Raw genomic sequence first — 40,487 nt, forward strand, 5'->3', positions numbered from 1 at the left:
GAGTTCCAAAGGTTCTTCAGTGTTTGGAGCACCTTTACGCAGGGCTTAGAATAATGATGAATATATGCGCCCGTTTCGCCCTGCTACCGGCAGGGGCGCGGCACGACAGAACGCGGCGCATCGGCACACTGTTAAAGTTCGGCCTAAACCAGCCGACTCCACAAAGGATTTTTAATGACTGAGAACATCAGCAAGCTTCGCATTGAAGGTGGCACTCCGCTCGTTGGTGAGGTTCACGTTCGAGGCGCCAAGAACCTGGTGCCCAAGGCGATGGTCGCAGCACTGCATGGTTCGACCCCCTCGACCCTGCGTAACGTCCCTGACCTGAGCGATGTCGAAATCGTTACCACCCTCGTGGAGCTGCACGGTGCAAAGGTCGACTATGACCGCGACGCTGGTGTTCTGACTCTCAACCCCGCACAGGATGCAACCACCGCTGCAAAGAACGCAGAGGAGATTCAGCTCTTCGGTGGTAACTCCCGCATCCCGATTCTGATGGTGGGCCCGCTGCTACACACCCTCGGTACCGCACGCATCCCCAACCTGGGTGGTTGCAAGATTGGTGACCGCCCCATCGACTACCATATGGCGGCCCTGCGCAAGTTCGGTGCAGTCGTTGAGAAGGACGATGAAACCGGCACCACCCTGATCGTTCCCGAAGAGGGCCTGAAGGGTGCAGAGATTGTGCTGAACTACCCCTCCGTGGGTGCTACCGAGCAGGTTCTGCTCACCGGTGTGCGCGCTAAGGGTAAGACCGTCCTGCGCAACGCAGCGATTGAGCCCGAGATTATTGACCTGATTGCTGTTCTGCAGAAGATGGGCGCCATCATCTTCATCAATGAGGACCGCACCATCGTCATTGAGGGCGTGGACGAGCTGACCGGCTACGATCACACGTCCCTGCCCGACCGTAACGAGTCCGCTTCCTGGGCTTCTGCAGCTCTGGCTACCGGCGGCGACATTTTCGTGCGCGGCGCAGATCAGAAGGATATGACCGCGTTCCTGAACCAGTTCCGCAAGATGGGTGGCCTGTACGAGGTGACCGCCGAAGGTATCCGCTTCACCCACCCGGCTCAGCACACCCCCGGTGCTCAGCTGAAGCCCATCGTCTTTGAGACCAACGTGCACCCCGGCTTCATGACCGACTGGCAGCAGCCCCTTGTCGTGGCGCTGACCCAGGCTAAGGGCGCATCCATCGTGCACGAGACCGTGTACGAGGAGCGTTTCGGCTTCACCAACGCCCTGAAGCAGATGGGCGCAGATATTGTCGTCATGCGTGATTGCGTGGGCGGCGCACCCTGCCGTTTCGAGGGTAAGGGCTACGGCCACTCCGCTATTATTTCTGGTCCCACCCCGCTGACCGGTGCCGACATTGAGGTTCCGGACCTGCGCGGCGGCTTCTCCCACATCATTGCTGCTCTGGCCGCTAAGGGCACCTCTCACGTGAGTGGTGTTGAGCTGATTGCTCGCGGCTACGAGAACTTTGAGGAGAAGCTCAAGAGCCTGGGTGCCAACTTTGAGGTGCTGGCACGCAAGGCGTCGAAGGCTCCCAAGCCCGATGCGGCAATCGTCGTTGTTGAGCCCGAGGAAGTTGAGGTTCAGGACTAGTGAGCGGACAGCAGGGAAAGCAGGCTCTGCCTGAGATTGAGCCCACCGCCTCCGGCGATGCTCTGTACAAGGTGCTCGGTAACGCTGCGCGCGGGCTGTACATGCTCATCGCACGCGTTGAGATTGCCGGCCGTGAGAACCTGCCCTCCAGCGGCGGGTACATTATCGTGGCAAACCACACCACCGAGCTTGACCCGGTGACCGTGGCTTTCCCTGCTTTCGTTGAGGGCGCCCTGCCGCGCTTCTTGGCGAAGGATTCGCTCTTCCGTGCACCCGTGCTCGGCTACATTATGCGCAAGCTCGCGCATATTCCCGTGGTTCGCGGTTCGGTGGATGCGCGTAAGTCCCTGATTACTGCCCGCAAGATTGTTGAGGCTGGCGGTGCCGTCATAATTTTCCCGGAGGGCACCACCACCCACGATCCGCAACTGTGGCCCATGCAGGCGCGTACCGGTGCGGCTCGTCTGGCTCTTGCGACCGGCGCGCCCGTCTTCCCGGTGGCGCACTGGGGGGATGAGCAGATTCTCGGTTACGTGGATGAGCCTGGCGAGGACGGCCGCATCAAGGAGAAGCGTAAGATTTCGCTGTTCCCGCGCAAGACCGTCCGCGTGAAGGTTGGCAAGGCACTGGATATTGCCTCCCTCGTTGAGGATGCCAGCCCCGATGCTAAGCACACCCGCACCGAACTGGGCGTGGTCACCGACGCCATGCTGGATGCTATTACCGCCGAGCTGGAGCAAATCCGCGGCGAGAAGGCTCCTGAGGGGCGTTGGAATCCGCGCACTAAGCGTCGTGAAGCCCCCGGCACCCCCTCCGGTCCGGTCGGTGGCGCACTCGGCGAACCGGACGAAAAGTAGTATTCCCGCTGGGAATCATATGAGAGCCACCGATAGGTGCCCGACCGGGCGCCTTCGGTGGCTCACCCAAGGACCTCACAAGGAAGAGAGGCTGGTGTTTTCGTGACTTTCTTTGGACGCACCCCCGCAGCAAGCCCTGAATTTACCCCTCCGGCAACCGTACAGTCTATTGCGGTGCTGGGTGCCGGTAGCTGGGGCACCGCTTTCGCTAAGATCGCGGCGGATGCTGCCCGTGAGCGTGGAGATGACACTCGTGTGACCCTCATTGGTCGTGATGAGCAGGTGATGGCTGAGTGCGAGCGCACCCGCGAGAACGCCCGCTATTTTCCGGGAATGAAGCTGCCGGACAACATGCACTTCACGGCGGATGCCCCCGCGGCGCTGACCGGCGCCGATATCGTGGTTCTTGCCCTGCCTGCGCAGGTTCTGCGTTCGCAGTTGCAGAGCTTCGCCCGCTATATTGAGCCGAACGCCATGCTGGTGTCTTTGGCGAAGGGCCTGGAGACCGGTACGGGTCTGCGCATGTCGCAGGTCATTACCGAGGAGCTGGAAGAGGCTATGGCTCTGCGCGGTGCTGATGTGCGCGCGATCGGTCATATTCCGCACCGCGTGTGCGTGCTCTCGGGCCCGAACCTGGCGAAGGAAATCATGGGGGAGGAGCCTACCGCCTCCGTGGTTGCGGCTCGTACCCTGCCGGTGGCTGAGGCTGTTGCTCACGCGATTGCGTGCGGTTACTTCCGCCCGTACACCAACACGGATGTGGTGGGTACCGAAATTGGTGGCCTGGTGAAGAACGTGATTGCCCTCTGCGTGGGTATTTGCGAGGGCCGCAATTACGGCGATAACTCGAAGGCGTCCATTATGACGCGCGGTCTGGCGGAGATTACCCGCCTGGCGGTGGCGTTGGGCGGTGAGGCTGCGACGATGAGCGGTCTTGCCGGTATGGGCGACCTGATTGCGACCTGCTCTTCGCCGCTGTCTCGTAACCACACGGCGGGCCGCCTGCTGGCTCAGGGTGTTACCCCTGACCGCCTGCACGAGCATATGAGCCAGACCGCTGAGTCGATTAAGTCGGCGCCGGTGGTGGCTGAGTTGGCTCGTCGTCACGGCGTGGAGATGCCCATTGTTGAGGCTGTGGTGGCTGTGCTTTCGGGCCGTATTGGCATTGAGGAGTTGGCGCCTCAGCTGCTGGGTCGCCGCCTCAAGCATGAGGGCCACTAAGGTTAAAGCTTTCTGGTGTGCTGGCACCCCTTGATTCGGGTTGTGTGCCAGGACATACTAGAAGAAGATTGAATGTAAACATCCAAGGACGGATACCGTTGCGGAAAACCGGTGCGTGAGAAACGCATCAGTGACCGCGACGGTATTCGTGCGTTAGGATTATTGACGCATTGCCGTTCCACCTTCCGGACCTAAGGGTAGGGGAACATTGACTAGGAGAAATATATGACCGAGAAGAAGACCGTCGCCCTGCTGTGCGGTGGCCGCTCCTCTGAGCACCCGATTTCGCTCATTACCGCTGCCGGCGTTCTGGGCGCTATTGACCGCACCGCCTACGACGTCATCACTATCGGTATTACCCGTGACGGCCGCTGGTACCTGACCGATGAGCAGCAGCTTGCCGAGCTGACTGCTGGCACACGCGGTACCGCAGAGTTCCCCGAGGGGACCCAGCAGGTGTTCCTGCCGATGGGCGCCGGCGATTCCCGCCTGACCCTGGTGGATGCTGAGGGTAACGTTACCCGCACTGCACCGGTAGACGTTGTGTTCCCGCTGCTGCACGGCCCCTTCGGTGAGGACGGCACCGTGCAGGGTCTGCTGGAAATGGCTGACCTGCACTATGTGGGTTGCGGCGTGACCGCATCCGCTGTGGGTATGGATAAGCACTTCATGAAGGTTGCTTTCGAGTCCGCTGGCCTGGAGGTCGGCCCCTACGAGGTTGTCACCAACCGCCAGTGGGAGCACGAGGACCGCGAGCAGATTCTGGAGCGCGTGCTGAAGCTGGGTTTCCCCATGTTCGTGAAGCCGACCCGCGCAGGTTCTTCCTTCGGTATTACCAAGGTGGATTCGGTGGAGGAGCTCGTGCCCGCGATTGAAGAGGCACGCCGCCACGACCCGAAGATCATTATTGAGGCGGGTATTGTGGGCCGCGAAATCGAGTGCGCTGTGCTCGATGGCCACCACGGCGAGATGCCGCGCGCATCCTACCCCGGCGAGATCGAGGTTGTGGACGAGGATCACGGCTTCTATGACTTTGAGGCGAAGTACGTTTCTGAGTCTTCCGCTGTGACCGTGTGCCCGGCGAACCTGCCGCAGGATGTGCAGAATCGTCTGCGTGAGCTGGCTGTGAAGGCGTTCCTGGCGCTGGATGGTGAGGGTCTGTCTCGTGCGGACTTCTTCTACACCGAGGATGGCCGCCTGGTCATCAACGAGGTGAACACCATGCCCGGCTTCACCCCGATTTCGATGTACAAGACCATGTGGGAGAGCACCGGCATTTCCTACACCGACCTGATTAGCGAGCTGCTGACCCTGGCGATGGAACGCCCCCTGGGTCTGCGCTAGTTCTTGAGGTAGCGCTAGTTCTTGGGCGCGCCGTCGTTTTGACTGCGCTCAGTTATTGAATACGTAACGGCGGGGGAGTAGCCCCTGTTGTAAGGCGCCTCGGTGCGGATTCTTGAGGGATTCGCGCCGGGGCGCTTTTTGCGCGGTGGGCAAGTTAATGCCTTTGTGGGAAGGGTAATTGGTACGTATTGAGCTCCAAAAGCTTATGAGAATCGCTCGTTTTTCACTCATGAGAAAAATCACTTATATTCGCCTCGAAGTCGCTTGGATGGTGGAGTGCAAGTTTTAAAGTGGTATTGATAAGGCAAAACGTAATTCTGCTCACAAGTGCATGAAATGATGCTTCTAGGTAATGAAAAGATGTTGTTGATGGTCGTTGCACATCTTGAAGCTCAAAGATTGGTATGAAAGCGCTAAAATGAGTAATGAAGAAAAAGCCGATTCGGTAGAATAGATGAAGGTATATCCAATCTGCCCTAGCGATTGGGTATCTATTCACTCACAACGTATCAGAAAGTCAAGGACAACCTTTGGGAAAACGAAACCGTAAGGTGGTCTCTGCGAGTCTGGCGACAGCACTGGTTGCTTCCGGAAGCCCCTACGTAGCCTCATTTGCTCAAGATGTGCAGGAGGCTGCGTCTCAGGTTCCGCCAAACCCTGTCGGCACCGCAAGCCTAACCCTGGACCCCACCGCAAACGCGGCATCTTCCTCTCAGACGGCAGTACCCACGCTCGCAACCGTGAGCGCATGGCCCACCGCTCAGGGGGACAATAAGACTGACAATGCGCAGGCAGAGCCCATCGCTCAGCCTAGCGCTTCTTCGAGCGCTCAGCCCACTGCTAGTGCCGAGCCTTCCGCAAGTGCTACGCCCAGCCCGGATGCGACTCCTACCCCGAACGCTACCGCGCAGCCTACTGCCGAGCCCACCGCTTCTGCTAGTGCGACTGCAAACCCGAGTGCTACGGCGAGTCCTAGCGTAGAGCCCTCTAAGGATGCGACCGCTGAACCTACCGCTACGCCGACCGTAGCTCCTAGCGCAAGTGCCGAACCGAGTGTTGCTCCTACCGCAACTCCGACGGCTGAGCCGACTGTAGCTCCGACTGCGGAGCCTACGGTCCAGCCGACGGCAGAACCTACTGTTGCTCCCACTCCGGAACCGACCGTTGCGCCCACCGCGGAACCCACCAAGGATGCAACTCCTGAGCCTACTCAGGATCCGACCCCGGAGCCTACTCAGGACCCCACTCCGGAACCGAATCCGGAGCCCACTCCTGAGCCGACCAAGGACGTAACTCCCGAACCGACCCCGGAGCCGACCCAGGACCCCACTCCGGAACCGAATCCGGAGCCGACCCAGGATCCCGTCCCGGTTCCCGAGCCGACTAAGGACGTAACTCCCGAGCCGACCCAGGAGCCCTCTCAGGTTCCAGTTGTTCCGGCCCCGGTTCAGGATCCGACTCAGGAGCCCTCCAAGGAAGCTAAGCAGGAGCCGACCAAGGATGCGGTCATCCCCGTGATTCCGGTAGCTCCGGTAGAGGATAACAAGGACAGCTCGGACTCCAAATCGGTTACCCCGATCGAGACCGAACCTGTTGCTCCGATTCCTCCGGCGAACAACCCGGTGACCGTCCCCGGCAATCGTCAGGAAGTCTCTGGGGAAGATGTCATCATCTCCATTGAGCTTCCGCGACCGGGCAGCTCCTCTGAATCCGCAAGTTCCTCTTCGGGATCTTCGAGCTCTTCACCGAGCAAGGCACCGAGCGACAGGCTTGATGGCGAGGATGACGATCCGTTGCGTTCTGGTGGCACCACCCTCGGACGAATCGCAGCTAATAACGGTTCGAATGACTCCATTCCGGGTGCGGCTGACTGGGTTGCTGGATACCTCTCGCGCAATAAGACAGAGGAGGACCACTCCCACGAGGCAAGCCCCTCGAACTCCTCAAGCTCGGTATCGACTTCGAAGTCGCCTAGCTCCTCCTCCACCTCGGCTAGCGCCAGCCGCTCTGCAAAGAGCGTGGCAAAGGCTGACGGCGCGAATGCCGCCCAGGAGCAGGCCGTGAAGAATGCGGACGCGGACGATTCCGGACTTTCCGGTATTGCACCGCTGATTCTCTTCTCGCTCATCGGTCTGGTGCTGATTGCTCTGGCAATCCGCTACTTCAGCCGCGGAGCATAAGGCGAACATAACGCGTAAGAATACGCGATAATAGAGGATGTGAATCCTCAGACTTTTAGCGAAACGCGGGACAACCCCATGCGAGAGACACCTCTCTCAAAGCTGGGGGAGTCCCGCGTTCTGCGCGCTTTCATGCCGATTATCAACGCCCACAACGAGCAGGTTGCCGCAGCGGCACGCCAGGCGGGGCGCATCGAACCCCTCGAGGTGGGCCCCGGTGACGACTGTGCCGTCCTCGCCGAGCCCGCGCCCGGTCAGCGTACCGTGGTCACCACCGACACTCTCGTTGAGGACCAAGACTTCATGAACCTGTGGCCCGGTGGTATCGCACGGGCGGGTGAGGCCGGTGAGTTCATTCTGGACCCCGCCCGCAGTAGCGGCTACGATGTGGGGCGCAAAGCCGCGACCCAGAACCTCGCCGACGTTGCCGCCATGGGTGCGCGCCCGGCGAGTCTCTTCATCTCACTGAGCCTGCCCGGTAGCACTCCTTACGGCTGGATTGACGGCTTCGCCCACGGCATTGTGGACGGAATCAACGCCTGCGGAGCCACCGAATGTGTGATTGGCGGCGGCGATATTGGCGACTCCACCGAAATGTCGGTGACCGTCACCGCCCTCGGCTACACGGACCGCGCCGTGCTGCGCTCCGGTGCACGCCCCGGCGACACTATCGCCCTGGCGGGGCGTACCGCCTGGTCCGATGCCGGTCTGCGCCTGCTGCTCAACCCGCTCTCCCTGCCCGCCACGGCACTACTGCGCGCCATCGCCGCAGGTCAGGATGCTGAGGCGGCGCTGGGGGCGGTAGCTCAGGCGTGGGCTCAGAAGCAGGCTGAAAAGTCGGGTGAAGACTCAGCCGCTCTTCCTGAAGGACTCATCGAGCTAGCCCTCACCCTCACCCCCGAAGACGCCGCGCATATGCTCGCGGTCTGCGAGCGTGCCGTCGACTCGCAGCACCACCCGGTCAGCCCCATCCCCGCCGGTGAAGTGGCACGCCAGCATAGGGCGAGCTCCATGCTGGATCTTTCCGACGGGCTCGTCAAGGATGCTGGACGAGTTGCCGCCGCCTCCGGGGTGCAGATGCGCCTCGACCGTGCCGCCGTGGATGCGTTCGCCGAGCCGCTGCTACCGTTGGCGCGCCTGCTGCTGGCGATTGGTGAGCGCAACGAGGCGGGGGAGAGCCCCGCATCCCTGGCGCGCACCTTCGTGCTGGTCGGCGGGGAGGACCACGGCCTGCTGGCGACCTTCCCCGGTGAGGTGCCCGAAGAGTTCGTGCCCCTGGGCACCTGCGTTGCGGACGCCCCGGAGCGCGGTCTGAGCGCTGAACTCTACGGTGCCGAGCGCCGCCACAATGCGGTGACCGGCGCGGCGGTGGTTATGGACGGCCGCTCCCTGGACGGCATGGGCTGGGAACACTACGGGGCTTCCGCGTAGGAGCTCCGCCGAGTGTTGCCGAATGTTGCCGAGTGCCGCGAGGCGCGTGCGGTTTATATGTTTAGTCCGTGCTTTCATCCTCCGTGCTTTCATCCCGCGGGATAGGTAGCGGACAATACCGTACATTTAACCGAAATTACCTAGAATAGAAGTACGAAATAGACTGGATTCCGCCCGTGCCGCGGGCGCTGAGAAATCAGTTGGGAACTAACCGGGAAATCAGTCGGGAACTAGCCACAAACTCAGCCGAGAACCGCGCGAAACCGACGAAACTGACGAGGAGGGTAGCGTGAACGCAGAACAGAACCAGCGCACCGAAGAACGCGAGATTTACCGCCGCGCCTGCGTGCGCGCCTACCGCTTCGGTGTAGCGTGGTCAACCGCCGCCCGCACCACCATCGAACGCTACCGCGAGGCGCTCAACGAGCTCAACGGGTTCCCCGTGCCCGATAAGGACACCGGATCCAATATCGCCCACACCCTGCTGACCCTGACCGAAGAGTTTGAGCGGGGCATGGAACAGGTTCTGCCCAGTGAAGTTCTTCCCAGCGAGGTTCTTCCCGCTGGCGAAATTCCCGGCGGGGAGGGCGCCTACATGCCCGAGGCGGCGGGCGCCTCCGAAGAGGAAACCCTTGCTCACCTGTGGATTCAGCTGGGCGGAATCTACGAGCACGCGATTATGCGCGCATCCCGCGTGGCGCGCGGCAACTCGGGGACCCTGCTTTGCGCCTGGGCGCTGGAGGCGGTGCGTAGCTACTGGTTCCTGCCCGGAAACCTCGCCCAGGAGCTCGGTGACGCAGGCGATGAGCTGCCGCTCGTGCGCACCCTGGAAGCAGACTACGAGCGTGTGCTGGCTGGCGGTTCCCTGCCGAAGCACCGCGAAGTGAAGCTGGAGTACGCCCACGCGGAGGCGCGCGCGATGGCGTTCGCGGCTGAGCGTATTCGCGCCAGCGTGGGGGAGCAGATGGTGCCCTCCACGATGCTGTCGGTCATGGTGGAGCTCGCCCGCCTGGACGCACACTATGAAGCATCGCAGGACGCAGAAGCTGCTGACGAGGTGCTGAAAGAGCGTCGACGTGCGCTGATGCGTGCCGCTCTGGAACGTACCGCGCAGTTCCCGCCCTCACCCGAGCTTGCCGGTTTCGTGGATGCCGGCGCGCTCGGCTTCTACCTTGCCGTGGTGCACTCCAACCCGCGTTGGGAGGGTGCGACCCTGCATGAGGCGCAGGTGGAATCCATGCTGCGTGCACCCTCTACCGGTGTGACTTCTGTAGCCGGTTCTGCGGCACGAGTGGGTTCTGAACAGGCGGGCGCTGAACCTGCCGAGCACGCAGAACACGCGGAGCAGAGCGGCTGGGAGCTTATGGGTACGCTGACCTGTGAGCCCCTCGCCCTGGCGCAGTTGCGCCCCGAACTTGAAGCCATGGGCGACAGCCTGCTCATTACGCCCCTGGACATGGCGGCTGGACTCTGGGCGCTGCACGTGCACGTGCTCGACATCGACCCCGCCCGCGAGCTGATTACGGGCTACGGTCAGTGGTCGGATGAGCGTATTTCCTCCCTGGCGGATGGTCGTCACGCCGACCACGCGTGCGGCGCGGAGGGCGGCGCATGAGCCCCGCCCGACGTTCCGTGAACCCACAGCAGGAAGCCCTAGACTTGGGGCTTCCCGAGCCTGTTCCGGTCAAAACTAAGCCGACAAATACTAAGCCCGCGAAAGCTGAGGCAGCGCAGGATGAGCCCGTAGATTCAACGGTTGTGGAGCCTGCCCGTGCCGGTTCTGCGACCCGTGCTGATTCTACGACCCGAGCTCGGCAACGGAAAAAGGATGCGCCGCTACTGAGCGATGAACAGCTCCGCACCACCGCCGAGCTGACCGTGCGCGATCTTGCCGCCTACGCTCGAGGCGAGGTGAGTCGCGCCGAGCTGAGCGAACGCGCGGCACAGCGCGCCAGCACCCCCTACCGTAAGGCACTCAAGACGCTCAAGCATTCGCTGGGTCCCGCCGCGCACACCATGACCGACGACGCTCTCTACGAGCTGGTCGATATCGCGTTGGCGGCGCGGCAGGCAACTCAGGCGGAGGAACCGGCTCGGAAAGCACCCGCCCGGAAGAAGCCAACTCAGAAGAGAGCAGTTCAGAAGGAACCTGCACAGAAGGCACCTGCTCAGAACGAACCGAGCCCGCAGCAGAGCGAAACTGCCGCGCGGGCAGCTTCGGCGCGCCCGCAGAAGGTAACGAAAGCGAGCGAAGGAATCGAGCAGAAGCCTGCGCTGAAGAAGAGCGCGCCCGAGGTAGAAGCTGAAAAGCCTGCACCCAAAAAGGCTGTAGTGAAGAAGACTGCGCCCGCAGAGAAAGCTCCCGCTTCCAAGGCCTCGGCATCGAAAACCCCGGCAAAGCCGAAAACCCCGGCAAAGCCGAAAACCCCCTCCAAGAAGGCAACGCCTGCGCAAAAAACTACGCCGAGGAAAGCTACCGCCCAGAAAGCTTCCGCGAAGAAGGCAACTCCTGAGAAGGTTACGGCTGAGAAGCCCGCATCAGCTGCCGCGGAGGCTAAAAGCCGTGCCCTGGCGCGCTACGCCTCCGAGGACCGCATCGAAAACGCGCCGCTCAAAAAGTACCTGCCCGCGCCCAGCGCCAAGGCAATCGCTACGCACCTGGACCTGCACACCGTCGGGGAGATGCTCGAATACTTCCCGCGCAAATACCTGCCGCGCGGTGAGCTCAGCTCCTTCGCCGAACTCGTTGAGGGCCAGGACGTTACCATCATTGCCCGCGTGGTGCACGTGAGCACCCGAACCATGGCGGCACGGCGCGGCAAAATCACGGAAGTGACCATCACCGACCGGCTTTCCGACGCCACCGGGCAGGATGCACCCGCCGGTTTTGATGGCCCTGTATCCGTGGTGCCCGGGCGCGCTAACCGCCCCGGCGCATCCGGCGCATCCAGCGTATCCAGAGTATCCGGCGTGCCCGCGCAGAGCTGGCAGGCAACCGGGATGCACAACCCGCGCATTAACGCGCTCGCTAACTCCACACAGAACCCAGGTGCCCAGATTCCCCGCGCTCAAAACCCCGCGGCTCAGAACCCCGCACAGGGCAGGGGAGCGCAGCCCGCCTCCTATAGCGGCTACGCAGACAGCTACGGCCAGGATTCGTTCGCGCAGGGAGGCCTCTTTGGCGTGCCTGCGCCCAGCATGACGAACCCCGGTGCGCTCATCGGCTCGCAGATGAAGCTTTCCTTCTTCAACGCCTGGACCGCCGCCCGCGAAATCCGCGAGGGTGAAACCATGATGTTCTCCGGCAGGGTTGGCATCTACCGCGGCGAATACACTCTCACCAACCCGCACTACGCCCTGCTCTCGAAGGACGCCTCCGGCGCGGACGTCACCGACGCCGCCACCGCCCCCGTGCCCGTCTACCGCGCCCCCGTGAAGCTGCCCACCGACCGCATCAGCGGCTACATGGCGCAGCTGCTCGAAAAGGTTCCGCTCAAAGAACTTGAAGACCCGGTACCCTACACGATTCGTCGCGCCCGCAAGGTACCGTCGCTGGAGTGGACGTACCGCGCCCTGCACACCCCCGACTCTGAGGACACTTGGCGTGCCGCGCAGGCACAGATGCGTTACCGTGAGGCGTTCGTACTGCAGAGCGCGCTCGCCCGCCTGCATTCGGTGCGTGCCGCGCACCTGACCCAGCCGCGCCCCGCCGTGGAGGGCGGCCTCGCCGATCGGTTGCTTCAGGTTCTGCCCTACGAGCTGACCGAAGGGCAGCAGAAGGTGGGCGCTGAGATTGCCGCGGATTTGTCGAGTGAATCTCCCATGAACCGCCTGCTGCAAGGTGATGTGGGTTCCGGTAAGACCGTGGTGGCTCTGCGCGCCATGCTGCAGGTTGCCGATGCGTGCGGCCAGTCCGCGATGCTCGCCCCGACCGAGGTGCTTGCCGAGCAGCATTTGCGTTCGGTGCTGGACATTCTGGGGGATATAGCGGCGCCCGAAGACTCTGACGATTCTTCCGCCGGTTCTGCCGAGGGAATCCCCGCGGGGAGCGAGGAGGAACCCGACCGTGTGCGTGTGCGCCTGCTGACCGCCTCCATGGGTACCCGCGCCAAGCGCAAGGTACTGCAGGAGCTCGCCGACGGCACCGCCCAGATTGTGATTGGCACCCACGCCCTGCTTTCCGATGAGGTGAGCTTCCATGATTTGGGTCTGGTCGTCGTGGACGAGCAGCACCGCTTCGGCGTGGAGCAGCGCGACGGCCTGCGCGGCACCGACGGCGCCCTGCCGCACCGCCTGGTCATGACCGCAACGCCCATTCCGCGTACCGTCGCCATGACCGTGTTCGGTGACCTGGACGTGTCCGTGCTCGACACCCTGCCCGCGGGCCGCCAGAAAATCTCAACGCACGTGGTGCCCCTCGCCGAGAAGCCCGCCTGGGCGTCCCGGCTGTGGAGGCGCGCCCGCGAAGAAATCGACGCGGGCCACCAGGTGTATGTTGTTGTACCCAAAATCGGGGAGGATGGCGACAGCCTGGAGGAAGGCGCCGCGTTCTTTGGCGCATCCAGCCTGAACGGTGCTGGAACTGGCGCGGGCAACTCAGCCCAGGGCTATTTCGGTCAGGGCGGTAGCGCGAGTAGCGACGGCAAGGTTCAGCTGACCTCGGTCGCCTCCATGTACTCCTACCTGAGCACTGAGGACGCCCTCGTCGGCGTGCGTATCGGTACCCTGCATGGCCGCATGGACCCGGCGGAGAAGACCGCCGTCATGACCGCTTTCGAGCGCGGAGAGATTGACCTGCTCATCAGCACCACCGTCATTGAGGTGGGCGTGAACGTCCCGAACGCCACGCTCATGATTATCATGGACGCCGACCGCTTCGGCATCTCGGGCCTGCACCAGCTGCGAGGTCGTGTGGGCCGCGGCGGCTACGCGGGCACCTGTCTGCTGGTGACCCGCCAGGAGGAGGGCGGCGTGTCCCGCGAGCGCTTGGATGCGGTCGCCTCCACCACGGACGGCTTTGAGCTTTCCCGCATTGACCTGGCGCAGCGCCGCGAGGGTGATATTCTGGGTGCTGCACAATCGGGTTCGAAGAGCACCCTGCGGTTCCTGCGGGCGCTCGCCGATGCCGACATTATTGAGCGTGCCCGCGAGGATGCCCGCTCGGTGGTGGAGAAGGACCCGACGCTGGCTAAGCATCCGTCTTTGGCGCGTACGATTGACCGTGCTCTGGACGCTGACCGTGAGGCGTTCCTCGGCAGGGGATAAGCGCCCAACGGGGCAGAACGCTCTGCCCGCTCCGCCCATCAACCAGCCTTGCCCACCACTCGCTGAAACCGTGACGTCAACACACCGCACTAGTTAAGAGGAGAGACCTATGAGCCGTATTATTTCCGGTGCCGCCGGAGGCGTTCGCCTTGCCTCGGTTCCGGGGGATAATACTCGCCCGACCACCGACCGGGTGAAGGAATCCCTCTTCTCCAAGCTAGAGAGCTACGACATTATTCGTGGCGCCCGCGTGCTGGACGCCTTTGGCGGCTCGGGCGCGCTGGGCTGCGAAGCGCTCTCTCGCGGTGCCGCATCCGTGACTTTGCTGGACACGTACCCGAAGGCTGTTGCGGTGATTCGCAAGAACGTTGCCGCGGTGGAGAAAGCAATGGGTCGCACCGGTTCTTCTGGCGCTACCGGTTCTGCGGCGCGCGTGCAGCAGTCTCAGGCGCTGACCTACGTGAAGTCCGCCTCCGGTCCGTGGGACCTGGTGTTTGTTGACCCGCCCTACGCCATGCCGAATGAGCAGGTCAGCGAGCTGCTGGAGGCGCTCACCCCCAAGCTCGCCGAGGGCGCCGTGGTCGTAGTGGAGCGTTCTTCGCGCGACCCCGAGCCGGTGTGGGGCGAGGGCCTGTACTGTTTTTCGACCCGTCAGCACGGTGAGACGGTTCTCTACTATGTGGAGCCTGACGAGGTGGAAGAGCAAGCAGGCGACGAGTTCGGCAACGAATCCGGCGAGGACGCTGAAGAGCTCGCTGCCTAAGATTGCTACCTAAGATTGCCGCCGCAGCTTGCTGCCTCAGCCTGTGCTCGCCCGCATGCCACTAACCCGCATCCTAAATTCGCCCGTATCTACTCATTCCAACGTCTGATATTTATTCGTGAAGGGACCGCCATGATTGCCCTCTGCCCCGGCTCTTTTGACCCCGTGCACCACGGCCACCTGGAAATCATTGCCCGCGCCGCTCAGCTCTTTGACAAGGTGATCGTGGGCGTGGCGCACAATAGCTCCAAGAAGTACCGTTTCTCCCTGGAGGAGCGCGTGCAGCTGGTGCGTGAGTCCCTGCAGGAGCTCGGCATTGAGGGCGTGAGCGTGGAGCCGATTCCGCCAGGCGTGCTGCTTGCCGAGTACGCGGCGGAGCGCGGCGCGAAGGTGCTGGTGAAGGGTCTGCGTTCTGCGACGGACTACAGCTATGAGGCTCCGATGGCGAGCATGAACCGTCACCTGGCGCAGGTTGAGACGGTGTTCTTGGCGGGTGAGGACCGCTACGGTGCGGTGTCGTCCACGATTATTCGTGAGGTGGCGTCGCTGGGTGGTGACGTGACTCCCTTCGTGCCGGAGGCGGTCGCCCGCGCCCTGAAGAGCGCCTAGGAAAACGCCTCATCAACCCGGGCGCACGCCACCGGGCGCGCACCCATCCGACACGCCCGACATGACCACCGGCAGGGCTCCGGCAGAATAACTCGCACCGCCGACCGGGCGCTTAAGTCCCCCAGTAGTAGCCCCGACCGACCGATTAAATGCCGCGCGGCGCCTCCTTAAGGGGATATTTAAGAGGTGAGCGCCACTTAAAGAGATTTAAAAGGCGCTTAATCTTGATTAACGGTGCGAATGACCCCTAGAATGGGACTTTGGTTTATACATTTCGTAAGGAGAAACGCCATTTCACGTGCAGACGCATCGCCGCTGGTTGTATCAGTCACTAACCTGATTCACCGCCCCGGCACCATGGAAACTCTCACTGAGGTTCTGCCCGCACCGGCAGACCTGGGTAACGCGCTCATCGGCGTGGAAGAGGGTTCGGATATTGACCTCGATATTCGTATGGAGTCTGTTGTTGATGGTATCCTAGTTACCGGCTCCGTCGTTGTGGATGTACACGGCGAGTGTAGCCTCTGCTTGGATCCGATTGATTACGAGATGTCGGCCAATATTCAAGAGCTTTTCGTCTTTGAGAAGGCCCCGGCTGGCGGCCCCGAAGACGAAGTAGATGAGCAGTACGCCGTTGAGGATGATTCCATCGACCTTGAACCGGCTCTGCGGGACGCAGTAATCCTTCAACTGCCGTTCCAGCCTGTTTGTAGGGACACCTGCCAGGGTCTGTGCGCCGATTGCGGTGCGCGCCTGGAGGATGACCCCGGGCATCATCACGAGGTGTTGGATCCGCGCTGGTCGGCCCTACAGGGCCTGCTCGGTGCAGATACCGAAAACTAAATTGTTGTTACTAGAGATTGTGAGATAGCTGTGGCTGTTCCCAAGCGCAAGATGTCCCGCGCTAACACCCGCGCACGCCGTTCCCAGTGGAAGGCATCCGTGCCCCAGCTGGTTAAGACCGTTGAAAACGGTCGCGTGACCTACAGCCTGCCCCACCAGGCAAAGGTTGTAACCGACGCTGCAGGCAACGCCCTGTTCCTGGAGTACAAGGGCCGTAAGGTTGCAGACGCCTAAGAAGCGGTGAATCCTTATGACTGAATTTCCTAGTGTTGATACTAGGGAGTTGCGTAAACGTCTCGGAGTCGATATCGACGCCGAGACGTTTTTGCTATCCCTAACCCACCGCTCCTACGCCTTCGAGAACCCCGGAGTGGAGCATAATGAGCGCCTGGAGTTCCTGGGCGATTCGGTGCTTTCCCTGGCGATCGCTGAAGAAGTGTACCGACGCTACCCCGACCTGCCCGAGGGTGAGCTCGTGAAGCTGCACCACGTGGTGGTGTCTACGGTGGCGTTGGCGAAGGTGGCACGCGACCTGGATCTGGGCAGGTACATCCTGCTCGGTAAGGGCGAGATTCACACCGGCGGCGCCGATAAGGACTCAATCCTTGCCGACACCATGGAGGCGATTTTCGGCCTGACCTACCTGGAGTGCGGTCGCGAGGCGGCTCGTGACCTGGTGTTGCGCCTGATTGCGCCGCTGCTCGACGATGAGAAGGTCCTGAACTCTGGACGCGACTGGAAGACCGAGCTGCTGAACCTTGCCACCGCTCGCGGTTGGGGAGACGTGCGCTACGAGGTCACCGGCGAGGGCCCCGATCACGCGCGCGTGTACACTGCGGTCGCTATTGTGGCGAACCAGCAGGCCGGCACCGGTGTGGGTCCGAGCAAGAAGGAGGCGGAGCGCCTTGCCGCTGAGCAGGCGTACCGCGTTCTGGTTTAGGCTCATTCAAGCATCCTGCAGGTCTGTTAGCTCTGCGGGCTCTTGATTCTGCAGCCCCGCTGATTGGAGAGATTCATGCCCGAACTGCCCGAGGTGGAAACCGTTCGCGCAGGTCTAGCCGAGCACTCGGTGGGTCGGCCCGTGCGGGCGGTGCGCGTGGTCGATGCCCGTTCACTCCGCAGGCACCTGCCCGGTCCCGCCCACTTTGAGGCGGCACTCACCGGCAGGGCGCTGCGCGGCGCCTACCGCCGCGGCAAGTACCTGTGGCTGACCCTGAGCGAGGCGGACGGCACGCTTGCCGACGAGGCGCTCGTGGTGCATCTGGGCATGAGCGGTCAGCTGCTCGTGCGCGATGAGCCGGGCGGCGATTCCGGCAGTGACTCGGGCGGCGACTCGGGTAATGAATCTGAGGCTCGCGCGGCCTTTGATGAGCAGCCGCGGCACCTGCGCGTGGCGCTAGAACTAGGACCGGCGGGAGCTACCGGTAGCATGGTGAGCGCCAACCGGGCGAGCACCGGGCAGCGGTTGCTCTTCGTGGATCAGCGCATCTTCGGCGGCATGTTCCTCAGCCCGCTGGTATCGGACGCACCCGCAGCGGTTGCAGCGAATAAAGCAGCGCCCGATGAAATGGGGCAGAGCGAAGTACCCGAACGTTTTCTGGTCCCCGAGGCGGTCAAGCACATTGCCCGCGACCCGCTGGATGAATTCTTCGACCCCGCGGCGGTGCGCCGCAAGTTCCTGCGCACCTCCAGCGGCATTAAGAAGGTGTTGCTGGACCAGTCAGTAATCTCCGGCGTGGGCAATATCTACGCCGACGAGGCGCTGTGGCGCGCGCGGTTGCACTACGCGAAGCCCGCACGCACCCTTAGCGCCGCTCAAACCCGCGAACTGCTGGAGGCGGTCACCCAGGTGCTACGCGAGTCCCTGGCGGCGGGCGGCACAAGTTTCGATGCCCTGTACGTGAACGTGCTGGGCGAGTCGGGCTACTTTGAGCGCTCGCTGAACGCCTATGGTCGTGCCGGGGAGCCCTGCCTTCGTTGCGCGGAGGCGGGCCGCACAACCCTGATGGTGCGCGAGCCGTTCCAGAACCGTTCGTCCTACCGTTGCCCTCACTGCCAGCGGGCACCACGTTCTCGCTAGGTAAAGGCTCACGCTAGATATGCGAATGACGGTGTAGCCACGTTCCTCCCACGCGGGGGATGTAGCTACGCCGTCATTCGTTTGAACCTCAGCTGTATAAACGGGGGGCGAGGGAGTCAACCCGAAAGCCACCCCGACAAGAAGCAACTGGCGGCTGTACCTATCGCCTGCACCTAGCGGCTGTACCTGTCCCCGTAGAACAAGCCCAGACGCTCGTAGCCCTCCTCAATCGACACGGCGGGCTCCCACTGCAGCAGCTCGCGGGTGCGGCGCTGATCGAACCAGTGTGCCGTCGAGAGCTGCTCGGCAAGGAACTCCGTCATGGGCGGCTCATCGCCGGCCGTCACGTTCTTCGGCAGACGCTCCCACACGCGCTCGATTACGCGCCCGGCCAGGGCCGCAACCTTCGCCGACACCGAGAAGCGCGGGGCGGGAACGCCGACCGCCTCACAGAAACCGCCGAGTAGCTCAGAGATAGTGCGCGGCTGGCCGTTCGTGACCACCAGCGCCCGGCCCGCAAAAGCGTCGAGGCGCTGATAGCCGCGCACCACGGCATCCGCGGCGTTATCAATGTAGAGCGTATCAATCAGACCCGTACCGCCGGATAGTAGCGGCAGGCGGCCCGCGGCGGAACGCTCCAGAATACGCTCGACCAGCTGGGTATCGCCCGGCCCCCACATCAGGTGCGGACGCAACGCACCCACACGCAAAACCCCACCGCCGGGCAGGGGAGTGCCGTTCGCCTCCAACGCGAGCAGCTCAGCGGCAGCCTTCGAACGCGCATAGTTACCGCGCGCATGCTCCGGGGACGCCACGCCGGCACCGTCACCCACAATCGCCGCGCCGGCATGGGCAACCGACGGCGAGGAAATGTACAGGAACGAAGACACCGAATGGTTCAGCGCCGCCTGTAGCAGGGTGCGGGTGCCCTCAATGTTGATGCGCTCATAATCAGCCCACTCGCCGCTGACCGAAACCTTCGCCGCGGCATGCACCACGCCGTTCACGCCGGTCATCGCCAAATCAACAGCCTGCGCGTTCGTAATATCGCCGCGCACCTGCTCAAAACGGAGGCGAATCGAATCGGGCAGCAGAGCCGCAATACCCGAATCGCCACGCTGAAAAACGCGCACATCATAGCCGGCACGCAACAACGCCAGCACGCTCTCACGACCCAGCAGGCCGCTCGCACCGGTAAAGAGGATGCGCTCGCCAATACGCGGCGCAAAATCAGGCTCCTCAATCGGGCGCAGCGAACGCGGGGCAGGGTCGGTGTATCGCGCCGCCAGCGGCTGCGCTGGCTTGCGGAACCGAGCCGTCGGGGAAATCACCGCATGCGCAGTCGACAGGCGGTGTCCAGACAAGCGGGACGCAGACAGGCGGGGTGCGGGCTCGTGGGAAGAGGACTCACGCGAAGAATGAGGGGACATCATACTCCTTAGACTTAGGGATCCGGCAGGCGCTTACGCCCCCGCAAGGACCTTCGACGCCCACTCACCCAGGGCGGGGCGGTCAATCTTCGAATTATGGCGAATATCGGTCGGATGCTCGTGCACCACCAGCACCGCGGCAAGTTCCACGTCGGTATCCTCGGCAACCTTCTGACGCACCAGCTGCGACAGCTCGAAGGGCGCCACACCCTCCGCAATGGGGAAGCGGCGAGCGCCGGGCACGCGATCGAGCAGGGCACGCTTGAGACCCGATGCCGACTGGCGCGCCTCCAACGCGGCAGTATTCGCGGACGCCTCAATGACCAGCACCGGTGCCGCAGTACCGGCAGGACCCACCGCCACCAGGGCGGCGCGGCGCACCTCGGGCAGGGACTCGGCGGACTGCTCAGCCGCAACCGGGGTCAGTACGCCCTGCGAAGTCAGCAGCACGTGCGCGAGGCGACCCTCAACCCACAGGCGACCCGAAGCGTCCAGGTGCCCGACGTCACCGGTATGATGCCAACCCGGAGTGCTAATGGACTGCTCCTCAGTCACCCACAGGGTGTCGTAGCGGTCCTTCACATGCGGCGCCGACACCAGAATTTCACCGGTCACACCCGGCTCATGGGTTAGCTCATCCGCGACCGAACCGTCCTGCAGCAGCGGCGCAATAGCCACCGCCGCACCGTACACCGCGAAACCAACGCACACGCCATCACGGGCGAACGGGTCAAGCACCTCACCGGCAGCATTCGGGGTGCCCTCAGCAATCGCCTGGCGAATCATCTCGAAAGACACATCGGTCACCGGCAGACCCTCGGTCATGCCGTACGGGGTGTGCAGGGAGGCGTTCGGCACGAGTGCGGAGAGCGCCTCCAGTAGCGGCACGGGAATCGGCGCGCCAGCACTCAGCACGGTCTGAACCTTAGCCAACGCCGCACGCTGCTCAGCGTTCAGCTCATCGGCAGTCGCCACCACATTCACCAGGGCGGCGGGGGAAGCAAACACGACCGACGCATCAATAGCCGCCGCAGCCGACGCCAATGCCGAAGCCGTCAAGGTCTTCGGGCGGGTCACATCCATCGTCGGGGTCACGCTGGTAGCACCCAGTGCCGGGCCCAACAGTGCAAACGGCGCGAAGCCAGCCACCAGGCCGCTACCGGGCGCAAAACCGTACGTATTCGCAATGGCATCGCGCATACCCGCCAGTTGACGCTGCGTGTACACCACACCCTTAGCCGGGCCGGTCGAACCGGAGGTGTACAGCACCGCCGCATCAGCATCCGGCACGGGGGAGGGGAACTCCACCACGGTCGGGGTGGGCACGGGAGCACCCGGAGTACCGTCAGCGGCGGGCGCGGTAAACACCGAACCGGCAACGCCCAACAGCTTCTCCTGCACCGAACCCAGCGGCTCCACAGAAATACGCACACCCGGCCACAGCAGGGTACGGGCGGCACTGAGCGCGGCGGGAATACCCACCAGGAAGCTCGGGTTAGCGCCCTTCAATGCGCGAGTCAGACCCGGAATACCCAGGCCGGTATCAGCCACCACAATGACAGCGCCCAGCTTCATGCAGGCGTAAATCAGGGTGGTCAGGCGGGCACCTGGAGGCACCATCAGGTTCACGCGGTCGCCCGGACGCACACCCAGGGCGTGCAGGCGGGTCGCGGCGGCGTTGACCTGCTGGTTCAGCTCAGCCCAGGTCAGGGTTACAGACACGGAGGTGCCGTCGCCCTTGGGGTCCATGTCCACCACGGCGGTGGAGGCGTCATCGGCGCGTTCGGTGAGGGCTGCGAGCATGGGTCGGAACGCCGCGGGAACAGCGCCCTCAGCACCCTCAGCGGCGGTGCCCTCAGCAGTAGCGCCCTCGCCGGTCGTCAGACCGTGGCGGCGTGCGCGAGCGGCACGATGCTCCGCCTCAACGTTGTGCGGGGGCACCAGAGCGCCATCCTCCCTTGTGCCGAAAGTCTGCGCAAGCCACGAAATCATGGGGGAGGCAATATCGTAATCCTCAATGACCAGGTGCGAGGCCTTCTCGTAGCGGTGCACCTTCGCCTGCGGCATGCGCTCCATCAGGTCGAACAGGTAGCGGCGCTGGAACACCGGGTCCTTCGTACCCCACTGGAAGAACGCGGGCACATCCAGGTCACGAATCTGCTCGGCAATACGCTGCATCGGAGCGTAGGAGGGGATATCAGTACCGGTCGGAATATCACCCACAAAATTACGCACACCCTCACGCCACGCCGAATGAGTGTACGGCGCACGGTACGTACGGTAAATCGCCTCGTTCAGAGGGCTCGGGTACAGGCGCTTAGGCTGCTTGCCCACCGGCTGCGGCAGGGCACCATCAAGCGCCCCGGCACCGGCAGAACCCGGCGCAGGCAGGCGACCCTCATTCTGAGCCAAACCCAAGGTCACATCAATAAATGCGGTCGAATCGTGAGTACCCCACTCGTGCACTCCCAACGCCAGGCGCAGGGCGGCAGGGATATTCTCAATGCCGTCATGGTAGACCGCGGTGTTCGTCAGCATCACGCCCGAAAGAATCTCGCGATGCTCCAGCGCCCAACCGAAGGACACCAGCCCACCCCAGTCGTGAGCGAGGGTCACGACCGGCTTATCGGTCTCATCCAGACCGAGTGCCTTCGTGAAATCACCCAGGTCAGCAATACGGTCGGTCAGGGAGCGGCGCTCACCCTCCAAATCCAGGTGGGTGCGCTCCGAATAACCCATATCAATCTGATCAACCGCAACCACACGCCACGGGGCGCGCTCATTCACGCCCGCATCCAGCACGGTACGCCACAGGTACGACCAGGTCGGGTTACCGTGCACGCACAGGATCGTGCCAATCGGCTCCAAACCCTGCTCGACCAGCACCGGAAGGTTATCCAGGTAGTGCCAGCGGCGCGCGCCAGCCTGCTGCGCCCGCTGCTCAATGGGGGCGGTGGTGGGCACCTCCAGAAGGTGGGAGTAGCGCGGGTTCACGCCCGCCCATTCCTCCGGGTTATACGGGGGCTGAGCCTTAGGGAAGTTCAAATGGCGCATGCTGGGAATCCTTCCGGATCGAATCGGTGAATGTCTACCGCACAGAGGTTAAGGGCTGCCGGCTAAGGGCTGCTGGCTAACGGGTTACCACTGAATCTCAAGCAGGGCAGTGTTCAGGCCAGAACCCACACCCATGCACAGAATACGGTCGCCCTTCGTGTAGGTCGGCGCGCACTCGGCGAGAGTCATCGGCAGAGCCGCCGCAGCCACATTGCCCCACTTCGGGAAGGTCAAGGGGATGCGCTCACGCTCAATACCGACCGCCTCAATAATGGCGTTTGTGTGGGCGTTAGAAATCTGATGGGTCACGTAGGAGGTCATATCGTTCCACTCCCAGCCGTCCTGATGCGCCTGCTCCCACGCCTGCGCCACCAGCTCCAGACCGTGCTTGAGCAGGCCCTCAGCGTCAGTGTTCATGCCCTGATCCGCCTCGCCACCGATGCACAGGTTACGGTGCTCAGTGCCCGCGCGGGACACCGAACCGACGATGCGGTGACCCTCCGGGTGGCGGTCAGCACGGCCAATCACAGCCGCCGCCGCGCCCGAACCGAGGGTCAGGGTCGCAAACTGAGCCAGCACATCCTCGCGGGTCGAATCGGGGTTGTTCAGGATGCGCACCGCGGTACGGTGCCACGGGGAGGGGTCCTCGCCAGCGACAATCAGAGCGTAGTCGATAGCGCCCGCATCAATCATGGTGGAGGCGACAGTCATCGCGTTCACAAAGCCCAGGCAGGCGTTCGTAATATCGAAGTTCAGGGCGTGACGCGGCAGCTCCAGACGGTCGTGCACACCCACCGAAACGGCGGGCTCAAAGTTATCGCGAGTCACCGAAGCGTTAATCAGCAGGCCAATCTGGGAGCGGTCAATACCCGCCTGCTCGATAGCCTTCTCGGCTGCGGCAACAACGCCGTCCTCGAAGGTCTGGCCCTCAGCCCAACCGCGGCGAGTGCTAATACCGGCAAGACGCTCCAGCAGGCCCTTCGGCATGCGCAGACGCTTGTAGGTTTGGGCCAGCTGCTCATCGAAGTAGTCGCTCGTGACGACCTCCGGAGGCAGCTCATGGGTAATAGACAGCAGAGCTGCGTTAGCGTGGCGAATGTCAGAGTTTGTGCCGACCTTATCGGCGGATGCATTCATCAATGGTGTGGCCCTTGTAAATAGAAGTCAGTGGGATACAAAGACGGCGGGGATGCGCACAGCGGCCCCGCAGAATTCGTGATGCTCATTCCAATCTACCGCACCGACCGGGCGAACCCGTATCCGTAGACCCAATATGAACGCGCCCGTTCACCCCGCGCGTAAGATGATGCAGAATGAGGAACTTTGAACCCCCTTCACCCCGTGCACGTTCACGCCGCCCGCCCGCCGCACCGCGTACACTAGAGGGATGCCGCCACGCACCACAGAACGTGCCCGGCACACACCAGTTCTTCTGCAGAAAGGCCCCTTGTGCACCTGATGTCGCTGACCCTGCGCGGGTTCAAGTCTTTCGCCTCCGCAACCACTTTTGAGTTCACCCCCGGCATTAACGCGGTGGTCGGCCCCAACGGCTCCGGCAAGTCCAACGTGCTGGATGCGCTCGCCTGGGTCATGGGTGAGCAGGGCGCTAAGAGCCTGCGCGGCGGCAGCATGAAGGACGTTATCTTCGCGGGCTCCGGTGAGGCTGGTTCGGGCGACGGCGCCCAGCGTGCACCCCTGGGCCGCGCCAAAGTCACCCTGACTTTCGATAATTCTGATGGCACCCTCAGCATTCCCGCTGATCGGGTGCAGATTTCGCGCACCATGTTCCGCTCCGGCGGCAGCGAGTACGAGATTAACGGCTCCCCGGCGCGCCTTGCCGACATTCAGGACCTGCTCTCGGAGGCGGGTCTGGGTCAGCAGATGCACGTGCTCGTCGGCCAGGGTCAGCTGGATGCGGTCCTGCACGCCACCGCGCAGCAGCGCCGCGACATGATCGAGCAGGCGGCGGGCGTGGTCAAGTACCGCCGCCGCCAGGAGAAGACCAGCCGCAAGCTGGAGTCTGTGGCATCGAACGTTACCCGCCTGAGCGACCTGGTTGCCGAGCTGGATTCGCAGTTGCAGCCGCTGAGCGAGCAGGCAGAATCCGCCGCGACCGCGCGCCAGCTGCAGGCGCGCATCCGCCAGCTGGAGGCGGTGCTTTTGACCCGTCAGCTGGGTATTCTGCAGGCTGAGCAGACGCAGGCTCTCGCCTCCGAGGCGGAAGGTACCCGCCGCGCCGAAGCCCTGAAAGAACAGCTGGAGGCGGCGCGTGCCGCATCCGCGAAGCATCAGCAGGAGCAGAACCGCCTGAACGCCGAGGTCACCGCCTGTCAGAAGGCCGTGTCGACCCTGCGCGAGTCCGCCGCGCGCGTGCGCACCGTGCAGTCCATCGCCGCCGAGCGCGTGCGCACCTACCGCGTGGAACTGACCGAGGCAACCGCCGCCGCCCGCGCCGGATACGAACGCGCCCTGGAACTGCTGGAGGAGCGCCGCGAAGAGGCAGAGCGCGCGGTGGAAAGCTACGCCAGCTTTGAGGAACGCTACGATGCGGCGCTGAAGAATGTTGAGAAGGCGGCGTCCGAGGTGGCGCAGACTGAGCGCGCCTCGGGTGAGGCGGCGCAGTCTCGTGCCCGCGCGCAGGCCCGGCTGAATGCCGCCCGCGCCGCTGCGGTGGAGGCGACCCGCGCCTACGCGGCGGCGGCAGAGCGTGCCGCAACCCTGCGTGAGGCGCTGGGCCAGAGCCTGGGAGAGGCGCCCGCCGAACTGGACACTGAATCTGCTGAGGCGGTGTTCGACCCCGAGACCGGCGAGCTCGTGGAGCCTTCGAGTGAGGCAGAGGGCGCGAGCCTGCTGCGCGTGCTGGATGCCGTGCAGATTGACCCCGAGTACGCGCGTGCGGCGTCTGCGGCGCTGACCTCGCTGGCGACCGCAGTGTTGAGCGTGCCGGTTGAGGGCGCCGAGGTGTCGCAGCTGCGTGGTGATCAGGGTGATGAAAGCAGTGAATCTGCCGCGAAGGAACTTTCAACAGAACTGCCCGAAACCACCCTGCCCGAACCCTGCGCCACCGAGCTGCGTGAGCTGGGTATCCGCCCCGCAACCGAGATGATTGAACCGCTCAGCGAGGATGCCGCCGCACTCGCCGGCATCGACGAGCACGCCCTGGCGCGCGTCACCGCGGCGCTGAGTGAGCGCCTGGCGGGCGTGCTGTTCGCGCCGGATGCCGCCTCCGCAGAGCAAGCCCTGCACCTGCTCGCAGAGAATACCCTCGCAGGTCAGCGCACTATCTGGCGTATTTTTGACCCCGCAGGCACCGAACACACCCGCTACAGCCTGCTCTACCCGGCTGAGGGCGCCAGCCCCCTGGAACTCGCCGCCGCATACCGCGCCGCCTCCCAGGTCGTGACCCGCACCCGCACCGAACTAGACGAAGCCGAGCAGGCCGTTCAGCAGGCTCAGACCGCGGCAGAATCGGCGGTCGAAGCAGAACGCGAGGCAGCGAAGGCGGCGGGCGTGGCGAGCGCCGAGCATGCCCGCGCCCGCGCCCAGGCGGAGTCCCTGGAAGCATCCGCGCAGAATATTCAGAATGAGCGCGCCCGCCTGAACGAGCGCCTCACCGCCGCGGAGGAATCCGTAGCCGAAGCGCGCACCGCCTACGAGTCGGCGCGCACCCGCGAGGATTCCTACCTGGCGGGCACGGGGGAGCAGGCTCCCGCGGCGACAATTGAGCGCCGCGCCCAGCGTCTGGGTGAGGTGCTTGCCGAGCAGGTGAGCGAGCGTGAGCAGCAGCTGCACGAGCTGAGCGGCGCCCTGAAGAACGCCCAGGAGGGCCTGACCAGCACGAACGATGAGGTGCAGGATTTGCAGGCGGCGCACGCGGCGGCACTGACCCTGCTGGCGCGCACCCAGACGGAGGCGGCGCGCGTACAGGAGCGTGTGCAGGCGCTGGCTGAGCGTGCCCGCCTGGTGACCGGTTTGACCTTGGAGCAGCTGGAGGAGGAGTACTCCGAGCAGCTGCCGGTTGACGTGCCCGCAGATGAGGCGTCCGAAAACGACGCCTCCGAAAATGCTGCTACCGAAACGGCATCAGAGGCCACCGAAGCCTCCACCGAGAGCGTCCGCGCTCGCCTCAAGGCAACCCGCGCCGAACTGGAGGCGCTGGGCGCCATTAACCCCCTGGCGCTGGAGGAGTACGAGGCGCTGTCCGAACGCCACGCCTACCTGAACCAGCAGATTGAGGATTTGAAGGCGACCCGCCGCGACCTGAACACGGTCATGGACGAGGTCAGCAGCCACATTGCGGAGGTGTTCACCGCCGCGATGGAGGACATTAACACCCACTACCGCCGCATCTTTGAGACCCTGTTCCCGGGAGGCGAGGGCCACCTGGAGCTGGACGACCCCTCCGATCCGTTGAACTCGGGTGTGGAGATTCACGCGCGCCCGGCGGGTAAGAAGGTCAAGCGCCTGTCGCTGCTGTCCGGCGGTGAGCGTTCGCTCGCGTCGCTGGCGTTGCTGATTGCGATTTATATGTCTCGCCCGTCGCCGTTCTACGCCCTGGATGAGGTTGAGGCGGCGCTAGATGACCGCAACCTCTCGCGCCTGCTGCAGGTGATTGGTGAGCTGGGGGAGCGTTCGCAGCTGATTGTGGTGACGCATCAGAAGCGCACGATGCAGATTGCGGAGACCCTGTACGGGGTGTCGATGCGCGGTGGCGTGTCGACGGTGCTTTCTCAGCAGATGGAGGAGCTGCGCGAGCTGCTGTAGTCCGCCGCGCTTGCCAGACCCTGCCCGACCCGGCCAGACCCAGCCGAGCGCCCCTGCCTCGCCGCTTCTTCCCAGCGTTTAAACCTTCCCATGCGAGCCGCCCATACCCGCGGATACACCCGCCCTGGCGAACGTCACATGTCCTAGGAATGGTCATGTGCACCCCGGGGTATTGTTCACCGCCTGCGCCCGGGTACTATAGGGGGATATGTGCGAACACCGTCCACCTATTCGCGGTTGGCGTGGTGTTTCGCTGTGATCAGGCCTGATGCCCCGCCCTACCCGCGGCGCGCGTCCGGCGGCAACCATCCAGGGAAGGAATAGTGATGAGCGAGAACCTGGCAGAAGCTTTCCTCAACGGCGAGTCGTTGAAGAATGCCCCCGGCCCCTATTTTGGTGAGTACGGCGGGCGGTGGATGCCCGAGTCGCTGATTGCCGCCATGGATGAGCTGGAGGCGACCTTTAACGAGGCGAAGAACGACCCCGAGTTCATTGCTGAGTTCCAGCGTCTTTCTGCTGAGTATTCGAACCGTCCGTCGCTGCTGACTGAGGTTCCGAAGTTCTCTGAGCATGCTGGTGCGCGTGTGTTCCTCAAGCGTGAGGACCTGAACCACACGGGTAGCCACAAGATTAATAACGTGATTGGTCAGGCTCTGCTGGCTAAGCGTATGGGCAAGACCCGTCTGATTGCTGAGACCGGTGCGGGTCAGCACGGTGTTGCGACTGCGACTGCGGCTGCGCTGTTTGGCATGGAGTGCGTGGTCTACATGGGTGAGGAAGACACTGAGCGTCAGTCGCTGAACGTGGCTCGTATGCAGTTGCTGGGCGCGAAGGTGATTGCGGTTCAGAACGGTTCCCGCACCCTCAAGGACGCCATTAATGAGGCGCTGCGCGACTGGGTTGCGAACGTTGAGAACACCCACTACCTGCTGGGTACCGCCGCGGGTGCGCACCCGTTCCCTGCGATGGTGCGTTTCTTCCACGACGCTATTGGTTCTGAGGCGCGCGAGCAGATTCTTGCTGAGACTGGCCGCCTGCCCGATGGTATTGCTGCCTGCGTGGGTGGCGGTTCGAACGCGATTGGTCTGTTCCACGCGTTCTTGGACGATTCGTCGGTTGAGATTTACGGTTTTGAGGCTGGCGGCGACGGCGTGGAGACCGGCCGTCACGCGGCGACCATTACTCTGGGCCGCCCGGGCATGCTGCACGGCGCGATGACCTACCTGATGCAAGATGAGGACGGCCAGACCATTGAGTCCCATTCGATTTCTGCTGGTCTGGATTACCCGGGCGTGGGTCCGGAGCACTCCTACCTGTCCGATATTGGTCGCGTGACCTACGAGCCGGTGACTGACACCGAGGCGATGGACGCTCTGCGTCTGCTCTGCCGCACCGAGGGTATTATTCCGGCGATTGAGTCCTCGCACGCTCTGGCGGGCGCGTTGCGCGTGTGCCAGCGTTGGGCTGCTGAGGATCCGGAGGCGGCACGCGAGAAGACGATGATTGTCTGCCTGTCGGGCCGCGGCGATAAGGACATGGAGACCGCGCTGAAGTGGTTCGGCCTGGGTAAGGCGATTCCGTCCTCGACCCTGATGACCGGTAATAAGGAAGCTGCCGCATCCGCTGCACAGAACGCACAGGCTGAAAGTGAGGCTAAGTAATGAGCTACCAGGACGCTATTTCTCAGGCGGCACCCTTTGAGGTGCTGGACGGTACGTTCCCGACTGCTAACCCCGATTCGCCGCTGGCGGCTCGCCTGGCTGAGTGTGAGAAGCAGGGGCGTGCGGCGCTGATTGGCTACCTGCCGGTGGGCTTCCCGACCCTGGACGAGTCGATTGACGCGGCGATTGCTTTGGGCAATAACGGCGCGGACATTATTGAGCTGGGCGTGCCTTATTCTGATCCGGTCATGGATGGCCCGGTGATTCAGAAGGCGACCGGCGTGGCGCTGGAGAACGGTTTCAAGCTTCCTCAGCTCTTTGAGGCTGTCCGCCGCATTACCGAGGCGACCGACGCGGTGGTTGTCGTGATGACGTACTGGAACCCGGTTCTGGCGTACGGTGTGAAGAATTTTGCGCGTGATTTGGCTGCAGCCGGTGGCGCGGGCATGATCACCCCGGACCTGGTGCCTGATGAGGCGTCGGCGTGGTTTGAGGCTTCTGATGAGTACGGTCTGGACCGTATTTTCTTGGCTGCTCTGTCTTCGTCGCCGGAGCGCCTGGCGACCATCGCGAAGGCGTCGAGCGGCTTCGTGTACGCCGTATCCGTGATGGGCGTGACCGGTGCCCGCACCTCCGTGTCGGAGGCGGCACGCACCCTGGTTGCGGACATTAAGGCTGCCGGTGCGCCTCGTGCGTGCGTGGGCCTGGGCGTTTCGACTCGTGCCCACGTTGAGGAGATTGGCGAGTATGCGGATGGCGTGATTGTCGGTACCGCGCTGGTGAAGGCTTTGGCTTCTGGCGGTGTTGAGGCGGTGGCTAAGCTGACCCGTGAGCTGGCGGGGCGTGAAGGCTAATGTCTGATGTGCTGTCGCTGGCGAGCGCGCCGGTAGCTAACGTGCTGGCTTCGATTCCCTCTCCGAGCGTTTCGTACCTGCAGCTGGGCCCGTTCCGTGTGCATTTCTATGCCCTGTGTATTCTGGCGGGTATGGCGGTGTGCTTGTGGCTGGGTTCTCGCCGTTGGAAGGCGGCGGGTGGTACCCCTGAGCGCGTTTTTGACGTGGCGATGTGGGCTATTCCGGCGGGCATTATTGGTGCCCGCGCCTACCATGTGCTGATTACTGACCCGGGTAGCTATTTCGGTCCGAATGTTGCTGATCCGTGGGCTTTCCTGAAGATTTGGGAGGGCGGCATCGGCATTATGGGTGCCGTGTCGGTTGGTGCGTTGGGCGCCTGGTATGGTTGCCGCCGCTACGGGATGAATTTCCCCGCTTTTGCGGATGCGGTAGCGCCGGGTATTCTGCTGGCTCAGGCATTTGGCCGCTGGGGTAACTGGTTCAACCAGGAGCTGTTCGGCAAGCCGACGACTCTGCCGTGGGGCTTGGAGATTAGCGCCTCGAGCGGTAATTTCCCGACCCAGTATCCGGCGGGTACGCTGTTCCATCCGACGTTCCTGTACGAGTCGCTGTGGAACCTGCTGGGTGTGGCGTTGCTACTGTGGCTGGGCCGTAAGGGCGTGCTGAAGCTGGGGCAGACCCTGTGGCTGTACGTGTTCTACTACGGTGTGGGTCGCCTCTTCATTGAGATGTTCTTGCGTATTGATACCTCGGAGATGCTCTGGGGCGTTCGTATTCACGTGTGGACTGCTCTGTTGCTGGTTCTGCTGGGTGCTGCTGGTTTTGTGGTGGCTGGTCGTCGTGCGGCGGCGAAGGCTGCTGCAGGTATTGAGCCGGCTCCGGCGGAGTTCGCTCCGAAGCCTGCCGCAGATGAGTCTGCAGAGGACGCTGAGGAGAAGGCAACCGAGAAGGCATCCAAGAAGGCAGAGTCCGCCGAGGATTCTGACTCTTCTGAGTCTTCGACGAAGGGCTCCTAGCTTTCATCTACTGGCTTTCGTCTTCTAGCTCCGTCTAAATTTCATAGAAAAACCGCCGGATGGGGGAGTGCCCCCATCCGGCGGTTTTTTGTGCCCGCTATTTGTGCTTGCTGTCTGCTTCTTGCTGGTGGATGTTCTCATGGTGGCATGTGCCGGTGCCCTGTACGGATTTGGGCTGTTGAGAAGGCATAATAGAGGTATTGCGTGTGGCGGGCACCCGCGTAAGGGGCATGAGGCTCCGCGTAAGGAGTATGAGGCTCTTCGAATGGTGAAGCCCGTCGCGTCTGCGTTTAGAAACACCCACTCAACGTACAGGATTTTTATCGTGAGCTCTTCTGCCGGCGATTCTTCGCGCCCCGTTTCTCCTTCTTCTCGCCCTGGTCTGTCTCGCCGCCGCCTGGTGGCTGGTGCGGCGTGGGCTGCCCCGGTTGTTGTGGCGTCGTCGGTGATTCCGGCGTATGCGGCTTCTGATGAGGAAGGCGAGTGCACCGGCCCTTACGAGGATTCGACGATGATCACTGCCGGTGACGGCGTGAAGAAGGTTGCCGTGCTGACGGTTCCTGCGGGCGCTAAGCGTATGCGTTTTACTGCTGTGGGCGGTGCTGGCGGCACGAACTACACTGTGGCTGATGCCGGTTCCGGCGCGATGGTGGAGGGTTCTATGGCTGTGCGTGGCGGCCAGACTATTACTCTGACTGCCGGTTCGGGCGGTATCGGTAATGGTGAGCTGAAGCCCGCTGAGGGTGGCGACGGCTACGGTGTGGGCGGCTCCTCGAAGGCTTCTTCGCCGGTTCCCGCGAACGTTGTTTCTGCGATTAATGATTTGACCCGCATTTCTGGTGGTGTGACCGGTCGCGGCGGCATGAGCGCTGTGCTGTATTCGGCGTCCGGCGGTGGTTCGTCCGCTATTGAGGTGGATGGTGTGCCGATGATTGTTGCCGGCGGCGGTGGCGGTGCTGGCGTTCTGGCGTCGTATGCGACGGTTCTGCCGAATCCCGCGAATGCGGGTGCTGTGCGCCCGACCGCGCACTATTCGCTTGATAGCTCCGGTGGCGAGCACCAGTTCAGCACCGGTGGTGGCGCTGGTTCGGGTGACGGCGACGGTTCGCCCGGTTTTGTTGGTTTCACCTCGTACGAGGCGCAGTCTAAGCCGATTCTGACGGTGAACCCGGGTTCGGGTGCTGCCGGTGGTGTTGGCGGTGCTGGCGGTGAGAAGCTGGACCCGCCGACTGCTGACGGCCCGGTGATTGGTTTTTCGAGTACCTCCACTCAGAAGCTGGTGAGCACTGCGACTGCCGGTGCGGCGGGTGCGAGCGGTTTCCGCGCGAAGGGCGCCGATGGTGTGGCGAGCTATTCGTACCAGTGGGATCAGACCCCGGAGGGTGCCGATAACCGCCCGTCGAACGCTGGTGAGCTGTTTAATGGCTACCAGTCGGTGGTTTCTGGAGGCGGTGGCGCCGGTTATGGCGGCGGCGGCTCGGGTGCTGCGTTGAGTGTTTCGGCTCGTGTGGTGTCACAGAAGTGGAATAACGATTCGGCTCGTGCCCGCTATGCGGTGGGTTCGGTACAGCTGGCTGGCGGTGGCGCTGGCGGTGGTACGTTCATGGATTCTACGGTGCGCATCATGGATCTGGGTTGGGCGTTGAACGCTCCGAACGGTCCGGGTGAGCGCGGCGCCGGCTATATTGAGGTTGCTTTCTGCTTCTAGGCAGCTAAGTCTCATCGGCTAAGAGTTCCTATGTGCCTGTAGGAATCGTATAGGTGTAGATTGAACCCTTTCTTTAGGGTGGTATGCGCCTCAAACTTAATATTTAAATTTTTTTATGAATGCCCCCAGGCCGCTGGTTTGGGAGGCATTCTCATCTTCTGTGTCGGTTCGTCATAGAGTCATATCAACCTTTAGCGGTTTTTAGCGGTTTAGCGCATTGATTGAAATAGATCTTATCGAAAGCTCATCCTCGCTCGCGTGCCGACCCCTAAATAACCCCTCTGTCATATTCGGGGGTAAACCTTTAGACTGGCAGCTCATCATTGTACTGTGGAAATGTAAAGAATATGCGCACCCACCCCGCTAGGTTGCAAAGCGTAGATTGCAGCTTGCGGTTTGCAGCTTGCGGCTTGAGTGTGGCTACCAATGACAAAGGAGTTTAGATCATGTGCAAGGAAACCATGAAGGCTGTTGTTGTCCCTGAGAAGGTTGACGGTTCGGTTGTTGTCCGTGAGGTCCCCGTTCCGGAGGTTGGTCACGGCCAGGCGCTCGTGAAGATTGAGTACTCGGGCGTGTGCCACACTGACCTGCACGTGGCTGCCGGTGATTTCGGTGAGCTTCCGGGCCGTATTCTGGGCCACGAGGGCGTTGGTCGTGTCGTCAAGGTCGGCGAGGGCGTCGAGTCCCTGAAGGAAGGCGACCGCGTGTCGGTGGCTTGGTTCTTTGAGGGCTGCGGCCACTGCGAGTACTGCACCTCGGGTCGTGAGACCCTGTGCCGTTCGGTCAAGAACGCCGGCTACACCGTCGACGGCGCCATGAGCGAGTACACCCTGGTGCCCGCTGATTATGCTGTGAAGGTTCCCGAGGGCCTTGACCCGGCGCAGGCTAGCTCCATTACCTGCGCTGGTGTGACCACCTACAAGGCAACCAAGGAGTCGCTGGTTCGCCCGGGTCAGTGGCTGGTCGCTTACGGCGCTGGCGGTCTGGGCAACCTGGCTGTTCAGTACGCTAAGAAGGTTTTCGGTGCCAAGGTTATCGCTGTTGATATCAACGACGACAAGCTGGCTCTGGCTCGTAAGGTCGGTGCTGATCACGTCATCAACGGCCGTGAGGTTGAGGACGTTCCGGCTCGTATTCGCGAGCTGACCGGCGGCGGCGCTCACGCTGCTGTGGTGACCGCTGTGTCGAAGGTTGCGTTCAACCAGGCTATCGAGTCGGTTCGTGCGGGCGGTTCCGTGGTGGCTGTTGGTCTGCCTTCGGAGATGATGGAGCTGTCCATTGTGAAGATCGTTCTGGACGGTATCCGCGTGGTGGGTTCCCTGGTGGGCACCCGTCAGGATTTGGCGGAGGCGTTCCAGTTCGGTGCTGACGGCCTCGTGGTTCCGGTGGTTCAGCTGCGTGAGGTTGACGAGGCACCGGCTGTCTTCGAGGAAATGACTGCTGGTAAGATTACCGGCCGTATGGTTCTGGACTTCGCTAGCCTCTAAGCTGGCGGATGGTTCGAGGCGCCCGGTAGGGCCTCAAGGTCTCACTCGACTGGGGTCTTGCCGGTAGTTTCGATGGTTATAGCGCCTAGGGCGCATCCCGTGTGGCGGGGGAGTATGGGTACTCTTTCTGCTGTGCATACGACGCGGGGTGCGCCTTAGTGTTTTTAATGCGGTGTTGCAGAGTTGCCGAGTTTTTGAGAGCCGTTATCGTATGGAGCCGAATTCCTCTGTGAGTACTAGGCACCTAAACGTAATATATCCAGAAATTTATTTTTGAAATATTCGGGGAATATCTCAAAATTCTCACTAAATTAGTTCAATAGAGTATCTTGTTTGACATCTATAGGCCTCAAAATGCATACTTGTATTGTAAACATTCAACCACTGGTTGAGGCGTAATATTTGCCGAAGAGATAGGTTTCGAACGCCCCTGCACATACCCTTGAAGTAACGGTATATGACGTCTGAAGGTTTCGGCCCTCCTAGATATCGATTCCTTCTCCCGGAACGCCATACCCGGGTGAATATCAGCATCTTCGTACCGTGCCGTTATTCACCATTGAGTCCTTAATTCCGGCCAGGCGCCCCTTTAGACACCTTCGGATTGAGGTCTCACCAACGATTAGTGTGGGCCCCACGGACATAGTCAATGGGGACTATGTCCGCCACACTAATCCGGGGCTTTTAGGACACTGCATGACTTCGAGGCGGCACACCCGCCACGCCATAAATTTACCTGCCGGCACGGGTAACATAGCCGGGTTCTCTACTCACTCGGTAACCCACCCGCTGCAGAACGCATCTTGATTTTTGTGTTGTTCAGAAGATACGTCCTGTAGCAAAAGAACGAGGGGCACCTCTGCCAGGTGCCCCTCGTTTTTATATGCGCGTTGCAGTGTTTATTAGCTGCCGCGCCGTTGAGTAAATGCCACGCTCTTAGTAGATACCGCGCCGCGCGGTCCAGCGGATCGTGCCGCGCTCAAAGTCCATGTAGTACACGCCGTTCACGTAGGATTCGTCGCCGCGTGCCGCACCGTAACGGGCGCTATTCTTCTCCCAATGCTTGAAAATCGCGCCGTTACCGTTGGTTTCGTACGCACCGTACGCATCCGACCAGAGCAGTACCTTACCCGAGGCGAACTGAATCTGAGCACCCGTGGAGGTAACAATCTCGTCGGTCACCGGTGCACCCCAGGCTCCGCGGTGCTGCAGGAAGCGGTGGTAGAACGCGCCGCCGGTGTGCAGGCGGTGGGTGCCGGTCTGTGCGGACCACACGTAGGTGGTGTTGCCGGTGAATTCCTGTTTGATGAGGCCGTTGCCCAGGTTCTGCTCGTCGGTGGTGGGCACGCCCCTCATGCCAGCTGCACGCCAGGTCGCGTAGATGGAGCCGCGCTCATTGATGATGTGGGTGCCGGTAGCGGCAGACCAGTAGGCGCCCTCACCGTTAGCGAAGGAGACTGCGATGGTCTCGGAGCGGGTTTCCTCGTCGGTGGTCAGGCCGCGGAATCGTGCCACGTCCGAGCGGAACTTATGATCCAGGCCGCCGTTGGTGACCAGCCAGTGCGAACCGTGAGAGTTCGTCCAGTAGATGGTCTTGCCGTTGGTGAACTTCTGCGCATACACGCCGTTGGTCAGGGTGTACTCGGTACCGATCGGGTCGCCGTAGAAGGAGCGGTTCTTATTCCAGAAGTTACCGATGCCGGTGCGAATATCAATGGAACCGGTCGCGGTGGTCACCACGTTAGAATCCTGTGCCGCACGGTCTTTTGCCGCACGGTCTTCCACAGCGCGGTCCTGGCCGTTCGACCAGTTGCGGTGCACAGCCTTCGGGTTCTTCGCCAGAACCTTCAGATCGTTCACGGTGCCGGGGAAGAAGTTCGAGTCACCCACGAACGGGCCCGAATCGGTGAACTGCCAAATGTCGTAGCCGCTCCAACCCGCCGGAATCGCACCGACCACGGTCGAGTAGCTTGCCAGGTGCAGTGGCAGAACGCCGAACTGCTGCGAACCCACGCACTGCGACCACCAGGAGGTTGCGGTGTACACCATCGGGTCGCGACCGGTCAGCGAACGGTAGGTGTCCACGAAGTCGCGGGTCCAGGCGGTCAGCTGTGCCGGGGTCATGTTGAAGCAGGTGTTGCCGTAGGCGGGGTAGGGGTTGAACTCGATGTCCAGCAGGCCGGGCAGGGTCTTGCCGTCGGCAGTCCACGCGCCACCATTCTGCACGAAGTAGCGTGCCTGATCGGCACCCGAGGAGGTGCGGGGGTTTGCGAAGTGGTAGGCGCCACGCACCATGCCGACCTGTGCCGAACCGTTGTACTGCTGACCGAAGTAGGGGTTGGTGTAGTAGGTGCCCTCGGTTGCCTTCACGTAGGCGAAGCGGGAACCTGCGGCGTAGGCGCTCGCCCAGTCCACGTTCTGCTGGTGCGAGGAGACGTCCATACCGAGGGTGCCGCCGGAGGGGGTCCATGCGGAGCGGCCCTGTGCCAGCGCTTGACCGGGTGCCAGTGCCTGACCGGCTGCCGGAGCTCGACCAGCTCCCAGACCCTGCGCGGAGCTCTGGGTCGCGGAAATACCGCTCAGGGTTGCGGTAGAAGCGGGGGAGATGGCACCGGTGCGTGCATTGGCTGTGCCCAGGCGTTCGCGCTCGCCCGCACCCATGGCGGGGTTGGAGCGTTCGACCAGGGATGCATCCGGGGCGGGGGCGTAGGTGAGCTCCTCGTAGGATGCGTTGGGGTTGACCTCTGCGGCTACGCTCGCGCTGGGGGCGGCGAAGGCTGCGGGAACGGAGGTGAGGGATGCGGCGACCAGGGTGACTGCGGACGCCATGATGGAGCGGGCTGCCGCGGAGCGTGCGGCAGTCTGGAGTTTCTTCATAGATTTTGCCTGTGTTTGAGAGGTGGATGTGTCGATGTGGCCCTGTGTGGGGGCTTCTGACACGAGTGAATATGTGGGGTAGTTGAAGTGATGTGTGTCGGTCGCCGGGTATGTCATGCGGCTGACACAGCTAACAGCGTACGGTACCTGCACCGATGTGCGCAATGATTTGGGGTGTCATTCTGGCGGCATATCTTTCGCAGAGTGCACAGTAACCTGGAATCTTTGGGGTGCCTGTTTTACTTTGTGGCTTGTCGGTGCATTTATTGGCTCAAATTTTTGTGAAGAATTTTAGGCACGCGACACGTTGCTGCGTTGCACATTTCACTGTGTGGACCGCGCTATTGGGTTGCCTGCCTGTCGAGGTGTCTAGCGGGGTGTCGAGCGCGGTGTGATCGGACTGAGGGAATACCTCTTGGGGCATAAAGGAAGGGGGTGGGCCGCACACACAAAGACCCACCCCCTCAGTATCCGGCTACTGTTGGGGTGCGGCCTCGCACCTAGCATCCGGAGTTACATGGCCGATGCAGGAGAGATGAAGAGTCATCGACCACGTATATGGTGCCTGTTGGCACGTTTTTCTCGGCTCTTCCCGCCCGCTCTTTCAGGTTCTGGTGTCCGGCTGAAAGAGACGGGTGGGAAGAGGCGAAAGCTTGTGTTTCCCGAAAGGCTTAGAGGAACTTTGCGATGTCCTCAATCAGCGGCTTGAGGGTCTCGCGATCGATGTACTCAGCCTTGCCGGTCTTGTAGCATTCGAGCATCTGCTTGATGCCCTCGTTGGGGTTCGGGTTCGCCATGAGCCATGCGCGCACCGGGCCCTTCAGGGCGGTCTTGTGAGCCAGCGAAATCTTGTCGAAGTCGATGCCGCCACGCAGGTGGTAGACGGGGCGACCTTCGGTCAGTTCGGGGGTGTAGCTCTTGGCGACGGCCTTGTCCAGCAGCTTCTTCGAGTACTCACCGGTGAAGGAGACGGTGAAGAAGGCGGTGCGGTTCTTCTTGGGTGCAATGATCGGCAGAATCTTCTTGCGAAGTGCCGGTGCGCCGTTGAGGAATCCACCGTAGTCGCTGCCGGCAATGACGAAAGCATCGAATGTCTCTGCCTGCTCGGGGGTGACCTTGGAGGCGGGGACAGTCTCAACTTCGGGAGCCTGCGGGAGCGCACGCAGATCTTCTGCCAGCCAGGTGGCGTACTGTTCGGTGTAGCCGTAGGTGGAGCCGAAGATAATCAGCACGCGAGTAGTCATCTGTGAACCTTCCAGATATATTTCGCATTTCAAATACTAATTATGGGTTCCAATATAGGCTAGGCGCGCGAAAATGTGAAATCGCCTAGCTCTTGGATGCCCTATCTATCTTCTCATAGCCCACTCTGAGTGTCTCTAAGTTTTTGTAATATGCTCGAACGTTCTCGAGTGTGACTAAATATTGCGCAGTAGGGGCTAAGTATGGGTAAAAAGTACCCTAATCTACTTTCCGGGCGAGTTGGAGGTGGTGGGGGTAAAAATTGGATTCTTGGGATGCGATTGATGGGGAGAAGTTGTACTCAAAATGCGACCTGAAACACTATTCTTCTGACTGAAAGGGGCGGGAGAAGCATACCCAAATGACACTAAAACCCCTATAATTAGATAAGAAACCCACGCATCCGGCACGTGGCTACATGTTGGAGCACGTGGGAATAATTGGGAATTTGACGTTAGTCTTCCCCGGAAAATCAGTGTGAGCCCTCAGGGGCCACATGAAACAACACACAAAGGTTAGGTACATGAGGCGCGCAAAAATCGTTGCAACCATCGGTCCGGCAATCGAATCCCCCGAGAAGATCTCCGAGGCAATCAAGGCTGGCCTGAACGTCGCCCGTCTAAACATGAGCCACGGTGACCACGCCGAGCACCAGGCACGCTACGACACCATCCGTGACCAGTCTGCAAAGCTCGGTAAGGACGTTGCTATCCTCGCCGACCTGCAGGGCCCCAAGATTCGCCTCGAGCGTTTCGCAAACGGCAAGGAATACCTTGAGCCCGGCGCAGACTTCACCATCACCTCCGAAGACGTTGAAGGTACCGCAGAAATCTGTGGCACCACCTACAAGGGTCTGCCCGGCGACGTAAAGCTCGGTGACAAGCTCCTGCTCGACGATGGCAAGATCCGCCTCGAAGCTATTGAGGTAACTCCCACCCGCGTTCGCACCCGCGTGGTCGTCGGTGGTCCCATCTCCAACAACAAGGGCATCAACCTGCCCGGCGCAGCAGTCTCCCTGCCCGCACTGACCGAGAAGGACGCAAACGACCTGCGCTTCGCACTGAAGATGGGTGCAGACATCATTGCACTCTCCTTCGTCCGTACCGGCGCAGACGTTGACCCCGTCCACAAGATCATGGACGAAGAGGGTATCCGCGTACCCGTCATCGCCAAGATCGAGAAGCCCCAGGCAGTTGAGAACCTGCAGGACATCATCGACAAGTTCGACGGCATCATGGTCGCTCGTGGTGACCTCGGTGTTGAGCTGCCCTTCTCCGAGGTTCCCCTCGTCCAGAAGAAGGCAATCGACATGGCACGCCGCTGGGCAAAGCCCGTCATCGTGGCAACCCAGGTGCTCGAGTCCATGACCGACAACCCCGTCCCCACCCGTGCAGAGGTTTCTGACTGCGCTAACGCAATCCTCGACGGCGCAGACGCAGTGATGCTCTCCGGTGAGACCTCGGTCGGTAAGTACCCGATCCTGACCCTGCAGGCTATGGCTGCAATCGTCAAGGACACCGAAAAGGGCGGTCTGTACCGCGTGCCCGAGCTGGACCGCAAGCCCCGCACCCGCGGTGGCGCAATCACCCGCGCAGCTGTGAACATTGCTGACCAGCTGGATGCAAAGCTCATCGTTACTTTCACCCAGTCCGGTGACTCCGCACGTCGTCTGGCACGTCTGCGTCCCGAGACCCCGATTGTCGCGTTCACCACCAGCTCGAAGGTTCGCTCCTTCCTGTCCATGCTGTGGGGCGTTGAGGCTGAGCAGGTTGAGATGATTACCGATCAGGAAGGTCTGTTCCACTTCGTGGACGAGTACCTGCTGAAGAACGGTCTGGCAGAAGCTGGCGACCTGGTCGTCGTTGCTGCCGGTGCTCCCGCAGGCCGCGCAGGTACCACCAACATGGTTCAGGTACACCGCGTCTACGGTGCTGAGGGCGAGCGCGAGGCTCTGCGTCCTTACGAGGAGAACGAGGTCAAGCGCTAAGCCGTTTACCAATCTTTCCGATGCGTAGCTGAGGGTAATCCTTCGCCTGTACGCCCGGTATATAGAACCGCCGCCCGGTCGTGAACTCTCACGGCCGGGCGGCGGTTTCTTGTGCCTTTATTGTTGCCGCATCCGATGCGCGGGTGGGGTACAAAGGGTATAGAAGCGGATACAGAAAAGCGGCGGGAAAGCTTCAAACTTTCCCG

The 40,487-nt window shown here is 62.2% G+C and carries 26 protein-coding genes; 21 read left to right on the forward strand and 5 right to left on the reverse strand.

The genetic code is table 11. The annotated features are described in order from the left end of the window. Positions 1-174 precede the first annotated feature (174 nt). The 14 genes from murA (at position 175) to mutM (ending at position 18,201) form a co-directional block, all read left to right on the forward strand. Positions 175-1,608 (forward strand): UDP-N-acetylglucosamine 1-carboxyvinyltransferase, encoded by a 1,434-nt coding sequence (murA, locus tag HMPREF2710_RS04790; RefSeq protein ID WP_070599807.1) that lies wholly within the window; start codon positions 175-177, stop codon positions 1,606-1,608. Further along, positions 1,608-2,465 carry a lysophospholipid acyltransferase family protein gene (locus HMPREF2710_RS04795; RefSeq protein ID WP_070599808.1) on the forward strand — a complete coding sequence of 286 codons (858 nt, stop codon included), beginning with the start codon at positions 1,608-1,610 and terminating at the stop codon, positions 2,463-2,465. The genes murA and HMPREF2710_RS04795 overlap by 1 nt, the downstream gene beginning before the upstream one ends. Positions 2,466-2,567: 102 nt before the next feature. Next, positions 2,568-3,686 (forward strand): NAD(P)H-dependent glycerol-3-phosphate dehydrogenase, encoded by a 1,119-nt coding sequence (locus HMPREF2710_RS04800; RefSeq protein WP_070599810.1) that lies wholly within the window; start codon positions 2,568-2,570, stop codon positions 3,684-3,686. A gap of 225 nt (positions 3,687-3,911) precedes the next feature. After that, entirely contained in the window at positions 3,912-5,030 is a 1,119-nt protein-coding gene (locus HMPREF2710_RS04805; protein WP_049349044.1) for a D-alanine--D-alanine ligase family protein, read from the forward strand. A gap of 530 nt (positions 5,031-5,560) precedes the next feature. Next, on the forward strand, positions 5,561-7,210 hold the full coding sequence (locus HMPREF2710_RS04810) for a PT domain-containing protein (protein ID WP_070599812.1): 1,650 nt from the start codon (positions 5,561-5,563) through the stop codon (positions 7,208-7,210). A gap of 78 nt (positions 7,211-7,288) precedes the next feature. After that, entirely contained in the window at positions 7,289-8,641 is a 1,353-nt protein-coding gene (locus HMPREF2710_RS04815; RefSeq protein WP_070599813.1) for a thiamine-phosphate kinase, read from the forward strand. A 289-nt stretch (positions 8,642-8,930) separates the two neighbouring features. Then, on the forward strand, positions 8,931-10,256 hold the full coding sequence (locus HMPREF2710_RS04820) for a DAK2 domain-containing protein (RefSeq protein WP_070599815.1): 1,326 nt from the start codon (positions 8,931-8,933) through the stop codon (positions 10,254-10,256). Further along, complete coding sequence (locus tag HMPREF2710_RS09240; RefSeq protein ID WP_083303489.1) at positions 10,253-13,906, forward strand: ATP-dependent DNA helicase RecG; 3,654 nt, start codon at positions 10,253-10,255, stop codon at positions 13,904-13,906. Before HMPREF2710_RS04820 ends, HMPREF2710_RS09240 begins: the two co-directional genes overlap by 4 nt. Before the next feature lie 109 nt (positions 13,907-14,015). Then, positions 14,016-14,669: a 16S rRNA (guanine(966)-N(2))-methyltransferase RsmD gene (gene rsmD / locus HMPREF2710_RS04830; RefSeq protein WP_012903339.1), complete on the forward strand. Its 654-nt coding sequence runs from the start codon at positions 14,016-14,018 to the stop codon at positions 14,667-14,669. Between the two features lie 132 nt (positions 14,670-14,801). Next, positions 14,802-15,278: a pantetheine-phosphate adenylyltransferase gene (gene coaD, locus HMPREF2710_RS04835; protein ID WP_049356676.1), complete on the forward strand. Its 477-nt coding sequence runs from the start codon at positions 14,802-14,804 to the stop codon at positions 15,276-15,278. 240 nt (positions 15,279-15,518) lie between these two features. Further along, on the forward strand, positions 15,519-16,121 hold the full coding sequence (locus tag HMPREF2710_RS04840) for a YceD family protein (RefSeq protein WP_371326312.1): 603 nt from the start codon (positions 15,519-15,521) through the stop codon (positions 16,119-16,121). Between the two features lie 30 nt (positions 16,122-16,151). Further along, entirely contained in the window at positions 16,152-16,355 is a 204-nt protein-coding gene (gene rpmF / locus HMPREF2710_RS04845) for a 50S ribosomal protein L32 (RefSeq protein ID WP_005505656.1), read from the forward strand. A gap of 16 nt (positions 16,356-16,371) precedes the next feature. Then, a complete protein-coding gene (gene rnc, locus HMPREF2710_RS04850; RefSeq protein ID WP_012903342.1) occupies positions 16,372-17,061 on the forward strand; it encodes a ribonuclease III in 690 nt (229 codons plus the stop codon). A 75-nt stretch (positions 17,062-17,136) separates the two neighbouring features. Continuing rightward, the gene (mutM, locus tag HMPREF2710_RS04855) at positions 17,137-18,201 is read left to right on the forward strand and encodes a bifunctional DNA-formamidopyrimidine glycosylase/DNA-(apurinic or apyrimidinic site) lyase (protein WP_070599817.1); all 1,065 of its coding nucleotides are present in this window, start codon (positions 17,137-17,139) and stop codon (positions 18,199-18,201) included. Positions 18,202-18,374: 173 nt separating this feature from the next. Here the strand turns inward: mutM and HMPREF2710_RS04860 are convergent, their stop codons facing one another. The 3 genes from HMPREF2710_RS04860 to HMPREF2710_RS04870 form a co-directional block, all read right to left on the reverse strand. Further along, positions 18,375-19,631, reverse strand: a complete 1,257-nt coding sequence (locus tag HMPREF2710_RS04860) for an NAD-dependent epimerase/dehydratase family protein (RefSeq protein WP_070599819.1) — start codon at positions 19,629-19,631, stop codon at positions 18,375-18,377. Positions 19,632-19,664: 33 nt separating this feature from the next. Next, the gene (locus HMPREF2710_RS04865) at positions 19,665-22,685 is read right to left on the reverse strand and encodes an alpha/beta fold hydrolase (RefSeq protein ID WP_070599822.1); all 3,021 of its coding nucleotides are present in this window, start codon (positions 22,683-22,685) and stop codon (positions 19,665-19,667) included. Positions 22,686-22,769: 84 nt separating this feature from the next. After that, on the reverse strand, positions 22,770-23,822 hold the full coding sequence (locus HMPREF2710_RS04870) for a 3-oxoacyl-ACP synthase III (protein WP_049363034.1): 1,053 nt from the start codon (positions 23,820-23,822) through the stop codon (positions 22,770-22,772). Between the two features lie 321 nt (positions 23,823-24,143). Here HMPREF2710_RS04870 and HMPREF2710_RS04875 point away from each other — a divergent pair, with 321 nt between their 5' ends. The 6 genes from HMPREF2710_RS04875 (at position 24,144) to adhP (ending at position 34,175) form a co-directional block, all read left to right on the forward strand. Continuing rightward, positions 24,144-27,449 carry a chromosome segregation SMC family protein gene (locus HMPREF2710_RS04875; RefSeq protein ID WP_083303514.1) on the forward strand — a complete coding sequence of 1,102 codons (3,306 nt, stop codon included), beginning with the start codon at positions 24,144-24,146 and terminating at the stop codon, positions 27,447-27,449. 326 nt (positions 27,450-27,775) lie between these two features. Then, entirely contained in the window at positions 27,776-29,110 is a 1,335-nt protein-coding gene (trpB, locus tag HMPREF2710_RS04880; RefSeq protein ID WP_070599825.1) for a tryptophan synthase subunit beta, read from the forward strand. Beyond that, positions 29,110-29,964, forward strand: a complete 855-nt coding sequence (trpA, locus tag HMPREF2710_RS04885) for a tryptophan synthase subunit alpha (RefSeq protein ID WP_070599827.1) — start codon at positions 29,110-29,112, stop codon at positions 29,962-29,964. The genes trpB and trpA overlap by 1 nt, the downstream gene beginning before the upstream one ends. Further along, positions 29,964-30,980, forward strand: a complete 1,017-nt coding sequence (gene lgt, locus HMPREF2710_RS04890; protein ID WP_070599829.1) for a prolipoprotein diacylglyceryl transferase — start codon at positions 29,964-29,966, stop codon at positions 30,978-30,980. The genes trpA and lgt overlap by 1 nt, the downstream gene beginning before the upstream one ends. A gap of 325 nt (positions 30,981-31,305) precedes the next feature. After that, positions 31,306-32,688 (forward strand): phosphoenolpyruvate synthase, encoded by a 1,383-nt coding sequence (locus HMPREF2710_RS04895; protein ID WP_070599831.1) that lies wholly within the window; start codon positions 31,306-31,308, stop codon positions 32,686-32,688. A gap of 461 nt (positions 32,689-33,149) precedes the next feature. Beyond that, the gene (adhP, locus tag HMPREF2710_RS04900) at positions 33,150-34,175 is read left to right on the forward strand and encodes an alcohol dehydrogenase AdhP (RefSeq protein ID WP_049349127.1); all 1,026 of its coding nucleotides are present in this window, start codon (positions 33,150-33,152) and stop codon (positions 34,173-34,175) included. A gap of 936 nt (positions 34,176-35,111) precedes the next feature. On the opposite strand, the gene HMPREF2710_RS04905 is transcribed toward adhP, so the two are convergent. Beyond that, a complete protein-coding gene (locus HMPREF2710_RS04905) occupies positions 35,112-37,052 on the reverse strand; it encodes a lysozyme (RefSeq protein ID WP_070599832.1) in 1,941 nt (646 codons plus the stop codon). Between the two features lie 671 nt (positions 37,053-37,723). Then, entirely contained in the window at positions 37,724-38,296 is a 573-nt protein-coding gene (locus tag HMPREF2710_RS04910; RefSeq protein WP_070599834.1) for a flavodoxin domain-containing protein, read from the reverse strand. 521 nt (positions 38,297-38,817) lie between these two features. On the opposite strand from HMPREF2710_RS04910, the gene pyk reads away from it, so the two are divergent. After that, positions 38,818-40,281: a pyruvate kinase gene (gene pyk / locus HMPREF2710_RS04915; protein ID WP_049363045.1), complete on the forward strand. Its 1,464-nt coding sequence runs from the start codon at positions 38,818-38,820 to the stop codon at positions 40,279-40,281. Positions 40,282-40,487: the final 206 nt, after the last annotated feature.

This window comes from Rothia sp. HMSC069D01 (genome assembly GCF_001810135.1).
Taxonomy (GTDB): Bacteria; Actinomycetota; Actinomycetes; order Actinomycetales; family Micrococcaceae; genus Rothia.

Bases quoted from the DNA above. Each gene is read 5' to 3' on its own strand.
- coaD (WP_049356676.1), top strand. From the start codon at position 14,802: ATGATTGCCCTCTGCCCCGGCTCTTTTGACCCCGTGCACCACGGCCAC.
- lgt (WP_070599829.1), top strand. From the start codon at position 29,964: ATGTCTGATGTGCTGTCGCTGGCGAGCGCGCCGGTAGCTAACGTGCTG.
- trpB (WP_070599825.1), top strand. From the start codon at position 27,776: ATGAGCGAGAACCTGGCAGAAGCTTTCCTCAACGGCGAGTCGTTGAAG.
- HMPREF2710_RS09240 (WP_083303489.1), top strand. From the start codon at position 10,253: ATGAGCCCCGCCCGACGTTCCGTGAACCCACAGCAGGAAGCCCTAGAC.
- adhP (WP_049349127.1), top strand. From the start codon at position 33,150: ATGAAGGCTGTTGTTGTCCCTGAGAAGGTTGACGGTTCGGTTGTTGTC.
- HMPREF2710_RS04910 (WP_070599834.1), bottom strand. From the start codon at position 38,296: ATGACTACTCGCGTGCTGATTATCTTCGGCTCCACCTACGGCTACACC.
- pyk (WP_049363045.1), top strand. From the start codon at position 38,818: ATGAGGCGCGCAAAAATCGTTGCAACCATCGGTCCGGCAATCGAATCC.
- HMPREF2710_RS04805 (WP_049349044.1), top strand. From the start codon at position 3,912: ATGACCGAGAAGAAGACCGTCGCCCTGCTGTGCGGTGGCCGCTCCTCT.
- HMPREF2710_RS04860 (WP_070599819.1), bottom strand. From the start codon at position 19,631: ATGTCCCCTCATTCTTCGCGTGAGTCCTCTTCCCACGAGCCCGCACCC.
- HMPREF2710_RS04865 (WP_070599822.1), bottom strand. From the start codon at position 22,685: ATGCGCCATTTGAACTTCCCTAAGGCTCAGCCCCCGTATAACCCGGAG.
- rnc (WP_012903342.1), top strand. From the start codon at position 16,372: ATGACTGAATTTCCTAGTGTTGATACTAGGGAGTTGCGTAAACGTCTC.
- trpA (WP_070599827.1), top strand. From the start codon at position 29,110: ATGAGCTACCAGGACGCTATTTCTCAGGCGGCACCCTTTGAGGTGCTG.
- HMPREF2710_RS04840 (WP_371326312.1), top strand. From the start codon at position 15,519: ATGACCCCTAGAATGGGACTTTGGTTTATACATTTCGTAAGGAGAAAC.
- HMPREF2710_RS04815 (WP_070599813.1), top strand. From the start codon at position 7,289: ATGCGAGAGACACCTCTCTCAAAGCTGGGGGAGTCCCGCGTTCTGCGC.
- mutM (WP_070599817.1), top strand. From the start codon at position 17,137: ATGCCCGAACTGCCCGAGGTGGAAACCGTTCGCGCAGGTCTAGCCGAG.
- HMPREF2710_RS04905 (WP_070599832.1), bottom strand. From the start codon at position 37,052: ATGAAGAAACTCCAGACTGCCGCACGCTCCGCGGCAGCCCGCTCCATC.
- rsmD (WP_012903339.1), top strand. From the start codon at position 14,016: ATGAGCCGTATTATTTCCGGTGCCGCCGGAGGCGTTCGCCTTGCCTCG.
- HMPREF2710_RS04870 (WP_049363034.1), bottom strand. From the start codon at position 23,822: ATGAATGCATCCGCCGATAAGGTCGGCACAAACTCTGACATTCGCCAC.
- murA (WP_070599807.1), top strand. From the start codon at position 175: ATGACTGAGAACATCAGCAAGCTTCGCATTGAAGGTGGCACTCCGCTC.
- HMPREF2710_RS04875 (WP_083303514.1), top strand. From the start codon at position 24,144: ATGTCGCTGACCCTGCGCGGGTTCAAGTCTTTCGCCTCCGCAACCACT.